We start from the raw sequence: 57,671 nt of genomic DNA, 5'->3' as shown, positions 1-57,671 counted from the left end.
AGGTGCCGATATGGTTGCGAAGAAAGAGAAAGAAATGTTTATTAAACAATTGTGGGATCGTTCGTATGCAAAAGGGTATGTGGATCCGAATAGCGCTCCTTATAAAAAGTGGCAAAATTTATTAAGTGTTCAAGATGAAGAAGAAACGCCAAAAACGAATGTATAATGAATGAAAAGGGAATCCTTAAAAGTGGCAATACAACTTTAGAAAAGAGGGATTCTGATGCCGTTTTTAGGAAGTGTATATCAAATATTTGGATTGTATCCAGAACTTTATTATGGAATGATTTCAGCTGAGATAGAAGAAGAAGCTCAGAAAGAGAATCTTGAAAATAGTAGTGCAGAAGCTGAAGTGAAAGAATAAAAAAAGTGCAGATGAAAATCTGCACTTTTTTATTCGCTTAAAAAGGTTACATAACTTCAAATGAATTATTATTTAAAGATAGTATTTTGATTAAAGGTATGGTGATTTTATTTGAATTCTATGTAATGAAAATTGTATAAAAATCAGTGAGGGAAAATGAATATGAACATGAAAACAGAAAAAAAACAATGTTTTCGAGAAAATAATTATGTTTAAAAATAACATTTGATACATAATTAACCGTCTTTGTTTAATTAATTATATTGTTGACAATATAATTAATTGTATGATAAATTCAATCAGCATTCTTAGAGATGTATTTTCGCAATAATTATTTTTAAAATTTACTATGAGTTAAAAAGATTGATTTTTCTGTTTTTAAGATTGCTAAGTCTATAAGAGAAAAGGAGTAAATTGTGTATAATTTTATTTTCTAAACAGAACAGTAATAAAGATTGTAATTAGTAAGAGATAAACTTGCAAAAGAGGTTTCAATGAATGAGTCTTTTAATAAAGAAAACAATGGATGAAGAAAAGAAAAAAGTATTGAATCAAACTTTAGGAGCGATTGATTTAACTCTTTTAGGAATTGGAGCGATTATTGGTACAGGGATTTTTGTATTAACTGGTATCGTAGCGGCGAAACATGCTGGTCCAGCGATTGTATTATCATTTATATTAGCGGCCATTGTATGTGCATGTGTAGCTTTCTGTTATGCTGAATTTGCATCTGCAGTTCCAGTTTCAGGAAGTGTATATTCGTATACATATATGACATTAGGTGAGATTTTTGCATTTATAGTTGGTTGGTGTGTGATGTTGGAGTACTTATTAGCAACTTCTGCGGTGGCAGCAGGATGGTCAGCTTATTTTCAGTCATTGCTACTAGGGTTTAATATTCACATCCCTACAATCTTTGCATCAGCACCTGGCATGGGGAAGGGTGGAATTATTGATTTACCAGCAGTTCTGATTATTTTAGTTGTAACATTTTTATTAAGCCGTGGTGCAAAAGAAAGTGCCCGAATTAATAATATAATGGTTATTATTAAACTGGCTGTTATTGTAGGATTTATTATTGTAGGGACACAATATGTAAAACCAGAAAATTGGCAACCATTTCTGCCGTTTGGTTTTCACGGTGTGGTAGGAGGAGCAGCCACTGTATTCTTTGCTTTTTTAGGATTTGATGCAGTTGCAACAGCTGCAGAGGAAGTGAAGCGTCCACAGCGTAACGTACCGATTGGGCTACTTGTTTCTTTATTCATTTGTACCGTTCTATATGTAGGAGTTTCATTCGTGTTGACTGGAATGGTTCCGTTTACGGAGTTGAATGTTGCTGATCCAGTTGCATATGCGTTGCGCACTGTAGGAGAAGATAGAATTGCTGGCTTGTTATCGGTGGGGGCAATAGCGGGGCTAACGACAGTTCTGTTAGTAGCTATGTTTGCATTTGTTCGTGTATCTTACTCGATGAGTCGAGATGGGTTATTACCAAAAAGACTTTCCAGTGTTCATAAACGTTTACAAACGCCATTTTTTAATACATGGGTTACAGGCATACTAGCAGCTTTATTAGCGGGATTAGTGGATTTGAACTTATTGGCTAATTTAGTGAATATGGGAACGATAACAGCATTTGTTTTTGTATCTATAGCTGTCATTGTACTAAGGAAGACACATCCTAATATGAAAAGACCATTCCGTGCGCCCCTAGTACCTTTTTTACCTATCGTTTCAATAGTAAGTTGTATATATTTAGCTTTGAACCTTTCTAAGCTTACTTTAATTAGTTTTGTGGCATGGATTATAATCGGTGTTTTTATATATTTTATATACGCAAAAAAACATAGTAATGTTAGAAACGGAAATAGAGTATAGTCTGTTGAATTAATACTTGTCATGTAAATGAAAGCACGCTATCTGTTCTTTATACTTATAAGAACAGATAGCGTGTATTTTTTATTTAATAATCCCACTTTCTAAAATTTTGATAGTCGGTGTTACTTTTGCACTAGCTTTGGAAAAGGAATTAGGCCAATCGTCTTCAACCTTCTTCCATTCTTTATATTGAAAAGCCCTCGCATAATCACCAAATCCGAATGGATCCAGTTGCTGTTTTTGAATTTTGTGAATTAATTCGTTTAAATCTTTGTTTAGTTGTTTTGCGATAAGTGAAGTTAATTTCTTTTTATCTTTATCTAAATCCATATTGAATGTAATCTCAGATATAGCAATTTTTAAATTCATTTTAATATTAAATTTGAAACGGTTATCGCTATAGCCTGAACGAATGTTACGATTCATGCTAAGAACATTTATAGTTACGAAATCGTTGCCTTCTGTATCTTTTAAATTACTATTACTTTCAACTCGAGTAGAAGGGATCTTCATTGTAAGAGAAACTGGTGTATTAGCCTTCTTTTGTAATAGAAGAAGAAGTGCGCTTTCATAAAGATTTAATGACATTTTATAAATTCCACGAGAAGTTAGTAGTGCAGAACCAGTAACGATAACATCTTTTTTACCTTTTTTTATTTCTGAAATAGCAGGTGTTATACCTTTATTAAACGTTTGCCTGTGAAATTCATGAAATGTCGTAAAAACGGTCCGATTGTACAGTTTGTTCGTATTAATTAAATCAGTTAAGTACTCAGGAAGAGCAGGCTTATCTTTAAAGTTATTATATATAACAGAGGAAATGGGACCATTTACTGCAACCAAACGCATATTTCCAGTGTTTTTAGGGTCGCGATACCAAACATCAAGGTAAGGCATAGCACCTTCTTGTTTTAAAAAATTATTGCTAAATAAAATGAGCTGTAACTTTTCTGTAGAAACTAGACCGTTGCTTGAACTATTAAACGTTGCTTTTGCTTCTCGAGGGGTATATACTTTCGCTACATGGGTTTCGTATTTTTTCTCTACATCTTCATTAAAAATAGGGTTTACATGGTACACAATTAATTTACCTTTTGCTTTTGCGTCAAACCCGTAAATTAATGAAATCGATTGTTTTTCTAAGTCGAGCCGATCGCCACAGCCTGTTAAAAAGATTATGAGAAAGCAAAGTATAGTGAAATGAATAAAGCGTCTCATTTAAATTTGTCTCCTTTTCCAATACTGATAAAGTGTCATGTATAAGAGAAATACGACTGGGAATAGAAAAACGATAAAATAACTTGTAGTTCCCCAAAATTCCCGTAAGGCACTTATTTGATAAGAGGAAGGAGTATAAAGGAATAAAACGAAAACACACCCGAATAATAAAAACCAAACAGGCAATGAATTGCTTTTTTTGTTAAGTAATTGATTGATTCCATCTGAAGCAGTGAAAATATAAGGAATGCAAGAATCAAAAATAATAAAGAGATAAAATGACAAAAAGATAATTTCAAAGCGCTCAAGAAATGAAAAGTGAAATGGTGTAACAAGAGAAAGAATGGGCCATAAAAACTTTGTAATACCATCTGGGCTAAAATAAACAAAAGAGACGAAAGTGACTTGAAGATAAACAAATAGTGTAATTAGATTTGCAAGAACAATTCCTTTCTTTGCAGATGATTTGTTATTAAGGTAAGGATAAAGGACAAATGCAAACTCAAATCCGAGAAACGCAATAATAGTTGATTTTACTGTGTGTAAAACTGGCATCCAACCTTCCTTAAGAAGAGGAAGAAGGTAAATCCAATGACTATCTTTAAGAGGGATAAATAATAGCAATGGCATCCACAAAGTAAATAGAACAGTAAAAACAGCGTAGCGACTTATAATGAGAACACCTTTACATGCTAGCATAACCATTGGAATAGAAAGCAAAATCATAATTAAAAACATTGGAGATCTAGGTAAAATCCAAATATGAATGACATATAAGAGGGAGAATATTAAAGAAACAGCGGCAAGTACAGCATATAAAATCCAAAGAAGCATCGCGACTTTTCCCAGCCAGTTCCCTAAATAACGTGTTAATACATCAAGTAAAGAATAACCAGGATGTTTCGCCATAATTTGTATAATGCAAAGACTTACACAAGTCGTTATAGCCTATCCAATAATAATTGACATCCAGCCATCGGTATTCGCTCCTTGTGCAACTTCACGAGGAAGCGTGAGGACGCCGAATCCAACTTGAACACCACTAATTGTTAGAATGTATTGAAATAAAGTGATCTCCCTCTTTGCACGATTTGTCACTTATTTTCCTTCCTTTCTTTCACGTCTCGTTGTCGGTTTTCTTGTTTTAAGTTAAGAGAGAGCGGTCGTTTTTTCATTACTTTCCATGGTAAACGTATAAGAATGTCTTTTAAATCCGAAGCAAATGACGGAGAAAAAGGACTACCATATGGTACACCAAGTGATTCCATAGAAAGAATATGGATGATGATAACTGCCATCCCAACCATAATGCCAATGACACCAAATAAAGAAGCAATTAGCATCATTGGGAATCGAAGTAGCCGAATCCCTGCAGACATTTCCATGTTAGGGATGATGAAAGAAGCGACTGCAGTAATGGATACGACGATAACCATAACGTTACTTACAATTCCTGCTTGCACTGCAGCCTGTCCAATTACAATTCCTCCTACGACGCCGATCGTTTGTCCAACGGGACCCGGAAGCCGAACCGCAGCTTCACGGAGCATTTCAAGTACTAATTCCATCAAAAGTGCTTCTAATATAGGTGGAAAAGGAATTTTAGCACGAGACTCGCCGATTGTTAACAATAATTTAAGCGGAATCACTTCATAATGAAAGGAAATCATAGCAATATAAAGAGCAGGAGCAAAAATTGCAATAAATAATCCTGTGAAACGAAGGAGACGTATAAAAGATGGAATCATTGGCCTGAAGCTGTAATCATCTATTGTTTGAAAAAAAGCTGAAAAGGTCATAGGTCCAATTAATACGCCGGGTGAGCGATCTACAACAACAGCGATTCGCCCATTCAAAATGTGATGGGCCGTCGTATCAGGACGTTCGGTTATTGATAATTGTGGAAAGAGCGTGTATGAATTATCTTCAACAAAACCTTCTAATTCACCGGTAGTAAGAATAGCATCCACTTTTATTGATTCAATGCGGCATGTCATTTCTTGTATGACATCTTCGTTTGCGATGTCTGCTAGGTAAAGTAAAAAAACTTTAGCACTTGCTCGCTCGCCAACGGTGAATTCCTTCACCTTTAATTCGCGATTTGGGATATATCGGCGAATAAGAGCGAGACTGTCGCTCGCTACTTCATTAAATCCTTCATGTGAGCTTTTTATTGATGTCTCTGTTGTAGGTTCTTCAATGCTTCTTTTTGGTGCCGCTTGCGTATCTAGTTCTAAAGCTGATAGTTGCCCATCTATAAATAAAATACTTTTACCATGTAAAAGGGATTGTTCAATGTCTGTCCACTTCTGAACCTTTTTTATATTTCCGATAGAAACGGAAGATTCCCAAAAATCGTCCTCATTCCACTCTTTAAATAAAAGAGGACGAAGAATATCTACATTAATAACAGTTTTATCTACAAGTCCTTCCATATATATAAGAGCAGCCTCTTGGCCGTTTTTTAACGGAAAAGTACGTGTAATTAATTCTGGAATACCACTAAATAACTTGGACAAGTGTTTTAAATTAAGTGGAAGAGAAGAAGAAATAGGTTTATGTAATGTATGATCAGCTTGCTTTTGTGCAGAAAAAGATTTTTCACCGCGTATCCATTTGTTAAAAGACCCCATTTGTTCACTTTCTCCTTGTTATGTTTTATCCCGAATTAACGGGCTGCCCGTAAAAGCCCGATTGGTTAAGGCTGATTAAAGTTTCACTTTATATGGGTTATTATGGATAGTTGCATGCAGACATATGCGTAGTTTAAATTACATATTGTATATTTTTAACTTTAACGTTATAATAATAGTGTTAAAGATGGAATCGTGATATGACCTGTTATGAATCTATCGTTTTATTTATGAATAAATGGATTGGTATTTTAGCAAGATGTGCTAATACACTACTCCACCATGATGATAACGTGCCCAAAATGTGGTGCGTATATTTTCGTGGTGGAGTTTTTTTATTCTCAAAAAGGGGGAAAGACCATGAATGACAACATGGTTCATATTACAATTGACGGAAAAAAGTATACAGCGGAGCCCGGTTCAACGATATTAGGCATCATTAATGACAACGGGATTGAACATCCGCAAATTTGTTATGTACCAGAAGTAGACCCTATTCAAACGTGTGACACTTGTATTGTAGAAGTTGATGGAAAGTTGATGAGATCTTGTTCGACAGTGGCGACGGAAGGTATGAACATTGAACTCGGTTCTGGTCGTGCGAAAGAAGCACAAACAGAGGCGATGGATCGATTATTAGAAAACCATTTATTATATTGTACGGTATGTGACAACAATAATGGGAACTGTAAACTGCATAATACTGCAGAATTAATGGAGATTGAACATCAAAAATATCCTTACGAACCAAAAGTAGATGTAAGTGAAGTTGATATGACTCATCCGTTTTATCGCTACGACCCTAATCAATGTATCGCATGTGGTCAATGTGTAGAGGTGTGCCAAAACTTACAAGTAAATGAAACGATATCTATCGACTGGGAAGCCGAGCGTCCTCGTGTTATTTGGGATAATGGTGTAGATATCAATGATTCTTCATGCGTGAGCTGTGGGCAATGTGTAACGATTTGTCCTTGTAATGCTTTAATGGAGAAATCAATGCTTGGTGAAGCTGGATTTATGACGGGATTAAAGCCGGATATTCTTGAACCGATGGTAGATTTAATTAAAGAAGTTGAGCCTGGATATAGCGGTATTTTTGCGGTATCAGAAGTGGAAGCGGCCATGCGTGAGACTCGTACGAAGAAAACGAAAACAGTATGTACATTTTGCGGTGTCGGTTGTTCATTTGAAGTGTGGACGAAAGGGCGTAAAATCCTTAAAGTACAACCAACTTCAGATGCGCCAGTTAACGCAATTTCAACTTGTGTAAAAGGGAAATTTGGTTGGGACTTCGTAAATTCTAAAGAACGAATTACGAAACCATTAATTCGTAAAAATGGAACGTTTGTTGAATCTACATGGGAAGAAGCACTGAATGTAGTTGCAAATAAATTAGGCGCTATTAAAGAAGAGTACGGCAAAGGTTCTATCGGATTTATCTCTTCCTCTAAAATTACGAATGAAGACAATTATGTCATTCAAAAATTAGCTCGGCAAGTATTTGGAACGAATAATATTGATAATTGCTCACGTTATTGCCAATCACCAGCAACGGATGGTTTATTCCGTACAATTGGTATGGGCGGTGATGCAGGAACGATTAAAGATATTGCGCAATCTGGTCTTGTTATTATTGTAGGATGTAATCCGACAGAAGGTCATCCTGTTTTAGCTACACGTATTAAACGGGCCCATAAATTACACGGACAAAAGTTAATTGTAGCGGATCTTCGTAAAACAGAAATGGCAGAGCGATCAGATGTCTTTATTAGTCCAAAACAAGGAACAGACCAAGTATGGTTAATGGCTGTTGCGAAATATATGATTGATCAAGGTTGGCATGATCAGGAGTTTATTAATGAAAATGTAAACTTCTTTGAAGATTTTAAAGAGAGCTTAAAAGAATATACACTTGAATATGCAGAAGAAGTAACAGGTATTTCAACAGAAACACTTATCCAAATGGCTGAAATGATTCGTGATGCAGATGGTACATGTATCCTTTGGGGTATGGGGGTAACGCAAAATACAGGTGGTTCTGATACTTCCGCTGCAATTTCAAACTTACTTCTTGCAACAGGGAATTATCGTCGTTCAGGTGCAGGTGCCTACCCACTCCGAGGTCATAATAACGTACAAGGTGCTTGTGATATGGGAACTTTACCAGGATGGCTTCCTGGATATCAGCACGTTACGAACGATATGGAACGTACGAAATTTGAAATGGCTTACGGAGTGGAAATTGATAGTGAACCAGGTCTTAATAATATTGAAATGCTTCACGCAATTGAAGAAGGAAAGATGAAAGCTATGTATCTTGTCGGAGAGGATATGGCTCTTGTAGACTCGAATGCAAATCATGTACATGAAGTGTTATCAAGCCTTGATTTCTTCGTTGTACAAGATGTTTTCCTTTCTAAAACTGCTCAATACGCAGATGTTGTATTACCGGCAGCACCATCTCTTGAGAAAGAAGGTACTTTCACAAATACAGAGAGACGTGTGCAAAGATTGTATCAAGTTCTTCCTACGCTTGGTGATGCGAAGCCAGACTGGTGGATCGTGCAGGAGATTGCGAATAAATTAGGTGCAAACTGGAATTATAGTCACCCAAGTGAAATTTTTGCTGAAATGGCAAGCTTATCACCGCTATTCTCACAAGCAAACTATGAAGTACTTGAAGGATGGAATAGTTTCCATTGGGGAAGTTTTGATGGAACGAATACACCGCTACTTTTCCAAGATGGATTTAATTTCCCAGATAAAAAAGCGCGTTTTGCGATTGCTGACTGGGTACGTCCAGCTGAATTCCCAGCGGAGTTCGACCTTCACATTAACAACGGTCGTATGTTAGAACATTTCCATGAAGGAAATATGACAAATAAATCAACAGGTATTCAAACGAAAGTACCTGGCGTTTTTGTTGAAGTTTCTCCAGAACTTGCAAAAGAACGTGGCGTGAAAACAGGTTCATTAGTGCGCCTTGTTTCTCCTTTTGGAGCACTAAAATTACGGGCACTTGTAACGGATCGTGTAAAAGCGAATGAGTTATATGTACCGATGAACTCTACAGATAATGAATCGGCAATTAATTTCTTAACAGGCCCTGCTGTTGACGTACGTACGAATACACCTGCTTATAAACAGACGAAAGTGCGCATGGAAGTGTTAGAAGTTAATGGCGAAAATCCGATGCCAAAAGCGAACCCGCGTAATAAAAAACGTCATCCTCAAGCTGGTATTGAGGTAGATCGTAAGTGGGCACGTCCAGGGTATGTACATTTAACGGATAAGTAGGGAGGAGAAAAAATATGGCTGCACCTATTAAAACGATTCAAAAACATGAATTAACTGAGGAAGAAATAAAACAGCAAAAGTTAGAGGATTTAAAGGAGCTTCTAGCTAATAATGAAGAAGCTTTAAATCAAATGTTTCATATTGTCGGGGAATTAAATGATATTGGCATGCTAGAAGCAGCAAATTCTATACTGAAAGCGAAAGAACCAATCGCAAAGATCGTTCTCGGTCAAGTAACTCGTAAACCTGTTACAAATTTAATTAATAATATGATGGGTGCTGCAGGTGCTTTAACAGAACTTGACCCAGAACTTACGAAAAAACTTATAGGTAGTTTATTAGTAGGACTGGAAGAAGGTAATGAGCATCTAGAAAGTAATAAAAAAGTGGGGATATTCGATCTTATGAAAGTATTAAAAGATCCAGATATTAACCGTGCTATCGGGTTTGGTCTTCATTTCCTAAAAGGTATGGGTAAAGGATTAAAAGACGAATAAACTTCATGAAGTTAACCTTTTCGTCCAAATATTTGTACGAAATAGTTTGGGCGAAAAGATCATTTTGGTAAAATATATAATAAAGTAAAATGAGGCTTTTAGGAGGTATGATTTTATGACGAAAAAGGTACATGAATTTAATGATATGATACGAAAACTCCGAAAGGAACTATTCGGAAAAGGACCAGAACGAATTCATACTGTATTTGCTGAAAATATGGCGATTGCAACACTGTATGGGAACTTAACACCTACTGAGAAATTCATTTCAAGTACGATGGATGGCGCGGAAATGGTTCATATGGCTAGAACGAAAATGATTCAAGAAGTTTACGCTGCGAATTCTCGTGAACATTTGGAGGAACTTGTTGGAGCGAAATTAGTGAACTTATTTTCAGATATGAAAGTAGAAGAAGATATTGCTGTTTCGGTATTTGTTTTTGATAAAAATATAACGTGAGAGAAGGATGCTGATCGTGAAACCGATACAGGTAGAAAGAGAAGTTTTCCGTTATGAACAAGGGGTGTTTAAGCATATAGAGGACAGCATTGTAACAGAGTTTCCAGTCACAATTAAAATGAACGGACAGGAGTTTGTTACAATGGTTAGTACTCCAGAATATATAGAAGATATGGTAATAGGCTTCTTAGCATCTGAAGGAATTATTCGGAAGTATGAAGATATTGATGACATATGGGTACAGGAGAAAGAAGGATTTGTACACGTGACGACAACAAAAATAAACCCGTATTACGAACAAATGCAAAATAAACGTTATATTACTTCGTGCTGTGGTATGAGTAGGCAAGGGTTTGTTTTTGCAAATGATGCACTAAGCGTAAAGAAAATGAATGGTGTCCATGTAAAGGTTGCTGTCGAAGATTGTTTTCGTTTAATGAATGAAATGCAGCAATCTGCGGATACATTTCGACATACTGGCGGAGTGCATAACGCAGCTTTATGTGATGTAAATGGTATTATTTTAGGTCGAATGGATATTGGTAGGCATAATGCGCTAGATAAAATTTACGGTTATTGTTTAAAAAATAATATTTCTATAAAAGATAAAATCATTGTTTTTAGTGGTCGTATTTCTTCAGAAATATTATTGAAAGTTGCAAAAATCGGCTGTGAAATTATATTGTCAAAATCAGCGCCAACTGAATTAGCTTTGCAGTTAGCGGAAGAGCTAGGGATTACTACGATAGGGTTTATTCGTAATCAGTCTTTAAATATATATACGCATCCAGAACGTGTTTTAAATATAAAAAAAGTAAAAGTGAGGCAAGGAAGATGAAATCAATTACATTAGACAAATTGCATCGTCCGTTAAAGGATTTACGTATTTCAGTTACTGATCGCTGTAATTTTCGCTGTCGATATTGTATGCCAGAAGAAATATTTGGTCCTGATTATTCGTTTTTGTCTAATGATAAAATTTTATCTTTTGATGAGATTGAAAGGATAACACGTATTTTCGTTTCTTTAGGTGTGAGAAAGTTACGGATTACAGGCGGAGAGCCGTTACTTCGAAGAGGGCTTCCAGAGCTTATTGAGCGGCTTAATAAAATAGATGGTGTGGAGGATATCGGTTTAACAACAAATGGATCGTTACTTAAAAAGTTTGCACCTGATTTATATAAAGCGGGGTTATCACGTGTGACAGTTAGTCTGGATTCCTTAGAAGAAGAGCGCTTTTTCTATTTAAATGGTAATAGAAGCAAAGTGCAAAGGGTTCTTGAGGGTATACAGGCTGCGGCTGAAGTTGGTATGAAAATTAAAATAAACATGGTCGTTCAAAAGGGGAAAAACGAACAGGACATCTTGCAGATGGCGCAATACTTTAAGGAAAATAAGCATATTCTTCGTTTTATTGAGTATATGGACGTTGGAAATTATAACGGTTGGGAGTTAGGTGAAGTTATTTCCAAACAAGAAATAGTAAATACAATTCGTGAGGTTATGCCGTTAGAACGGATAGAAGCAAATTATCCAGGTGAAGTAGCTACTAGGTACCGTTATATAGGCAGTGATGAGGAAATAGGTATTATTTCATCTGTAACTGATTCTTTCTGCTCATCATGTACGAGAGCTCGCATTTCTGCGGAAGGAAAATTGTATACTTGTTTATTTGCTTCTAAAGGAAATGATTTGAGAGCATTGCTTCGATCGGGGGATACGGATGAGGAAATTACAGCTGTAATTCACGACATTTGGAATAATCGAGAAAATCGATATTCAGACGAACGCTTAAGTCATACTAATAAGAAAACAATGCCTAAAATTGAAATGTCACATATCGGTGGTTAATATATAAGGCTGACATAATAGTGGAAAATGGAAAGTGTGCAAGAGATGTGGACTTTCTATTTCATAGTAAAAGTGATGATTGATCTCTCTGTAAAAGATGTGCAGAGACATTAAGCAGCATTCAAAAACCTTTATTTTGAGGAGGTTTTTTGAAGCTGCTTTTTTATTTGGAGAAAATGGAGGAATTGGTAATGGCATTTCATAAACCGGAACAAATTGCTGAACTCGTAATCGAGGCCGGTGTTCAAAAAGTAAGCCAGACGCTGCCAGCAATGCTTATTCTCGGTTTTTTAGGAGGAGCATTTATATCATTAGGATTTTTACTTAACATTCGAGTTTTAGGTAATTTGCCGGAGCATTGGGGAAGTTTAGTGAATGTTTTAGGAGGAGCAGTGTTTCCTATTGGGCTTATGCTCGTAGTGTTAGCAGGAGGAGAATTGATTACAGGAAATATGATGTCACTGTCTATGGCGCTTTATGCAAAGAAAATTACATTGATAAGTGTACTGAATAATTGGGCTTGGATTACTGTAATGAACTTTGTTGGTGCAATTTTCGTTGCGTATTGCTTTGGACATCTTGGCGGATTAACAGAGGGAGATTATTTAAATAAAACGTTAGCGATAGCGGAAGGGAAGTTACACGAATCGTTTGGGAGAACTTTAATTTTGGCGATTGGTTGTAATTGGCTCGTTTGTCTTGCGCTTTGGCTCGCTTACGGGACGAGTGATTTTGTCGGAAAGATAATTGGGATTTGGATTCCAATTATGGCATTTGTAGTGATTGGATTTCAACAAGTAGTAGCAAATATGTTTGTCATATCAGCGGTTATTTTTGCAGGTCATCTGACGTGGCTGGACCTTGCTAAAAACTTTGTTCCTGTTTTTATCGGAAATGTCATTGGAGGAGCTGGATTTGTAGGGTTTGCTTACTTTGCTTGTTATCAAAAACAAGACCCTAATGTGAAATAGATTTCTTGAAAGGAAGGGTATGCAATGGAGGAGCGGTATTCTCGGCAACAGTTGTTCAAACCAATCGGGAGTAAAGGGCAAGAAAAAATTCGGAATAAGCATGTGTTAATTGTAGGAGCAGGTGCATTAGGAAGTACAAGTGCAGAAAGTCTCGTGCGTGCAGGTATTGGTAAGTTGACAATTATTGATCGTGATTACGTAGAGTGGAGTAATTTACAAAGACAACAACTTTACTCTGAAGAAGATGCAAGAGGGAAAATCCCGAAAGCAATTGCTGCTAAAAAACGGTTGGAACAAATTAATTCAGAAGTACAAATACATGCTTTCATAATGGATGCAAGTGTAGAAAACATGGAAGGGCTATTAGAAAATGTCGATGTAATCATCGATGCTACAGATAATTTTGATATTCGATTTATCATAAATGATTTATCACAAAAACATAATATTCCGTGGGTATATGGATCTTGTGTTGGATCATACGGTATGAGTTATACGATTATTCCGCAAAAAATGCCGTGTTTACATTGTGTACTGAAGAATGTGCCCGTTATAGGTGTGACGTGCGACACGGCTGGGATTATTAGTCCAGCTGTTCAAATCGTTGCGGCATATCAAGTGGCAGAAGCACTCAAAATTTTAGTGGAAGATTACTCAGTAATTAGAAAGACGTTTTTCATGTTTGATATATGGAGTAATCAAAATCATTTTATAAAACTAGGAAAAATAAAAACGGACAATTGTCCATCGTGCGGTTTAAATCGAGCTTATCCTTATTTATCATACGAAAACCAAAAGAAGGTAACTGTTTTATGCGGAAGAAATACAGTTCAAATAAGAACAATAGAAAATAGGCAATACAATTTTGATGACGTAGAAAAAGTATTAAAAAAACTTGGGGAAGTAGAGCGGAATCCATATTTACTATCTTGTCAATTAGAGGATTATCGCGTCGTTATTTTTCAAGATGGTCGTGTGTTCATTCATGGTACAAACGAAATTCCAAAAGCGAAACAACTATATTATCGCTTATTCGGTTAATAGAAAGGGTTGTCAATAATGGAAAGAAGAGTGCCAATTACGGTTGCAGAAGCTATTCGAAAAGTGATGGGATTTGCTAACAATGGCTTAAAAGAGCTACTACCTATTGAATTAGCTTACGGACGTATATTAGCGGAGGATTTAGTAGCTGATCATGACGTACCTTCATTCAATCGTTCACCGTATGATGGGTTTGCTATTAGAGCAGAAGATACGAATTTAGCAAGTTATGAAACGCCAATTGTATTTGAAGTAGTTGGTGAAATTGGCGCAGGATCACTATTCGATGAGAAAGTAGGTTCGTTTCAAGCAGTTCGAATTATGACAGGAGCACAAATTCCAAATGGTTGTGATGCGGTTGTTATGTTAGAACTGACTCGTCAATATGAGGATAATGGGAACGATTATATGGAAGTGAAACGCTCATTCAAAACGGGTGATAATATTTCTTTTCAAGGTGAAGATGCTCGTAAAGGAACGGTTCTTGCAAAGAAAGGATCGTACATTAATCCAGGTATTTCAGCTCTTCTTGCTACATTCGGTTATAGTGAAGTGCCAGTTGCGAAAAAGCCAGTAATTGGACTATTAGCGACTGGTAGTGAATTACTTGATGTAAATGAGTCGTTAGAGCCAGGGAAAATTCGAAATAGTAATACGTACATGATACTGTCTCAAATTCGAAGAGTGGGCGGAAGAGTAAAATACTTTGGGAAGTTTAGTGATGATTTTGATACGTGTTTTACAGCTGTGAAAGATGCGTTAAGTCAAGTAGATATGCTCATTACAACGGGCGGTGTATCAGTAGGAGATTACGATTATTTACCAGCTATATATGAAAGGTTAGGTGCATCCGTTCTTTTCAATAAGGTTGCAATGCGACCAGGAAGTGTAACGACTGTAGCACAATTAAATGGCAAGCTATTATTTGGTTTATCAGGAAATCCATCAGCATGTTATGTAGGATTTGAGTTGTTTGTAAGACCATGTATTCGTGCGTATATGTTTAGTGAAAAAGCGCATTTGAAAAGAGAAAAAGCATTATTAGGAAAAGATTTTCTGAAACCAAATCCATTTACAAGATTTGTACGAGCAAAACTGACATGTAATGAAGGGCAATTAATTGCATATCCATCAGGATTTGATAAGTCTAGCTCGGTTTCTTCATTAGCAGAATCGAACGCTTTTATCGTATTGCCAGGCGGGACAAGAGGATATAAAAAAGAAATGTTTGTCGATGTTCTTTTATTAGAAGATAACGAAGGTAGTGAATGGCCTTGGACATTTTATAAGAGAGGTGTTTCTAATGGGGCAATCACTATTTGAGATTGTAGAAAAACCAATTTTAGTGGAAGAAGTAACGAATAAAGTCGCAAGAAGAGAAGCGGGTGCGATTACAACATTTATTGGTACGGTGAGAGAATTAACAAAAGGAAAACGAACGCTACATTTAAAGTATGAAGCATATAAACCGATGGCAGTAAAACAACTTACAAGAATTGGTGAGGAAATTAACGGGAAATGGCCGGACGCACAAGTAGCCATTACGCACCGTGTAGGGCGGCTGGAAATAATGGATATTGCGGTAGTTATTGCAGTTTCATCACCGCATCGTAAAGTAGCTTATGAAGCGAATGAGTACGCGATTGAACGCATAAAACGCATCGTTCCAATTTGGAAAAAAGAATTTTGGGAAGATGGAACGATGTGGATTGGAGATCAACTTGAAAATACATCATATCCAGAAGGAAAACCGAAGAAGGAAGAATGAGAAAATGATTACAATTTTACTGTTTGCAAATTTGCGTGAGGAAGTCGGATCGGATCAATTAATAATTTCAGAAAAAAAAGAAATGACTGTTGGACAATTAAATGAATGGTTGAAAGATAGTTATCATTTGCAATCTTTGGGTACAGTAATGGTTGCAATTAATGAAGAGTTTGTAACGAATGAAGAGATGATAAAAGCTGGAGATATCGTCGCATTAATCCCGCCTGTAAGTGGGGGATAATAATGCTTTCTCGCAACGATGACTATTAAAGACATTAAAAAATAGATGGAAACTTTCATCAGTTGAAGTAATAAGAAGATGCTATATATATATTAGAATAAGAGAAGGGATGAGCTCTATGCTTACTCAAGAACAAATAATGAACGCATTACAACATGTAGAGGATCCAGAGTTACACAAAAGTGTTGTAGAATTAAATATGGTTAGAAATGTACAAATACATGGAACAGAGGTTAAGCTTGAAGTAGTGTTAACCATTCAAGGTTGTCCGTTAAAGGCGAAAATTCAACAAGATGTGGAAGAGTCCCTTCACGCAATTGGTGCATCTAAAGTGGATGTAACATTTGGTTCGATGACACAAGAAGAAAGAGCTATGCTAACAGAAAAATTAAAGAAAAATAGTAGAACAGAAACAGGTATGCCAAGCATGCTCCGTCATGATTCAGGTGTACATTTTATTACTGTAACGAGTGGGAAAGGCGGAGTCGGAAAATCAACGGTGACAATTAATCTTGCTACTGCCTTAGCTAGAATGGGTAAAAAGGTTGGGATTTTAGATGCAGACATATATGGTTTTAGCATTCCGGCTATGATGGAAACGAATCAAAAACCAACAATGATTGATCAAACAGCAATTCCAGTCGTTAGTCACGGTGTTAAAATTATGTCAATGGGATTTTTTACAGAAGGAAATAATCCAGTCATGTGGCGTGGACCGATGTTAAATAAATGCATTCAAAACTTCCTTGCGAATACACACTGGGGAGATTTAGATTATTTACTTCTCGATTTACCACCTGGTACAGGAGATGTTGCCATTGATGTTGCAGCGATGATCCCACAGGCGAAAGAAATTATCGTTACAACGCCGCACAATGTAGCTTCATTTGTAGCTTCTAGAGTAGGCGTAATGGCAAAACATACAAAACACGAGATTGTAGGAATTGTGGAAAATATGGCTTATTACGAAGAACAAGATGGATCGAAAAATTATCTCTTCGGAAAAGGGGGCGGCGAAATGTTAGCAGAACAATTGCAAACAGAAGTAATTGCACAAATACCTTTTGCAAAACGTGAAGAAAATAACGATTCATCTGTATATGATGAAGACTCTCTCGTTGGAGAAGTATTTACTGCATTAGCAGAAGATATTATTTATAGAGGATAGAGGAGGAAGTTTAATATGGCATGTAGTATTGATCATTCTATTGAAGATGTAATGAATAAGCTTGAAAGTCAAAAGAGCTTTTTATCGGAAATGATTTTTGAAGAGTTAAAGGGATTTTTGCAAGGGAATCACTCACAAGAAATATTAAATGATGTCTTTCATCTTCTAAAAAAGTATGATTTAGTTAGTGAAGAAGAAAGAGAGACTAGAAATGCACAATTATTGCTCTTTATAAGATAAATACTATTTGGCTTTGTTTTTTTACAAGAGGGGTGAATGTAATGGATATGAAGAAGATGATTGAAATGATAGAAGCAACAAAAGTGATTGAAGAACAATTATCGATTCCTCATTTACATCAAAAGCTTGTGAAGTTATATAGTCAAAAAAGTGTTGCTGATTATACGGAGCTATTAAAATATATTTTATCATTATCCGTGCAGCTTGATTTACATTTTGTATTGAAATATTTTGGTGTGCGACCGGTTGTTGCTACAGATGAGCGTATGCAATTTCAAGAGATATTTAAATGCTTAGCTAAGAAAGATGATAATGGGGAATGGTTTTTAAATTTCGTCTCATTATATGTAGGGCTAATTGTAGTTCTTTATTTTGATGAGAAAGTAATTGAGAGTAGTTTTTTCGATGATATGGTAGTGGGTGAAGGGAATGAAATATAAGATCCTGCTCATAACATCTTTCTATTTAATTGCTATAACTGCGATTTTAATTGGTTATATAAATACGAAGGTAACGAATTAAACTAGTTTGATAAAAAGTGTTCTTCAGTTGTTTCCATCGTTTTTTCATGTTACCATTAAGCGAATTTTTCATAGGGAGAGAAAGCGATGAAATGGATTTATTTTATTATTATTAACATTATAGCTTTTAGCCTTATGGGGCTTGATAAACGAAAAGCGAAGAAGAAACAGTGGAGAACGCCAGAAAGTACGTTGTTTTTATCAGCGGCAGCTGGGGGCGCAGTTGGTGCTTGGATCGGTATGTATGTGTTTCACCATAAAACTCATAAAAAGAAATTTGTTTTCGGTATACCGTTACTTGTCGTTATCACAGTATGTTTACTTTTTACTGTATGAGAAATGTCGAAAGAATTGCAGATTGATTATTGGTAAAGTGAGCATGTGGGACCGTATAATGGAGAAAAACGAGAAGAGGAGAAAAGGAAGATGGGGAGTCAATCAGCACAGCAAAAAAAAGGGATTATATATGCGGCTGGTGCTTATACGATGTGGGGAATCCTACCGATTTATTGGAAATGGGTTGAGGAAGTTCCAGCAGATGAAATATTAGCACACCGCATTGTTTGGGCGTTCGTTTTTATGTTAATCGTATTAGCTGTTACGAAGAGATTTCGTCAGTTTGTTGGGGAGTTTGTGAATCTTTTTAAACGACCTAAATTATTAATGTCATTAACAATTGCTTCAATTTTGATTAGTGGGAATTGGTTTGTCTACATATGGGCCGTTAATCATAATCATGTCATTGAAGCGAGTCTTGGGTATTATATTAATCCACTTATTAGTATTTTACTTGGTACAGTCGTATTAAAGGAAAAGTTAAACTTTTGGCAATATGTTGCAGTAGGTTTAGCTGGAGTAGGGGTTATCATTTTAACAATACGTTTTGGATCCATTCCATGGGTTTCTTTATCACTTGCCTTTTCATTTGGATTATACGGATTAACGAAAAAATTGTTAAACTATGATGCGACGATTGGGCTTACGATGGAAACGATGTTAGTGACGCCGTTTGCGCTCATTTATCTCGTTATGACAGGGGTACATGGTTTCGGTTCATTTGGAGCTATTTCAATGCTATCGACGTTACTTTTAATAGGAGCAGGTATTGTTACAGCACTACCACTATTTTATTTTGCAAAAGGAGCACAACTTATTCCGCTTTATATGGTAGGCTTTTTACAATATATTGCGCCAACGATTAGTTTAATTTTAGGTGTATTTGTATTTGGTGAACATTTTACATCTACTCATATGATGGCATTTTTCTGTATATGGGTTGCTTTATTTGTATTTTCAATAGCGAAGACAAAGTTTTTAGTGCAGAAACAACCGAAATTTATAAAAAATAAATCAGCAAAAGTATCATAATGCGTAGTATTTTCTACGCATTTTTCTTTATACTGATACTATATAGAATTTCCATTATAGCTAGTAGGGAGCTGAGAACATGGAAACAATTTTACATAATGATCCGCTGATGGCTGCTGTAATTTCGTGGTTTATAGCACAGTTAACAAAAGTAGTCTTTAAATTAGTTAAAACGGGTGAATTTGATTTTGCAAAATTTTTTGCTTCAGGTGGGATGCCAAGTTCTCATGCTTCAACTGTTACAGCGCTTGCGACAGGTGTTGGAGTTGTGGAAGGTGTGGAAAGTACCATATTTGCAGTGGCTGCAATCTTTGCAATCATTGTTATGTATGACGCTTCAGGAGTAAGGCTTGCGGTAAGTAAACAGGCGAAAATATTGAATGAATTTTTTCATGGTAAACAAACAGAATATAAGAAGTTAAATGAGCTTGTCGGACATACACCGTATGAAGTAGTAGTGGGTGCTTTATTAGGGGTTATTGTCGGAGTGGGATATTGCTTATGAGCAGAACATAATATGTGTTCTGCTTTTCTTTGTTTTTACACATATTCGGTTGCTTTTTTGAATATCGTTATACGGATTTCGAAAGGGTAGGTGAATGCCTTGTTATTATATGAAAAAGTGCATGAAGAAATAGCGAGAAGGACAACTGCACTTCAAACGATGCAAAGGCAAGATGGTACGTGGAGATTCTGTTTTGAAGGAGCACCATTAACTGATTGCCATATGATATTTTTATTAACATTATTAGGTAGAGATAAAGAGGTAGAACCGTTTGTAAAAAGATTAGCTTCACTCCAAACGAATGAAGGGACATGGAAATTGTATGATGATGAAATGGGGGGCAATTTATCTGCTACCATTCAATCTTATGCTGCCCTACTTGCTTCGAAAAAGTATACAAAAGAAGATGCGAATATGAAGCGAGCGGAAATGTTTATTACAGAGCGTGGGGGAGTGGCGCGTGCTCATTTTATGACGAAGTTTTTATTAGCGATTCATGGAGAGTATGAATATCCTTCGCTCTTTCATTTGCCAACACCGATTATGTTTCTGCAAAATGATTCCCCCCTCAGTATATTTGAATTAAGTAGTTCGGCACGTATCCATTTAATTCCGATGATGTTGTGTTTAAATAAAAGGTTTCGTGTAGGGAAAAAGTTACTGCCTAATTTAAATCATATTGCGGGCGGGGGCGGAGAATGGTTTCGGGAGGACCAATCTCCAATGTTTCAAACATTATTAGGTAATGTGAAACAAATTATATCTTATCCGCTTTCCTTACATCATAAAGGAAATGAGGAAGTAGAACGTTTTATGAAAGAGCGTATCGATGAGAATGGAACGTTATATAGTTACGCAAGTGCTTCGTTTTATATGATTTATGCTTTACTTGCGCTAGGACATTCTATTCAATCGCCAATGATTCAAAAGGCTATAACGGGGATAACATCTTATATATGGAAGATGGAAAGAGGGAACCATTTACAAAATTCCCCGTCAACTGTATGGGATACAGCATTACTTAGTTATGCGTTGCAAGAGGCTCGTGTTTCGAAAGAAAGTAAAATGATTCAAAATGCGTCAGCATATTTATTAAAAAAACAACATAAGAAAAAAGCTGATTGGAGTGTGCATGCGCCCGCGCTTATTCCGGGCGGTTGGGGTTTTTCTGATGTGAATACGACAGTTCCTGATGTTGATGATACAACAGCTGTGTTAAGAGCATTGGCACAAAGTAGAGGGAACGGAAATGTGGATGATGCTTGGAAGAAAGGGACGAATTGGATTAAAGGATTACAAAATAATGATGGTGGTTGGGGAGCATTTGAAAAAGGCGTGACAAGCAAGTTATTAGCGAATTTACCAATCGAAAACGCAAGCGATATGATTACGGATCCTTCTACACCAGATATTACAGGCAGAGTGTTAGAGTTTTTCGGGACATATACGCAAAATGAATTGCCCGAGAAACAAAAACAAAGTGCAATCAACTGGTTAATGAATGAACAGGAGGAAAATGGATCGTGGTATGGAAAATGGGGCATTTGTTATATATATGGTACATGGGCAGTGATGACTGGCTTACTGGCGTTAGGAATTACTTCTGCTCACCCTTCTTTAAAACGAGCAACTTTATGGCTTGAACATATACAGCATGAAGATGGTGGCTGGGGAGAATCTTGTCAAAGTAGTGTGGAAAAAAGATTTGCTACTTTACCATTTAGTACACCATCGCAAACAGCATGGGCTTTAGATGCTCTTATTTCTTACTATGATAAAGAAACACCAGCTATTCGAAAAGGTATTTCATATTTGCTTGCGAATCCTTATGTAAATGAAAAATATCCTACTGGAACAGGTTTACCAGGTGGATTTTATATTCGTTATCATAGTTATGCTCATATATATCCGTTACTTACTTTGGCCCATTATGCAAAAAAGTATAAAAAATAAACCGAGAGATGTTTCTCGGTTTATTTTGTTGGGTAGTAGGTCCCTGTTGAAAAGAATAAGGTTATGATTTACCCTTATTTTTCTGTTGACTGGCGTTTTTGACGTGCATCAGCGGCATTCGCACGTGCGTTTGCTTCTAAGTCATTGTGGTCAGCGAGTTCTCGGGAGAACTCAACATCAATGCCATCAGTAGCTTTGTTTTGTTTGAAATTCTTTTTGTTCATTCGACACAAGCTCCTTGTACTTAATGCGACGTTGCAAAGTTAGTTTGACACAAATAGACTTTTTTATACAAAGAGGATTTGGAAAGCAAAGAGCCGAAATATACAGTATAAGTAATAGAAATGGGGGATAGGGATGGAATTTTTAAATGGGAAAACAGCTGTTGTAACAGGTGGCGCCCAAGGAATTGGAAAAGAAATTGCACGAGTTTTTGCGAGGCTTGGGGCTAAAGTTTTAATTAGTGATGTAAATGAAGAAAAGTTACAAAAAACGACACGTGAATTATCGGACGAAGGATATGAAGTAAGCTTATATCGATGTGATGTAAGTAATCAAAATGAAGCGAAATCATTAATTGAGTATGCAGTTCAAAAATTTGGGACACTGCATATTTTAGTAAATAACGCTGGAATTACAAAAGATGCAATGTTACATAAGATGGAGAAATCAGCTTGGGAACAAGTATTACAAGTAAACTTAACTGGCGTTTTTTATTGTATGCAGCCAGCTCTTCTTTATATGAGACAACAACAATATGGGCGTATTATTAATATTTCTTCAATAAGTAGAGAAGGGAATATTGGACAAGCAAATTATGCGGCAACGAAAGCTGGCGTTGTCGGTTTAACGAAAACAGCAGCGAAAGAAGTTGGAAGCTTCGGTATTACTTGTAATGCAATTTGTCCAGGATTTATGGATACGGATATGACAAAAACAATACCGGATAAAGTAAAAGAAAAAATGGTTGGAGCGATTCCGGTTGGTAGAATTGGAACGCCAGAAGATATTGCGAACGCGGCGGCCTTTTTAGCGTCAGAATACGCATCCTATATTACAGGAGAAGTATTAAATGTGAGCGGAGGGCTGCAAGTTTAAAGGAATACATAATGAAAAGAACCTGACCGAGTGGATCAGGTTCTTTCGATTTAATTTAAGTTTAACCAAACGCTCTTCACTTCTGTATAGTTATTTAATGCGTAAGATCCCATTTCACGGCCAAGACCAGATTGTTTAAATCCTCCAAATGGAGATGCTGCATCAAAGACGTTATAACAGTTTACCCATACTGTACCTGCGCGTACTTTACTTGCAACATAGTGTGCTGTCTTAACATTTTCTGTCCATACACCAGCTGCCAAGCCAAATTGTGATTTATTCGCACGTTCAATTACTTCATCAATATCGTTAAACGGTATTGCAGAAATAACTGGACCGAAAATTTCTTCTTTTGCGATTGTCATCTCATCATTGACGTCGGCGAATACTGTAGGAGAAACGAAGTAGCCTTGATCAAATGGATTACTTCCTCCGCAAAGTACTTCAGCGCCTTCTTCAATCCCTTTTTCAATGAAGCCCATTACACGTTTTTGTTGTTCTTCGGAAACGAGAGGACCGATTGTAGTTTCTGGACTTAGACCAGCACCTTGATTTAATTTTTTAGAATAAAGGACGAGATCAGCCATGACATTATCATACATTTTCTTCGGAATAAATAAGCGTGATCCAGCAGAGCATACTTGTCCTTGGTTAAACATAACACCAGAAAGTGCACCAGGAATAGCGCGAGATAAGTCGGCGTCTGGTAAAATAATATTTGGTGATTTACCACCAAGTTCTAAAGTAACACGTTTTAATGATTCGGATGCTTGTCTCATAATTTGTTTGCCAACTGGAGTAGAACCAGTAAATGCAATTTTATCAACGAGTGGATGATTAACGAGAGCTTGTCCAGCTGATTCACCGAATCCAGGAACGATATTAATAACACCTTTCGGGAATCCAGCTTCTTCAATTAATTCAGCTAAGTATAGAGCGGATAGTGGAGTTTGTTCTGCAGGTTTTAAAACGATTGTACATCCTGTAGCAAGCGCCGCTCCCATTTTCCACATTGCCATAAGAAGCGGGAAGTTCCAAGGGATAATTTGACCAACGACACCAACAGCTTCATGGCGTGTATAGTTAAAGTAATCACCGGAAACAGGAATTGTTTGACCAACGATTTTCGTCGCCCAGCCAGCATAATAGCGCATATGCTCAATTGCAAGTGGTATGTCTGCTGCCATTGTTTCACGGATTGGCTTTCCGTTATCTAACGTTTCGAGCTGTGCAAGCTCTTCTTTATGTTCTTCCATTAAATCGGCAAGCTTGTACATAAGGCGGCTTCGTTCAGCAGTGCTCATGCGAGACCAAGGACCTTCGTCAAAAGCCATGCGAGCTGCGACTACAGCTTTATGAATATCTTCGCGACCAGCTTCAGAAACGATGGCAAGCGTTTCGCCAGTTGCAGGGTTAGGCGTTTTAAACGTTTTACCGGAAGCGCTTTCAACGAAAGATCCATTCACATATAACTTTTTCGTTCCTTGAAGAAACTTTTCTACCTTTTCATGAAGATTTACAGCTAGTTGACTCATTGTATAACCCCCTTGAAAATATAATGTAAACGCAGTACGAGACGGCGTTTATTCCGAAATCAAGGATGTAGGAACTAGATGGAAAGCCTCTAATTAAAATCATAATTAATAATTACTGAAAATTCAAATTTCATTTGTGTTACAATTGTAAAAAATATGTAATGTAAGAGAGTCTTCTATATAATTATAAAAAATCCTGCTTGTTTTTGCTTTCTAGTAGGAAAAACTAGAAGAACAATGGTACAATAATACATCGTGAGAGGAGGGAGAAAATGAAGAATTATCATGATGATCCACGCTTTCGAATCGCCCATAGAGAAGCGTTAATTGGTCTTGGACTTGCTATTATCAATTTTATAATATGGTACGGATTTGCTTATGGGCTTGGTAGTAAAAATCCAAGTGAATATACATATGTATTCGGTTTTCCAGCATGGTTTTTTTATAGTTGTATTGTTGGATTTGTCGTAATGGTTATTTTGCTTAGTTTAGTTGTTCGTTTTGTATTTCAAGATATTTCACTCGATGAGGAATAAAAAAGTGAGGAATAATAGATGAATTGGTATGTAATCATTCCAATGATAATTTCGTTTATCGTTGTATTTTTAATTGGTATATATGCTTCAAGACGCGTACAAGCGACTGCTCATAATAAATTTTTGCAAGAATATTTTCTTGGTGGACGTGAGCTTGGCGGTTTATTATTAGCGATGACAATGATTGCTACGTACGGTAGTGCAAGTAGTTTCATTGGTGGCCCTGGTATTGCTTACAATATGGGACTTGGATGGGTATTATTATCTGCGATTCAAGTTGTAACAGGTTATATCGTTTTAACGGTTATCGGTAAAAAGTTTGCAATTATTGCTAGGAAGATGGAAGCAATTACGCTTATCGATTATTTAAAAGGAAGATACGCTAATAAAGCGGTTGTTATACTTTCGGCGTTATGTATTATTATCTTTTTATTTTCAGCAACAGTAGCCCAGTGGGTCGGCGGTGGACGATTAATTGAGTCGCTAACAGGTCTATCTTATACAACAGCACTATTTTTATTTACTTTTTCTGTACTTGTGTACGTATTAATTGGTGGGTTCCGCGCAGTTGCGTTATCAGATACGTTATTAGGTATCATTATGTTAGTTGGAACGACAATCATTTTAGTTGCTACTGTTATTGCTGGTGGTGGAATTGAAAAGATTATGCAGGAACTTGTTCAAATCAATCCGAATTTAATTACACCATTCGGAGCAGATGGTAGTTTAACGAAATCATATGTTACATCGTTTTGGATTTTAATTGGAATTGGCGTTGTCGGTTTACCACAAATTAGTGTGCGTGCTATGTCTTATAAAAATTCAAAAGCTATGCATCAAGCTCTAATCATTGGAACGGTTGTCGTTGGTACAATTATGATCGGGATGCATTTAACGGGTGTATTTGCACGAGTAGTACTTCCTGGTATAACGGTACCAGATAAAGTCATGCCGCTACTCGCGATGGAAGTGTTGCCGCCTTGGCTAGCTGGCGTTTTCTTAGCGGCACCAATGGCAGCGATTATGTCTACAGTAAATTCGCTATTGTTACTTGTAAGTTCATCGATTATTAAAGATATATATGTAAATTACATAAATAAGGATGCAGCAGACAGTACGATAAAAAAAGGAAGTTTGTGGATTACGGGTATTGTAGGACTGCTCGTTTATGCAGCGGCGATTAAACCACCAGATTTTTTAATATGGTTAAATTTATTTTCTTTCGGTGGATTAGAAGCAGCATTCATTTGGCCGATCGTCTTAGGGTTATATTGGAGAAAAGGGAATGCAACTGGAGCGCTTGCTTCCATTTTAGTTGGGGTAGGCTCATATATGTGTATTCATCTTTTCTACCCAAATCCGTTCGGTATACATACAGTTGTCTTCCCAATTTGCTTTGCGTTTATCGCTTACATAGTGGGAAGTATGATTGCTGTGAAAAAAACAGCATAGGCTAGATGAAGAACGTAGTCCGTATAGGACTGCGTTTTTTTATAAAATTCATCTTTTTTATTCTGTATATGTAGGGCTATTCATAAATTAATAACAACTGAGGGGATGGAGTTGAGGTCGATGAAAAAAGTGTTATTTTTGGGAGACCCGGGAATTGATGACTCTTTAGCCATCATGTATGGAATTATGCATCCTGATATTGATATTGTTGGTGTTGTAACCGGATATGGAAATGTAACGCAAGAAAAGGCAACAAGTAATGCTGCGTATTTATTGCAAATGGCAGGACGGGAAGATATACCTGTTATTAATGGTGCGAAAATTCCTTTATCTGGAGATGTTACAACGTATTATCCAGAAATTCATGGAGCAGACGGTTTAGGACCAATTAAGCCTCCGAAAGCTTTTTCACCAAATATAAAATCTTTTTGTGCATTTTTTGATATTCTTGAAAAGTATAAAGGAGAATTAATAATAGTTGATGCCGGTAGGTCAACGACATTAGCGACAGCGTTTATTTTAGAAAAGCCGATGATGAAATATGTAAAAGAATATTATATAATGGGCGGTGCTTTTTTAATGCCTGGCAATGTTACACCAGTGGCGGAGGCGAATTTTCATGGCGATCCGATTGCGTCACAGTTAGTTATGCAAAATGCGAAGAATGTAACATTAGTGCCGCTTAATGTTACATCCGAGGCAATTATAACGCCAGAGATGGTAAAATATATTACGAAACACTCTAAAACGAGTTTTAATACATTAATTGAACCGATTTTTACGTATTATTATAAAGCCTATAAAAAGTTGAACCCGAAAATAACAGGAAGTCCAGTACATGACGTTGTCACAATGATGGTCGCGGCGAATCCGTCCCTTTTAGATTATGTGTACCGCCGTGTCGATGTAGATACTGTTGGAATTGCAAAGGGCGAAAGTATTGCTGATTTCCGTCCACAACCTGACTCAAAAGCCTTAAAAAATTGGGTTCGAATTGGCTGGTCGTTACATTATAAAAAATTTCTCGAAGATTTCGTGAAAATTATGACGTAGACATAATAGGAGAATACAAGTTAAAATAATGGAGATGGTTACTTAAATAACCATCTCCATTATTTTGTTTTTTTAGATAAAGAGAGAAGAGTTGCACAATAGGAGAGGAATTTTACTTGAAAAAAACTATAGTATGCGCAATGATTGTGGGTATTTTCGTTTTGGTAATATCGGGTAACTTTTTAGTGAAAAAAGTGTGGAGTTCAAATAACGATGATGCACAGTATATCGCATCTTTTATTGAAGAACATAAAGATGAAAAAAATAGTGCGCTTCTAGTAAAGAGAAATGATAAAGTTGTTTATTCTGTAAATCCAAATGTTGTATTACCAGTTGCTAGTACGATGAAATTAATTGTGGCGCTTGAATATACGAAACAAGTTACAGAAGGGAAAATTGACCCGGCTAGTTTCGTTTCAATTAATGATGTCAATCGATATTATGTACCGAATACAGATGGTGGTGCACAAGATAGATGGCAAAGGTATTTGGAGAAGACAGGCAAGATAACTGAAGGAGCCGTTACTTTAGAAGACGTGGCAAAAGGAATGGTTAAGTTTAGTTCGAATGCTAATGCGGAATATTTAATGGAAGTGTTAGGATTAGATAACATTAATCGAAATTTACAAAGTTTATCGCTCCCTGCACATCAACCACTATTTCCGATTGTTTCATCTTTATATATCCCGGGATATTTGCATAAAGAATTACATGTTCCAAAATATAAAATAGAGAAAAAATTAAAAGAAATGACTCAAGAGCAATATCGTGAATATGCGATGATTATTCATGAGCGCTTAAAAAAGAAGGGGTCATTATTACAGAAAGAAATTCCTCTTTATTTAGGGGAACGTTATGATAAAATTTGGTCAGATAGATTACCAGCTGCGTCAGCAAACGATTATATGGTATTGCTGCAAAAGGCAAACCATAAAGGTGGCCTGACAGAAGCTGAAGAAAAAGTGTGGGCAAGTATCGTTGAAACAGATATGAGTGCCAAGAAATATCGTAAAACATTCAGACACGCAGGACAAAAGAATGGGTATACGCCATGGACGGTTACAAAAGCGGTTTATGCTATGGATAAGCGCGGGAACTGTACAGAAATTGTATTTTTAGCGAATAATTTAAATGAAGATGACAGTGCAGAAATACGTAAACATTTAGCAAATTTACATTTCCAAGTGTTGCAAAGTGATAAGTATGATGCGACTTTTATTAAATAAACTCGGTGCATAAAGCACCGAGTTTATTTTTGTCCCGCTATTTGTGGACAGTAAGACTCCCATCTCAAAATTGGGCGAATGCGAGAGAGTTAGGTGGGAGTACAACTGCCTGTAAAAGGCCGATTGGTAAGGACTAATTAAAGTTTCACTTTATGTATAAGCACTTTTTTACTATCTCTGGGTATGATGGGTAGTAATACTTAGGTGAAAGGGGAAAAGGTGATGAAACAGAGTAAAGAAGAATTTATAAAGAATGAAGGCGCTGATTTCCCTGGGAAAACATATGTGGATTGTGTATTACAACATGTATTTAATTTTCAGCATAACTACTTATTAAAAGATATGTTTCAAGTGCATAAAGCGCATATTATGATGCTGACTGAAGAAAGTTTAATAAAAAAAGAAGAAGCTACAGTTATATTAAAAGCACTAAAAAAGGTAGAAGGAATGCCCAAAGATCAATTGCGATATACAGAACAACATGAAGATCTCTTTTTTTTAGTTGAACATTTAATTTCTCAGGAAGCAAAGTGTGATTTTGTAAGTAATATGCATATCGGTCGAAGTAGAAATGATATGGGAGTAACGATGTATCGTATGAGCTTAAGACGATATGTATTACGATTAATGGAACACCATTTATTATTGCAAGAAAGTATATTGCAACTTGCTGATGATCATAAGGGAACAGTTATGCCAGCTTATACACATACACAACCAGCACAGCCAACAACGTTTGGTCATTATATGTTAGCAATTTATGATACGATGCAAAGAGACTTAGAACGAATGAAAAAAACGTACCAAATTTTAAATCAGTCTCCGATGGGGGCAGCTGCACTTTCAACAACAAGTTTTCCGATTAAACGAGAACGAGTTTCTCATTTACTTGGGTTTACAAATGTAATTGAGAACTCATATGATGCTGTCGCTGGAGCGGATTATTTATTAGATGTTAGCTCGTTACTTATGATAATGATGACAAATACGAGTAGATGGATTCATGACTTCTTATTATTAGCGACGAAAGAATATGATGGTATTACTGTTGCGAAGCCATATGTGCAAATTAGTAGTATTATGCCACAAAAACGAAATCCAGTTTCAATTGAGCATGCTCGTGCTATTACGAGTAGCGCTTTAGGAGAAGCATTTACAGTATTTCAAATGATTCATAATACACCATTTGGGGATATTGTCGATACGGAAGATGACTTACAGCCGTATTTATATAAAGGAATCGAAAAGACGATTCGCGTATTTTCTATTATGAATGCAGTCATTCGAACGATGAAAGTAGAAGAAGAAACGTTAAAAAGTCGTTCCTATAAACATGCAATAACGATAACTGATTTTGCAGATGTTTTAACAAAAAACTATAAAATTCCATTTCGGCATGCTCATCATGCAGCAAGTACGATTGCTAATATGTCATTGGTGCAGAAAAAGGAGCTTCATGAATTACATTTCAAAGATGTAAATATATACTTACAAGAAAAATTTAAAATACATTTATTAGAAAAAGAGTGGAAAGAAATTATATCGCCAGAAGCTTTTATTCAAAAAAGAAATGTATACGGAGGACCGAGTAAAAAAGAGATGGAACGAATGATTCAAAAGCGTAAAGAGTCATTTCAAAATGAAGAAGAGCGATTTGAAACGGAAAAACGGAGAATATTACGAGCTGAATATAATTTGAACATATTAGTTTCAAATATTATCGAATCGTAAAAGAAGGATTTAATGAATTAATCGCCAATACTTAATTAAAATATAAATGGAGAGAAGAGATTGTCGATGATTCAATTACACGTATATAAAGAGATTCTTCATTTTAAAGAAGATGTTACACCATTTTTAGAAAAGAATGAGCAGGAAAATAATTTAATGTTAGGTATATTACAAGTAGCTCAAGAACCGACGTTTATGGGGGTAGCGAAACGAGGAGAAGAAATTACAGTTGTATTTCTTCAAACAGAAGAGAAGATACAAATGATTGTTGCAACTTCTGAAAATTCGGAAGTAGATATAGTGAAACTTGCAAAAGAGTTATCGAAAGTATATCCGGACATTCCTGGATTGATCGGTAATAAGGAAATTGTACAGAAATTAGCTGAAGAGATTGCGGTGTTAGAAAATAAGAAAACGAATGTTGTAATGAAACAAGGTGTATATGCATTACAACAAATTAAGAAGAAGTGGAACGAGGATGGAATTTTTCGAGAAATAACTAATGATGAGTTGCCATTAATAGAAAAATGGATATATCAATTTTGTGAAGATGTGAAGCTCCCAACTACGAAAGAAGAAGCGGAACAAACCGCACATACATTAATCACTAATAATCGTCTATTTGGTCTAGAAGTAGATGGGAAACTCGTTTCTGTAGCTGCAAAAACGAGACCAACTACAAATAATATAACAGTAAATTTCGTTTATACCCCGAAAGAAGCACGAAAAAAAGGGTACGCATCTAATTGTGTAGCGGCACTCAGTCAACGTATGTTAGACGAAGGGTACAAGACGACTACACTATATACTGATTTAGCCAATCCGACATCTAATAAAATTTATCAAGAAATTGGTTATGAACAAATTGCGGAGTCTGTGCTCATATTTTTAGAGAAGTAGAATAAAAAGGCGTGCTATTTTAGCACACCTTTTTATTATTCATCAATTCTAATAACCTCGCCTTGCGGGAAGTTCTCAGTTTCTAGTAAGTTACGAATAGCTTTTGCCACATATTCAGGTGATAATAGCTTTCCTTCTTCTTTTAGTGTGATGAATCGGTCTAAATTTGTGAAGTCTTCTTTATTTGTTTCACGAATTTGTGCTTGCATATTTGTATCCACAACACCAGGTGCAAAAGCGACGATTTTTACTGGATATTCTTTTTCCTCTTCTTCAGTCGCTACGCATTGTGTAAACATATTTACACCAGCTTTCGTAGTACAATAAGCGCCCCAGCCAAAGTAAGGTTTTTTTCCTGCACCAGATGAAATGTTTACAACGCGTTTATCTACTTTCCAGTCTTTCGTATGTTTCATGAACATAGATGTAAGAATCATAGGGGCAAGTAAATTAATGTGAACGTTCGTAATGAATTGTTCGCTTTCTGCTTTTTCAATCGGCTTCATAGGTGCAACTGTACCCGCATTATTAATTAAATGAATAGAAGATACATTGTCTTCTTTAATGGATGAAATGATTTCGTTAAAGTTAGTTTCTAAATGATGTACATCTTGAAGATCTAAGGAATGGAAAATACAATTGCTGTTATATTGCTCTGCAAGTTTAGTAAGCTCTTTATTTTCTCTTCTAGAAATAGAGATGATGGTTGTGCTTTCTTCTAATAATTGCGCGGCAATTGCCTCCCCTAAACCTTGTGAAGTTCCTGTTATGATAACGTAGCGCATAGTTTTATAAACTCCTCTCGTATGTGCGGAATTTTGTTGGACAACGTACATTGTATAGTTTGTCTACATTTTATAGTATAGAGCACTTTTTACTATAAATGAAATGAGATGATTACGTGCCTTTTTTAAATCGCTTTACAACGACAGTAACTGGTGCCGTCACGTTCACTGGGAATACGTTGGGACTTAGTCCTACATCGCCTGCGCCAGGTAATATTTTTGGTACACTTGCTGTATTTACGACAGTAAATACAGCGCTGCAAGTACCAGGATTCCCAGCAGGGACAACAGATGACTGGCAATTGAATTCTTCAAGTGCAATTTTAAACCTTCCGGCAGGGAGTAGTATTTTGTATGCAGAGTTGGTTTGGGCTGGTACTTTTCGGACTGATACGGAAGATGTTTTACCATTTTTAAATGATAATATTACATTTACAACACCAGCAGGAACTTTTTCAGTTACGCCCGATCCTGCTACAGCGCAGCAAGGTTCAGTAGGAAACCAGTTTTATTATGCTCGCTCTGCTAATGTAACGAATCTTGTAAGTGCAGGTGGGGCCGGCACATATACAACAGGTGCCGTGCCAGCTGCAAGAACTTCAGCTGATCCAACAATCAGTCGTTCAGCTGGCTGGACGCTTGAGGTTGTGTATCAAAATGCAAGTTTACCACTTCGGAATTTGTCAGTATATGCAGGTCAAGAAATTATCGATGCTTCATCCCCGCCAGTTGATGCTACTATTTCAGGATTTGCAACTCCGGCAACAGGAGCTGTTACAGGAAGGGTACTTGTAACTGCCCAAGAAGGTGACTCTAACATTTCTGGAGATCAACTTCGTTTTGGTCCGAATGCAAATAATACAGTTGCTTTATTCGGTCCGAGAAATCCTGCAAATAATTTCTTTCAGTCACAAATTTGTAATGACAGTGGAAATTTAGATACGAGCGGTACATTTGGAGATTTGAATCAGCCGTTAGGGGTAGCTTTGGCCGTCCGAAGACAGGGGTGGGATATTACGAATGTAGATGCCTCCTCATCTTTAGTAAACAATCAAACATCAGCAACTGTTCGCTTTGTCACAAATGGAGATGGATATGCTGCAGCTGGTTTCGGTGTTCAAATTGATGCGACAGGTCCAATCATTAATCCTGTTAAATCGGTTAATAGAAGCGTTGCAGGGGTAGGGGATACTCTCACCTATACGATTACGGTCCCGAATACAGGAACAGGAAGTGCAGAAAACGTTGTATTACAAGATAGTATTCCGAACGGAACGACATTTGTAGCAGGTAGTGTAACGGTAGGTGGAGTAACACAACCGAGTGCGAATCCCGCGAATGGAATTAATTTAGGTACAATCCCAAATAACACGCAAAGAATTGTTACATTTCAAGTTCGAATAACATCGTTCCCGAACCCAAATCCTATTCCAAATCGTGCAATGGTGTCATATCAATTCCGTCCTTTTGTCGGTAGTGCCCCTATTACAAGTACGTCTTCTTCAAACACAGTACAAACGACAGTGAATCAAGCAACTATAAGTATGCAAAAATCTGTAGATCTACAGACGGCAACTCTTAATGATGTATTAACGTACACAGTTAATGTGACGAATAATGGGAATGTTGCTGCAAACAATGTTATTTTTGTTGATAGTATCCCTGCAGGAACAACATTTGTCGCAAACAGCGTTACGGTAAACGGAGTAGCACGTCCAGGAGCGAATCCATCAACTAGTATTAATCTCGGAAGTATTAATGCTTCGCAAACGACTGTAGTGCGCTTTCAAGTTCGAGTGACATCGAACCCTCTTGTCAATCCAATTCCGAACCGTGCGAGTGTAACATTTACCTTTACCCCAGTGCCAGGTCAACAACCAATTTCAGGTCAAGCGACGAGTAATACTGTATTTACTACTATTAATATAGCTGATCTAAGAACGAGAAAAACAGTGGATAGAGCTTTTGCGACAGTGAATGACGTTCTTACGTACACCGTTACAATTGAGAATACAGGAAATGTACTTGCGACGAATGTTGTTTTTCAAGATCCAATCCCAATTGGAACGACTTTTATTGCAAATAGTGTGACTGTAGATGGGGTTTCGCAACCTGGGGCAAATCCAGCGACTGGGTTTGCGGTAGCAAATATATCTCCCGGCGGAAGTAGGACAGTGACTTTTCAAGTACGAGTGACATCTACACCATCAGGAGGTACGATTGCGAATCGCGGAAATGTATCGGCTAATTTCGTCGTGAAACCAAATCAGCCGCCAGTAACGATTAATAGACAAACGAATACTGTAGTGACACAAGTTAATACAGGTGGTTTAAATGTAATAAAAGAAGTGAATACAACGCAAGCAGCAGTAGGAGACAATTTAACGTACACGATTGCCGTCCAAAATACAGGGAACGTTCCGTTAACAAATGTATTTTTCCAAGACACTATTTCTTCCGCTGTTTCTTTCGTTGCAAATTCTGTAACAATTAATGGAGTACCGCAAAGTGGATTGAATCCGAATACAGGATTTTCTCTTCCTAATATTCCTGCGGCTCAAACAGTTGTAGTCACATTTGACGTATTAATTGTACAGGATCCAGAAAATGAAGATATTTTAAATCAAGCGAATGTAACAGCAAGCTTTCAAGTGAATCCGCATGAACCACCAGTAACAATCAATGTTCCGAGTAACGTTGTGAATACGACAGTACAATCAGGGAACTTTGAAGTTGTGAAAGCAGTGAATACGAATGTTGCAACAGTAGGAGATATTTTAGTATATACAATCGAAGTTATAAATGCAGGTAGTGTACCAGCTACAAATGTATTTTTCCAAGATTCAATTCCGCAAGGGACATTATTTATTGAAAATAGTGTAGTTGTGAATGGTGTTTTACAAGAAGGGGCAGATCCAGAACTTGGATTCCCATTAAATGATTTGCCTACTGGCGCCAGTGTTATTGTTACGTTTGAAGTATTAATTGATGAAATTCCCCAAGGAAATAATGTCGTAAATAATGCGAATGTAACTGGAGATTTCCTTGTAAATCCAACAGAGCCACCGATTACTGTAACAGTACCAAGTAATACTGTTATGACAGTCGTGAATTCTTCAGGGTTAAATGTAATGAAGAGTGTAAGCGCTACTGAAGCAGGTGTAGGAGATACGTTAACGTATACAGTTCGTATACAAAATAGTGGAACGGTAGCAGCGACAAATGTATCATTCCTTGATCCAATTCCATCTGGAACAACGTTTGTAGCAAATAGTGTAACAATAAATGGAACGCCTCAGCCAGGTTTAAACCCAACAACTGGATTTCCACTTGCTAATATTCCAGTAGGAGGGATGGTAACAGTTGCTTTTCAAGTGACGATCACGAGTGTACCACCAAATAGGGTTCTTCCGAATAATGCAAATGTAACTGCTGATTTTCAAGTAAGTCCTCTCCAGCCACCGATTACAATTGTAACGATTAGTAATATTGTTGTGACGCGAGTGAATGTAGGATCAATTAATGTAATAAAGAGTGTAAACACACCGCAAGCAGGTGTAGGAGATACGTTAACGTATACGATTCTTATTCAAAATACAGGAACTGTTCCTGCAACGAATATTATTTTTCAAGATCCGATTCCTGTTGGAACTGCGTTTGTAGCAAATAGTGTGACGATAAATGGAGTTGTTCAGCAAGGCGCGGATCCTATGGCAGGTTTCCCAGTACCAAATATTCCGGTCGGACAAACGGCTACGATTACGTTTCAAGTTACAGTGACGAGTGTTCCGAGCGGTGGAAATATTAGAAACCAATCGAACGTTACTGCAAGTTTTCTTATAAATCCAGCAAACCCTCCAATAACGACTGTTACGAATAGCAATTTTGTCGTGACACAAGTAAACACAGCACAGTTAAATATACAAAAATCTTCATCTGTACAACAAGCGGCATTTGGAGAAACTTATACGTATTCTGTTGTCATTCGAAATAACGGCACAGTACCAGCGACGAATGTTTCTTTCATCGATCCAATTGCTCCAGAAACAGCATTTGTCGCAAACAGTGTGACGATAAATGGAATTTCACAGCTTGGTTTAGATCCGAATATTGGTTTCCCGCTTCCTAATATTGCAGCTGGGGCATCAGTGACAGTAACGTTCCAAGTTACAGTAGTTACGCCATCCCCACGCGGAGCAGTATTAAATACGGCATCTGCTACAGCCACTTTCTTATTAAATCCTTTACAACCACCTGTAACAACGACAAATTCAAGTAATACGACAGTAGTTACAATACCGTTACCTCCTCCTGGTGAAGTAACAGCAACAAAAGCAGTTGACGTTGCAACTGGGGCTGTTGGAGATGTATTAACGTATAGCGTGCTAATTACGAACGTAGGAATTATACCTGTTACAGATGTACTCTTCCAAGATGTCATTCCGGAAGGAACGACATTTGTCGAAAATAGTGTAACGATAGGTGGGGTTCAGCAATTTGGTTTAAATCCAGAAATAGGATTTACTGTTACTCCATTATTAATTGCTGGTGGAAGTATTACGGTAACATTCCAAGTGACAATTACAGAGATTCCAGATAATGAAGTCATATTAAACGATGCTGACGTTACATTTACTTCACAACCGAATCCGCAGGAACCACCGATTACGGAAACGATATTAACGAATTTAGTCGTTACGACAATTAATATAGCGTTTATTTTTCCGTTAAAACTAGTAGATAAAGAAGTAGCGACTGTAGGAGAAATTTTAACGTATGATGTATTGATTTTTAATTTTGGAACAGTGGCAGCGACGAATGTTCAATTTATAGATACTACTTCCGCGGGTGTAGCATTTGTACCAGGAAGTGTGAGCATAAACGGGGTACCGGCACCAGGATTAGATCCTTTCATTGGTTTTACAGTTCCAGATATACCTGTAGATGATTTTGTACTTGTCACATATCAGGAGACGGTAACGAGCATACCAGAAGGTGGTACAGTTGTTAACTTTGTAGACGTTACCGCGACATTTGCTGTAAGTGAAACAGAACCACCTATTACTGAAACGACGACAAGTAACACGACATTAACAGAAATAAATGAATCTGGTTTGAATGTATTAAAATCAGTGAGTCAGCCGATTGTTGCAGTAGGGGATACAATCACCTATACAACAGTAGTTCAAAATACAGGGACAGTGACAGCAACGAATGTTCAATATAGTGATGTATTACCTTCTTCTATAGCATTCGTGCCGAACAGTGTAACGATAGACGGTGTGTTACAACCTGGATTCAATCCGAATAATGGATTCCCGCTTCCAGATATAAATCCGGGTGAAAGTGTAGAAGTAACATTCCAAGTAACAGTTGTTAGTGTTCCATCAAACGGAACAATTGTCAATACGGCAAATGTAACAGGTAGCTTTGTATTAGTACCAGGAGAACCACCAGTTATAGTAAACCAACCGAGCAATACAACACTCACAACTGTCAATAGAGGACAATTTAATGTTATTAAACAAGTAAATAGAGCGGCTACTCTCGTTGGAGATGTATTAACGTATACGGTTCAAATAACGAATACAGGAACAGTAATAGCTAACGATGTTCAGTTTGTTGATACGTTTTCAGCAGGAGCGTCATTTGTACCAAATAGTGTAACGGTAAATGGAGTTTCGCAACCAAACTTAAATCCGATTACTGGCTTTGGAGTTGGAGATATACCAGTTGGTGAAACGGTTATAGTGACGTTTCAAGCGACAGTTACAACCATCCCGTCATCAGGAACAATTACGAACGTTGCAAATATAACAGGAAGTTTTACTTTAGTGCCAGGAGAACCACCGGTTATAGTGACAGATCCGAGTAATACGACTATAACAAGAATAAATAGAGGACGTTTCAGCATTATAAAATCTGTAAATAAAGAAGCGACACGTTTAGGAGATACGTTAACGTATAGTGTGCAAGTTACAAATACGGGGACGGTAACAGCGACGAATGTTCAGTTTATCGATGTTCCATCACCTAGTTTAGAATTTGTTCCTGGAAGTGTACAAATAAATGGGATTCCGCAAGTAGGTTTAGATCCTTTTGTAGGCTTTTCATTACCGGATCTTGCAGTAGGGGATAGCGTATTAATCACATTTGAAGTAAATGTAATTTCAATTCCGCCTTCTAGTAGCATTATGAATACAGCGAGAGTAACTGGTGATTTCGAATTGATTCCAGGAGAACCACCGTTTACAATTACCAATTCAAGTAATACGACAGTCACACCAGTAAATAGAGGCAGTTTAGATATGCTGAAAGAAGTAGATCATTCAATTGTTGGAGTAGGAGAAACGGTAACGTATCGTGTTCGTATATTAAATACTGGTACGGCTGACGCAATGAATGTTCAATTTATTGATGTGCTATCTCCGGAAGCTGTTTTTGTACCAAATAGTGTAACGGTAAATGGAGTAGCGCGTCCGGGAGTAAATCCGCAGGTTGGATTTACGATTTTGGACATTCCAGTCGGTGAGACGGCGATTGTAACATATGAAGCTACGATTACGAGTTTTCCAGATGGTGGTACAGTAGTGAACGTTGCTGGGGCATCAGCAGAATATATTTTAGTACCAGGTGAACCGCCAGTTACAGTGATGGACACGAGTAATACAGTTATTGTAACGGTAAATACTGCAATCTTATTTGTTGCAAAAGGAGCAAACTTTGAAGTAGCAATGGTAGGAGATGTTGTCACTTACGGCATTGCCGTCATAAATGATAGTACAGTTCCTGTGACGAGTATTGTTTTAACAGATATCATTGATCCAAATACGTTATTTATAAATGGCACGGTAACGGTAAATGATGTACCTCTTCCATTTGCCAATCCGAATACGGGTATTCCGTTAGGTGATTTTCAGCCAAATGATGCGGCAATTATTAATTTCCAAGTTGTAATAACGGGAGGGCAAATAAATAATTTAGTTACAAATACCGCTACAGCAAATGGGCTCGCAACTGTAAATCCGAATGAGCCACCTGTAGTAGTGGAAGGTGATAGCAATACAGTTGTTATCCCGTTTATCCCTCAAAATGTCTCAACGACAGTCGTAAAAACGGCAGATTTACAGGCAGCAACAATTGGAGATGTTATTACGTTTACGACAGTCATTACAAATACGGGTGATACTGTCATGCAAAATATTCGTTTTCAAGACATGTTAGATAGCAGTGTTCGATTTATCCCTGGAAGCGTAATAGTCGATAATGTTCCATTACGAAATGTAAGTCCAGTATCAGGGTTTCTTATAGGAAATTTAAATCCGGGTGAAGCGCGGACAGTTTCGTTTCAAGTAGCAGTTCAGAGCGCACCAAGTGGTTCAGGGAATTATATTAACCAAGCGAGTATTCGCTTTGAACATCAAGTAGGTACAGTATTGCCACATGTTACACAAATAATAGAAAGTAACATAGTAGTCATCCCATTTGTTCCAACGATAGAACAAATTTGCGAAACGAACTTTAATTGCTTAGATAAAATTCCATTTCAATGTTCTCCATGTAATCACTTACAAATAAATAAAAAATAAATACAAAAAGAGCATCCTGTAAGAATAGGATGCTCTTTTTTATGTGTATCAATCATGTAGATTCTTTTTCGGGTGAGGTGAAAAATTCATTGGTTTTGTTAGAGAGTAGAAATGGAATAGCTCCTTTTATGACAGAAATATCCCAGTCCCACCATGCAAGTTTTTCTAGTTTTTCAATGGTTTCTTGTGGAAAACGATAGCGAACTAGTTTGGCAGGGTTCCCAGCGACAATTGCATATGGAGGTACGTCTTTTGTAACTACACTCTTTGCGCCGATAATGGCCCCGTTACCAATTGTAACACCAGATAAAACGCAGGATTGATAACCAATCCATACATCATTGCCGACTACGATATCACCTTTTGATGAAGGGTGACCAGTAATATGTGCTCCTTCATCGAAGAGAGCATTAAATGGGTAAGTCGTTATCCAATCAGCACGATGCTCGCCGCCAAGTATGAAAACGACTTCTTCTCCTAATGAACAAAACTTACCTATTTTCAATTTCGTTTCATCATTCCAAGAAAAAATAGTTGGACCTACTTTACTATAAGTATAATCACCAATATCATATTTACTATATTCAGGTTTTTGATTTAAATATAACATAACAAATTTAGCATCCTCTCTAAAGCAAGTAATGGATATGGAACATTATATGCAAGGTGGAGTAAGGCGAACTGTGTTGTATGAATTAGTAAGATGTAAGTATGTTAGTAGGGAAAATGAATAACGGGGAGTGGAGTGAATGAGATACGAAATGGGGTTATATGATAAACCTTTTCAGTCAATTCAATCAGGAAAAAAGGTATATGAAGTACGCTTATACGATAAAAAACGTCAACTTATAAAACAAGGCGATGAAATTGTATTTACGAACCTTACGACAGCAGAAACGATGGTTGTAAAAGTAACGGAAGTAAAGCGATACGAAAGCTTTAAAGAAATGTACGAGCAAATTGATAAAAAGTTATTGGATTGTGAAAATGATAGTTTAGAGGAAATGTTAGAAAGTACATACAAAATATATACGAAAGAACAAGAAGAAAAGTGGGGAACAGTTGCGGTTCGTATTGAGGTAATAAAATGATGAGAAATCGCGGCGTGGCTATTATTGTACAGGATGGAAAAATTGCTCTAATAAAACGTGTTCGAGACGATGAAGTATATTACGTTTTTCCAGGCGGTGGAATAGAAGAAGGAGAAACATCGGAAGAGGCAACGAAGCAAGAGATATACGAAGAATTAGGGGTACATATAGAAGGAAAGCACCTTATTACAAAGATAAAGTATAAAGGTACAGAATATTATTATGAAGCCTATATTACAGACGGAGTATTCGGAAGCGGAAAAGGTGAGGAGTTTAAGCAGAAAGATAGAGGTTGTTATATTCCGTTATGGATACCGATAAATGAGTTGAAAAATGTGAATATAAAACCTTACGAAGTGGTCGAAAGTATATTCGATCATTATAAGATGTAAGGTCTGACAACATACAAAAAAAACCATTGACATAGCCTGCTGATTTAAGTATTGTATTCGAGTATGTTTATAATCAGGAGGTTTATATGAGCAATCAAACTACTACACATCATGTGAAAATGACAACAGCAGATCCATCTGGAATCGGTCTATTTGGATTAGCAATGGTAACACTTGTAGCATCATCTCAAAAGTTAGGTTTAACAGATGGCGTTTCACTTGTATTACCATGGGCAATCTTTTTAGGGGGATTTGCACAAATCTTTGCATGCATTCACGATGCAAAGCATAACAACACGTTCGGTACGACAGCATTTGGTGCGTACGGCCTGTTTTGGTTAGGTGTTGGAATGACTTGGTTAATTCAACTTGGAGTATTCGGCGAAAAATTAGCCCAAACTGCAGATTCAAAACAGCTTGGTGTAGCCTTTATCGGATATTTAATTTTCACAATCTTTATGACGATTGGTGCAATGGAAACACATAAAGTATTATTTATGATTTTCGTACTTATTGATTTCTTATTTATTGGTCTTTCATTAAGTACTTTAGGTGTTATGCCGCACGCAATGCATAATTTAGCAGCATATTCTGAACTATGTATTTCATTATTATCTTTCTATGGTTCAGCCGCAGCAGTGTTAAATACACACTTCGGAAAAGTTGTTTTACCAGTTGGAAAGCCATTTGGTATTTTTAAAAAGTAATAAAAAAGCACAGGTGATTGTATAGTCATCTGTGCTTTTTTGTATGGAATAAATAAAAATGAAAAATATAATTGAAATTGATTCTCATTATTAATATAATGAGAATGAGAATCATTCATTGCAAGAGGGGGATGCCAAAGTGGCGAAAATTTTAATTGCGTATGCGAGTATGTCAGGAAATACAGAGAGTATTGCTGATTTAATAAAAGTAAGTTTGGATGCTTTTGATCATGAAGTAGTATTGCAAGAGATGGAAGGCATGGATGCTGAAGAATTGCTAGCTTATGATGGAATTATTTTAGGATCTTATACGTGGGGCGATGGTGAATTGCCGTTTGAGGCAGAAGATTTCCACGAGGATTTAGAAAATATAGATTTGTCAGGAAAAAAAGCAGCTGTATTTGGATCAGGTGATACGGCATATGAACTGTTTTGTGAAGCGGTGACGATATTTGAAGAACGTCTTGTAGAACGCGGTGCAGAACTTGTACAAGAAGGATTGAAAATTGAATTATCTCCAGAAGATGAAGAGGATATTGAAAAATGCAGTAATTTTGCAATTGCATTTGCTGAGAAGTTCTAAGAATGGGAGTGTCAACGTGGAGACAATGTTAAGTGCAACTGCTATTACAAAATTAAGAGATGGAAAACTTATGTTAGCTACTACATATGATGGCTTATTTATTGAACAAGACGGAGAATGGAAACAAATTTTAAATGGCTTTCAAAAACGAATTCGGGATTTACATAGCGTAGATAATATAGTTTATGGTGTAGGCGACGAAGGGATTTTTATTCGTAGCATGAATGGTGGAGAGAACTGGACAATTCAGCGTTTTCCAACAAAAGCAACGAGTTGGAATGTGTGTAGTAATGTACAAGGAACTGTCATTGCTCATGGAGATAAAACATTGTATCTTTCTAATAATTTCGGTTCTACATGGGAGACCATTCATCCATTTCTTGATTATGGCAGTGATGCACCGTCTATTCGTTCGTTATTCTTATATAAACATTACTTATTTATTGGTACGAAAATACATGCGAAATATGGTGGTGTTTGGCTTTTTGATTTAGAGAAACGTAAATTAAAAAGAATTAAAATAGCGATGAATCAAATGATTTCTGCGTTGACTCTACATAATTCTTATCTAGTAGCAGCAAGTGGATCGTGTAAAGGAATTGGTGGTAATATTTCTTTTTGTAAAATAGATGAAAGTATTGAGAATGAAAAACTATATTGGCATACATGTCAAAGTGAGCAGAAAGCTAGTAGCTATTTAGACTTAAGTGTAGATCAACATGTGCTATATACGACTTCAACGCAAAATAAGGCGGGCGTTAGCACGGTTTGCCGTGTGCATCTTAATGAAGGGATTGTTACAGTATGTGACTCGGTTAAAGGGCATGGTTGGCGCATTGTTAATCAAAAAGAAGGCTATGTTGTAGCTGGATCAGGTGAATCAAAAGCGATGCAGTGGAAGAAAAAAGTTGTTTAGCAAAAAAAAACTTTGCTTTTATTATATTGATATGATATAGTATGTTTAAACCATTTTACTTTTAATAATATAGAGATTTAAATGAGCTGTAACTTCCGAGGAGGATAGCAATGTTAAATCTCCTCAGGGGTTGCAGTTTTTTAATGTCTGGTTTATTATTGTAAGGTGGTTGAAAATGAATATGTACATATAGGTACATTGTAGGAGGATTTTTTTCATGCAAAACGGTAAAGTAAAATGGTTTAACTCAGAAAAAGGTTTCGGTTTCATCGAAGTTGAAGGCGGAGAAGACGTATTCGTTCATTTCTCAGCTATCCAAGGCGACGGCTTCAAAACTTTAGAAGAAGGTCAAGAAGTTACTTTCGAAGTAGAACAAGGTAACCGTGGACCACAAGCTACTAACGTTAACAAGAAGTAATTTTTGAAAAAAAGAAGGGCTCGCCCTTCTTTTTTTTGCGTTCTTATTGAATATCCTCCAATGTACATATGATAATAAGACTGAATTTTTGTTTTTTATACGAGGTATTTCATGCATAAAGTGTATGAATAAATAGATACTGAAAATAAAGTATGTGTGTGAAAAGGATTTTAGAAAGAGGTAAATAAATTGAAAAACGCTACACGGTTCATTGTGTTTGATATCGAAAGGAATTTTAGGCCGTATAAATCAGAAGATCCGTCAGAAATAGTAGATATTGGAGCTGTAAAAATAGATGTGAGTACAATGAAGGTTATTGGAGAATTTTCAGAGTTAGTAAAACCAAGTGCCCCATTAACTCGTCATACAACAAAATTAACTGGAATTACAAAGAAAGATTTAATTGGTGTAGAGAAATTCCCTCAAATTATAGAGAAATTTATTCAGTTCATTGGAGAAGATTCTGTATTTATTTCATGGGGAAAAGAAGATTATCATTTTCTATCTCATGATTGTACATTACATGGCCTAGAATGCCCGTGTATGGAAAAAGACAGTAGATTTGATTTGCAAAAATTTATTTTCCAGGCTTATGAAGAATTGTTTGAACATACACCAAGTTTGCAATTTGCAGTAGAACAGCTCGGCTTAACGTGGGAAGGGAAACAGCACCGCGCTTTAGCAGATGCTGAGAATACAGCAAATATACTTCTTAAAATATATAGTGAGAGAGATATTAATAAGCGATACAAGAGACATGGTGAGCTTGAACTTGTAAAGAACGGAAAACTAACAGAAAAAGCGAAAAAAAAGATGCGAAAATGGGTGTTTAAAGAACTGAAGAAACATGCAGAACGACCATTTGTGTGGAGTACATTTGAAAGTAGTGAAACGTGGGAAAGTATAACGGAAAGGTATTATATAAGTGAAAATACAGTAGAACTTCTGAAAAAACATTTCCCTACAGCGGTGAGAAAAGCGGAGCGGCAGCTTAAATATTTGGCTGAGATGGAGGAGAATGCACAGTCTAGGTGACATTCTCCTCCATTTCTAGCTATATAAATTTAAAGTCATCGTATTGACGGATGAGTAAAGTATTCAAATTTAATTAGGAATTAATTTGTTGTTGTAATTTGGCTATTATAATTGCTTTGAAAATTAAGGCGTCGTAAGAATTTTAAAATATATTAATAAAATAAGAGCTCATAAAAATGAAAGAGGGTACAGTTAAATGGAAGCAATCTTTAACATTTTAACTGTTTTATTTTTTATATTATATTCACATCACTTTTTATTTTTATTACACTTCCTCTTATAGTAAAAAGGAGTTAGTAAAAGCTTAATATATCTTTAAACCGCGGTGAATTAAAGATTAAAATTGAAGAGTAAGATAAGCGTTATATATATGGGAGATGCGATGATGATAAATTTGGATATCAAAGATATTAACGTAAAGATGGAATTAAACGGTGTCTTTTGGAATGAGAATAGGATTGCTGAAATGATGGTGACTACAACAGCAGAACATTCTCTTATTCTTCATATATTAGTTGACTTAGAAAATAAAACTATTAGTGCGATGAGTGCCACGATAGTGAATGGGTTCTGCCCTCTGTGCAAACAGAAAAGGGACGAATGCAGTGAACTTAATGACCCACAAAATAAAATGGATATTTTAGAAGAAGCCTACGATTGGGTGAGAGAGCATCCAGAATATCGTTTTCAATTATCTTTTTACGAGTACAATAAATTTGAGGTAGTAAAGTGAAATTTTTATTTTAATAACATACATAGTGACTATAAGGAAAAACATCAAAAACTTATAGAAGGACTGGGTCTATTAGTAAAAAGTGAAAAAATTGTAGTACGTTGTATACAAGAACATACTGAAAAGGATATTTCAACTGGAAATGTGTTTGTACAACAAGGAACGAATTTATTTAGATACTGCAACAAATTTTATCTTAAATCAAAAAAATTTAATAAATAAGCACATCTTGTTATAAAGCAGAGAAACCGATTCTTAGTAGAGTCGGTTTTTAAAGTAAACATCAAGTAAGTCCAAAATAAAAGAGCGCTTTGTTAATAGCGCTCAGTAAAAAAATAGTTATAGGGAAGCATTTATTCAATGTTAGAATTGAAATTTTTAGTATTGTGTGGTCTCACTTGTAGACACATAGTTGTTATTTAAAACATGTTTATTGGTTACTTGATTTTCTTTATTCAACCCCGTTCGGATCATATGAAAACTGTTGCTTATTCTCAATCCGCTCAATCACATCTTGCAACTCATCTGGCTTCAGAAACTCAATAGGAGAGAAGCCTTTCTCAAATGTAAGTGTATCAGCCTCAATCATTAATACGTATCGGTCATTTACCTTCGCGATATGTATTTGATCCCCGAAATCAGCAAGCAGGGCCTTCACAGAGATATGATCTGCTTTTAGCTTTAATTCCACTTCTGGGGCGTGCTCGACGATTTGAGCGGTAGCTTCCATTACTTCTTCGGTTGAAAATTGTTCCATAATTTCTCGCTTCGGACTGGCAGCCCATACTTCCATTGCTTGGTCGAATTGTTCGCGTTCTTCCGTACCTTCTTCAAATACATCTTCAATTTGGTCGTATACCATGTCCATTACTTGTGTTTTCATAATTTCAGGCATAGAGCGTTCGTATTCGACGAATTTTAAGAAGTCCTCGAAGTAGCGGGCGTGTGATGCTTGGTGAATTTTTAGCTCACCCACTTCGACCATACCTTCTTCAGGCATGTACGGATATTGGATAGATTTCATATTCTTCGTTGTGATGGCCATTTCAACGTTACGAATAAGCGTTGATTCATCTGAAATAGAGGCAACTTTCGGCTCGAAGTCACATTTCATAACGAATACGAATGGGTCATCAAAGTATTTACGTAGTTTTGCTTGCGCGATTAAAAATACACCACCACGAACAGCGCTTGTGTCAAGATATGTATAAATGAGAGGCTCGCTCATATCTTTGAAGGTTTCTTTTGTTTCTGCAAAACGAATACGATTAAATAGGTTGTAATGAGGGTTTGAATCGAGTTCGTGCCCTTCTTCTACAATAAAGCGCCCAATCTTTGTTGGGGCTTGCTCCGTTTTGGCGTGACGTTCTACTTTTCGCTTTGAAATTTTTAATAATTCACCATTCAAAAATTCTTTTAAAGAGCTATCTTCATATTCTTCAGCGTCTAATGTTTGAAAATGTTTATAGCGTTTATCAACTGCTTCACCTTTTCCTTCTACTTGTACAACATAAAAAGAAAGATAATTTATTTCAAAATCCATATTTATCACCTTGTTTCATTTCATTAACTCTTATCAGTATAGAGATGGAGAAAACTTTCGTCAATTTATATAAGGAAGGGAAGACCCTTCCTTATATATTTTTTATTTTCAAAATTAAAATCCGTCTTCTAGCGCTGCAAATGGAATGTTAAGTCTGTTTTCTACTGTACGTAAACGTTGATTTAAGCGATTTAGTCTACGTGTATGGCGCTCAACAGTATTTTCTAATTGACGTACTCTTTGCTCAAGCTCATTTACTCGTCGTTCTAGTTGACGGTTTCCAGTACCAGGGAAAGAGATTGGAAGTTGAAATTGTCTATTTTGGTCATATGGATTAACTTGTTCTGTTTGATCTATATATTGTTGGTATTGTGCTTGTAAATCATATTGAGGCTGATAACCGTATTGGTTATATGAATCATATGGATTGTAGGGGTACATAAAAACATCCTCCATTTCTTTAAAATAGGTTAAATACACGATACTGTATGTGTAAAAGCGGAGCAGTGGCACGGCAAATACCTAATTATATTTACGTGATTTACTTTTATAAATAAGAACAGGGAGTTGTTACATTTGTTTTTCATTTATTTAATGGTATATAATGGATAGAAGGGGAGAGGTTACATAAAGGTTACAAATTTGCTAAACTTACATTTTCATAAAAATATGTATAGACATTTACAAAAGAAAAGAGTAATTTAAATAGAGTAAAAAATAACTTGTAACATTTTATAAACATATTGTAAAATGATTGTAACAAAACATACATAAAAATGAAATAATACATAAAAGCATTGTTGGGGAAAAGGAGAGAGTATATTGTTCCGTAAAATAAAGGGTATTTTAGTTGGGGTGCTATGTGTAGCTGTAGTGAGTGGTTGTGGTACAAAAGTAAGTGATGTTGCATTAGTAAGTGATATTGGTGGACACACTGTCGCGGCTAAAGCAGAAGTGCAGGATTCTATTAGTTTAGTTGATAGTCGAACAGGTACTGAAGTGAAAAAAATAGATTTGTCTAGTTTAGGCTATTTTGAAGACGAAGCAAAATTTAAAAAATCGGTAACGAAGGTTGCTAGTGAGGTTGGGAAAACCGTTGATAAAAAGATGGTTCCATCACGTATAGCACCTGATGGAAGTTGGCAAGAAGGAAAACCTTCTTATGAATTAATGGAAAAAGAATTAGTAGATAAATTGTTAAATGTTGGTATGTGGGATTCTTCATATCAGTTACCAATCACAGAGAAAAAGCCTACGGCAACATTAAGTGATGCGCAAGGAAGTGGTACGGTAATTGGTAGATATGAAACGAATTTAGGTGGATCAACAGGTGGCCGTATTGAGAATATTCGTTTGTCAGCGGCGAGCATAAATGGAGTTGTATTAGCAAAAGGAGACCGCTTCTCTTTTAATGCATTAATCGGTGATACAACGCCAGATAAAGGATATCAATTAGGAAAAGAAATTGTAGATGGTAAATTAGTAGATGGATATGGTGGGGGTGTTTGTCAAACATCTTCGACTTTATACAATGCAGCAGATCAAGCTGGTTTGAAAATGGTAGAGAGAACGACGCATTCTAAAACAGTAGGTTATGTGCCACAAGGAAGAGATGCTACAATTGCATATCCATACTTAGACTTAGTATTTGAAAATACGAACGACGCACCTGTGAAGCTTTATATGGGCATTCAGGGTGGAAAGTTAGTTGCTGAAGTACATAAAATGAGATGAGAGTTATAAAGTCACTTTTTCTGAAAGTTAGAAGAGGTGGCTTTTTTATTAAGAAAATAAAAATATGCATAAATTCTGACTTTTCTTATTTACATAGGGTGATTTTGGTTGTATTCTTCATAGTAACGGTTATATGTAATGGAAAAATATTGGGATAAGGAGATGGAGTTATTCATGGTACAAATTCATCCGAAAACACGTATTGGTCATGTTGCATTTAAAGTGAAAGATTTAGAACGTCAAATTGCTTTTTATGAGAATGTAGTAGGCTTAGAAGTAATTAAACAAGAGGGGAATAAAGCGTATTTATCTGGAAAGGGTGGTAAGAATACGCTGCTTGTTCTTGAAAAGTTGGAGGATGGGGCACTACAAGAACCACGTACGACTGGTATATATCATGTTGCTTTTTTAGTTCCGACTCGTGAAGCTTTTGCTTCGGCACTATTTGGGGTTCTTCGTAATAAGAATGTAATTGATAGCCCGGCTGAACAAGAAGGGCGTTATACATATTCAAATGAAATTTTACCAATTTCAAGGTTTAATAGTGCAAGTGATCATACGTATAGCGAAGCGTTTTATTTACAAGACTTAGAGGGTAATGGAATTGAAATATATGCAGACCGCCCGCGCGATCAATGGGGAGAAGGACCAGGAGGAAGTACGCCGCTTGATTTAAAAGCATTGGCAACGCTCGTTGATTATGAGTTTGCTGGTTTACCTGCTGATACTGTCGTTGGACACGTACATTTACGAATAGCTGATGTAGAAAAGTCACATGAGTTTTATGTAAAGACGGTAGGCTTTGAGGTACAGCAGCGTGAAGAGGATTGCTTATTTATTTCGGCAGGAGGCTATCATCACCATATCGGTGCAAATACGTGGAACGGAGTAAATAATCCGCACCCACCAACACATGCAACTGGACTAAAGGTATATACGATTGTACTACCGCATAAAGAAGCGTTAGATGAAGTGAAAGAAAGATTAATAGAAAAACAACATGAAATAAATGAAACTACAAATGGATTTACAGTAGTAGATCCAAGTGGTATTACAGTACAGTTTGAAATAGAAGTAGCATAAAACAAGCCAGAAAGTGTGTAATCACTTTCTGGCTTGTTTTTAATTATTCATAGTTCAATCCAATACCTTCTTACAATATTTCCATCTTCCTCAATGAAATCATCATCACGAAGCCCGCCGTTATGTAAGATTGTTTTTTCTGATCCTGTATTCACTTCGTCACAAACGACAAGTACTTTCTCGATGTTTAATTCCTTCGTTTTTTCTAGCGATAACTCTAATAACTTCGTAGCATAACCTTTTCTTCTTTCAGAAGGGCGAATGCCATAACCGACATGACCTCCAGCGTTAAATAAATGTTCGGTTAAACTATGACGTATATTAACAACTCCTACAATTTTATTTTCATCTGTAACGAGCCAATACGTAGAGTCTGGTACCCAAGATTCAGGAAGGTTTACTCCGTTATGTGCATCGAGTAATTCTTGAATCATAGCTGGAAAGTTAGAAGGGGCCTTTGAAATAACCCACGGAATCATCGTTTCACCGCTATCTTTCCATTCGTTATAAAAATCTAAGTATTCTTCTTGTAAATCAGTAGTGGGTGTAATCAAAAAGACATTCATTGCTAGTAAGCTCCTTTTATTTATGTTTTATTTCATAAAAATCAAGGTAGAAAATGAAAGCGTTTTCTAACTTTCTCAACCTCATTTCTTGCACTTCATATGCAATTTTTAACTGAAGATAAGTAAGGTGTTGAACTTAAAGGTTTTTTTGTATGAGAAATAGGTTATCTTGTTTATGTTAATATTTAAAATATTAGCATAAAATCGTTGGGATAGTAAGTGAATTTTGATGGAATGTTTTTATATCGATAAATGGATGTGTGTGATAATTTTTGTTTTATCCATCTATAATGAATGAAAGGGGGAAGTGTTCGTGAGCTTACATATTGATTTTATTTTACGAATTGGTATTGCTGGTTTATTAGGAGCAATGATTGGTATTGAAAGGGAAATTCGATCAAAAGAAGCTGGATTAAAGACTCATTTCCTCGTAGCGGTAGGGAGCGCTTTAATAATGGTTGTTTCGAAATATGCCTTTTCAGATATTATGTTTGAAAATCATATGTCCCTTGATCCAAGTCGTATTGCAGCGCAAGTTGTTAGTGGAGTAGGTTTTTTAGGTGCAGGTACAATTATTATTCAAAAACAGGTAGTGAAAGGATTAACGACAGCGGCTGGTTTATGGGCTACAGCAGGAATTGGATTAGCAATTGGAGCGGGTATGTATGTAGTAGGGATTGGAGCTACGATTCTCGTTTTAATTGGGTTAGAGATTGTAAGTCGTATTTTTAAAGTGCGATTTTTATTTCCGCAAAATATAACAGTACAAATTTGTATGAATAAACATGAAACGGTACAACAAATATTAGAGAAGCTTCATATGAAAGGTATTCCAATACTTTCATATGAAGTGGAATCTTTACAGCAAGATACAGGTGTAGTTTATAAGGTAGGAATGCAGCTGAAAAATATATCACCTGAAGAAAAGAATGCATTCATTCAATATATACAAACATTACCAGAAATAACGTTTGTAAAGTTAAATTCATAGCGTTGAAAAAGAGGTTAGATGTAGCAGAAATTTTGCTATTATCTATCCTTTTTTGACACAAATCGCATGGAGAGTCAAGCGTTAATTTTGCTATGAATGGATACATATGTGAACGTTACCTTATTTTTTCTCAATACAGAATAAATAGTCAGAATAGTAAGATATTAGTGTAGGACACTAAAAAATATAAGGTAGGGGAGAGTATGAAAGGCTATTCAAAAAAAGTTTTAGTAGGGGTAAGTTTTGCTAGTTTACTGTTAGGGAGTTTTCAAGGGAGCATATCGGCGGAAAATACTAAGGAAGAGCAAGTTTCTTATCGAAATGTGCTCAAAATGGAGCCAGTTGGTGTACAATTGCCAGTGCAAGAATTAGCTCATTCATCAAAAGTGCTAGAAAATAAGTCTTTTGAGAAAAGGCTACAATTTGCTGATTTATCGCAAAGACCGCCAGAAGTAAAAAAAGAAAGTAAACAATTAGCTGTAGCGAAAACTTATACAATTGCTGAATTAAATCAATTAAGCAATCAGCAATTAGTAGATTTACTTGTAACAATCGACTGGGAGCAAATTACGGGGCTATTTCAGTTTAATAAAGACAGTCTAGCATTCTATCAAAATGATAGTAGGATGCAGGCGATTATTGATAAATTGAAGCAGCAAGGGCAAACTTATACGCAAGATGATTCAAAAGGGATTGAGACATTAGTAGAGGTATTGCGATCTGGGTTTTATTTAGGATTTTATAATACAGAATTAAGTAAACTGAATGAACGAAGCTATCATGATAAATGCTTACCTGCATTAAAAACGATTGCGAGCAACCCGAATTTTAAGCTCGGTACATTAGAACAAAATAGAGTTGTATCATCATACGGAAAATTAATAGGAAACGCTTCGAGTGATGTGGAAACGATAATATCGGCTGCGAAGATTTTTAAACAATATAATGATAGTTTTTCTACATTGGTAGATAATCTTTCAGCTGGAAATGCGATTTACGATATTATGCAAGGTGTGGATTATGATATTCAATCATATTTGTACGATACGAGAAAAGTGCCGAAAGATACAGTATGGTATCAGAAAATAGATAGTTATATTAATGAGCTAAGTCGTTTTGCATTAATGGGAACGATTACAGCGAAAAACGGATGGCTTATTAACAATGGCATTTATTATACAGGTAGACTCGGTACGTTCCATAGTACAGGGACGAAAGGGTTACAAGTTGTAACAGATGCGATGAACATATACCCGTACTTAGGGGAGCAATATTTCGTAGCAGCTGAGCAAATCGCGACAAATTATGGCGGAAAAGATGCAAATGGAAATATGGTTAATTTAGATCAAATACGAGAAGATGGTAAGAAAAAATATTTACCGAAAACGTATACGTTTGATGATGGTGCAATTGTTTTAAAAGCTGGAGATAAAGTGACTGAGGAAAAAGTAAAACGTCTATATTGGGCAGCGAAAGAAGTGAAGGCACAATTCCATCGTACCGTTGAAAGTGACCAGCCATTAGAAAAAGGGAATCCAGATGATGTATTGACGATGGTTATTTATAATAGTCCAGCAGAATATCAATTTAATCGTCAATTGTACGGGTATGAAACGAATAATGGTGGTCTTTATATAGAAGGAACAGGTACATTCTTTACTTATGAACGTACACCACAAGAAAGTATTTATAGTTTAGAAGAGTTATTCCGACATGAGTTCACGCATTATTTACAAGGTAGATATGAAGTGCCAGGACTATGGGGACAAGGTAAGATGTATGAAAATGAAAGATTATCTTGGTTTGAAGAAGGAAATGCTGAATTTTTTGCAGGAGCAACGAGAACGGATAATGTTGTACCGAGAAAGAGCATTATAGGAGGATTATCTTCAAATCCAGCAGAGCGTTATACGGCCGAGCGAACGTTAAATGCAAAGTATGGAACGTGGGATTTCTATAATTATTCCTTCGCTTTACAATCGTACATGTACAATAAGAGGTATGATATGTTTGATAAAGTTCATGACCTTATTAGGAAAAATGATGTGGCAGCATATGATGCATATCGCTCTGCGTTAAGTAAAGATGCGAATTTAAATAAAGAGTATCAAGACTATATGCAAATGTTAGTTGATAATCGTGATAAATATAATGTTCCGTTAGTATCAGATGATTATTTAGCAACGCATGCACCGAAACCAGTTTCAGATATTGCAGTAGAAATTACGGCGGAAGCAAATGTAAAAAATGTATCTGTAAAGAAAAATAAATCACAGTTCTTTAATACATTTACACTACAAGGAACATATACAGGTACTGTTGCAAAAGGAGAATATGAAGACTGGAAAACAATTACACAAAAGGTGAATGATACGTTAAAACGTTTAAGTGCAAAAGAATGGACAGGCTATAAAACAGTAACAGCTTATTTTGTGAATTATCGCGTGAATGCATCAGGACAATTTGAGTATGACGTTGTGTTCCATGGTATGAATACAGAAGAAGGAGCTGTGAATAAAGCGCCGGTCGCAGTTATAAATGGTCCGTATAGCGGAAATGTGAACGAAGCAATCTCTTTTAAAAGCGATGGATCAAAAGATGAAGATGGAAAAATTGCTTCTTATAAATGGGAGTTTGGAGACGGTACTGTAAGTAATGAACAAAACTCAACGCACATTTATACAAAAGAAGGAACATATACAGCGAAATTAACAGTAACAGACGATAAAGGAGCAACTAATACTGCTACAACGAGTGTGACAGTTAAAAAGAAAGAAGATAACAGTGTAGAAAAAGAGCCAAACAATTCATTCCAAACAGCAAATAAACTGCAGTTGAATCAAATTTTACGTGCTAGTTTAGGAAATGGTGATACAAGTGATTTCTTTGAAATAAATGTAGAAACAGCTAAAAACCTTCAAATCAATGTAACGAAAGAAAATAATATTGGAGTAAACTGGGTTCTTTATTCGGAAGCAGATTTAAATAATTATGTTACGTATGCCCAGCAACAAGGAAATCAACTAGTAGGTAGCTACTATACGTATCCAGGGAAATATTATTTACATGTGTATCAGTATGGTGGGGGAACAGGGAATTATACGGTAGAAGTGAAGTAGTAAAAGGGAATTTGTTTTTTTCGATGAATAGCAAAAAGATCTATGCTTTTAATGAAAAAACAACTGTAGACAATGACTCTAATGACATTAACAAATTAAGTGTCGAGAGATTTTATATTTAAATTAAACAGATCTGAACAGTAAATGAGATGAAATCGAAAAATTATTAGTTCATCAAAATGTAAGAAAAGTAGTGAATTTTAAGTACGTTTAATTAAAGGATCAGAGTTTGTCTATTTTTACAGATAAACTCTGATCCTTATTATTTGAAAGTAAGATAATTGATACGTAAGGTAGCGGAATTTTTAAAATTCATTTATTTAAAAAGTTAAGTAGAAAAATTTTATTATCTAAATAACTTTCATTACATTAGCAGGGGATACTAATAGAAAAGCGTGTCCCTTTACCTAATTCACTCTCTATCTCTATATCTCCGTTTAATTCTTTAATAATACTGTAAGCAATCATAGTACCAAGTCCAGTCCCTTTTTCTGTTGTTGAATAAAACGGCAAAGCAATTCGTTTTATTTGTTGAGATGACATTCCAATACCTGAATCAATAATGTTAATTATAATATTTCCTTTTATTTTTTGTATATTTATTTGTAAAACTCCACCATTTTTCATAGCCTCAATTCCATTTTGTATGATGTTGTTTAGACAGAGTCTGAATTTTTCGGGATCCCCATTTATATAAAAGGAATCTGTACTATTTTGTTTTATTTCAACTTTGTATGATAGAGCAAGTGGTGAAATAGTTTCTTTCACCTGATTTAAAATGTAATTAATATCTATTTTCTCTTTTAGGGTATTCTGTGGTTTGGTTAAAGATAAATAGTTATTGATAGTAGATTGTATTTGCTGCATTTCAATTAACATGATTTCTAAGTATTGATCCTGAGATAGCTTAGAGGCATGTTTTTCATTTAATAATTGAGTGAATCCATGAACCGTGGTTAGTGGATTGTGGATTTCGTGTGCAATTGACGCCGCTAGTTCGCTAGCTATATAAAATTTTTCAGCCCGTTGCAGTTTTTCTTTCATTTTATATTTCTCAATCATTCCCTCTATTAAATAAACTGATAATAATACTGTGAAAATATTTATGATTATATAATTTAATAAAAATTCTATGAGAGTAGTGTCTATTTTACCTCCTGTATTTATTTGAGTTATAATACCGCAGATAGAAAGTGAAGCTGTACATACTAAAATAAGGAGTAAGCTTAATAATATCTTTTTTTCTTTAAAATGCATAGGTAATAAGTAACGGAAGAGCATTGTTATGCCAGAAATAATTGTAAAGATAATAAATGATGGAAGAACGCCATTTCCACCTAAGTAAAAGCGATAAGAAAGATATAAAATTCCTATAAGAACAATGTTTTTTGTATTTCCATACAGAAAAACTAATATGATAGGAATAAAACGTAAATCATAAATAAAGCCAGCATGTAAATGAAAAGGAAAAGTCATACAAAAAATAATAGCAATAGAGGAGAGAGTAGAAATTAACATATTATTACATGTTATTTTTTCTTTAAATTCTAGCCAAAATACGTGATAGCTAAGGATACAAATTATTATAATAAAGGTATTTAATAAGAGAGTAGAAATTCCCATAGTTTTGCATCTCCGATAGTTTGTAAGTAGGATTATGTATAGGTTGGACCTAGATGTTTAGTATTAGTAGACTTTCTATCTAAAAAAGGAAGGATACTTGAAAAAATGTTATTATATTACTCGTATTAGAATTGATGAGGAAGATAGAAAAAATAATAGATAAAAAATCTACTTGAATTTATGTACATATGAAATTAGAAAATAACTTTTGTATAGATAAAATTGTGATTGAATTACTGGTAAAATAATGGGTTTCTGAGTGTGAATATTCTGTGAAAACAATATATATGACGACCATTGTTTTGTAGCTTTCGTTATATTAACATGGAATTTACCGAATTACAAAGTGAAAATTTAAAATTTTTTTATTCATATAATTTATCTGAAATGAAAACACTGTTCACTCGAGTATTGTGGTAATGAATCGTATACATTTTGTGTGAAAAAAACTTTGAAATTAACATGTTCTTTTTTATAAAACATAATACTGTAGCTTTATCTATGTGAGTTACTCAATAAATATTAATACGTAAAGTTATTATATATATATTTAGGGATATGAATTATTACATAAAAACGCACTTAAAAAAGAATGTATGATGGTAATAGAATACAAACATCAAGGGGGAACTTAAAATGAAGTTAAATAAACTAATGCTTAGTTGTGGAGTGATTTCGGCATTAACACTTGGTGTGTTAGGGAATAATACTTATGCTGAAGAAGTGCACAAAACGAATGATGCAATTAATATAGTTGAACACGTTCCTGCAGACATATTATTAACTCAAACAATGGATTATAGTGGAGAGGCTGTCACTTCTTTTGTATATAATGGGAGTACTGATTTAAGCTTCTTTATGAAAAATAATGGCCAAAATACAATGGGGTATAGTGTAAAAGGCCCAAATACGGAGTTAATTGCTGGTGGTTATATAAGACCTGGAGAACAACAAATTAATGTTACAAATGTACGGAATGCTTTATCTCCATTACCGATTGGAACATATAAAATTTACGTTTCAAATGATGATGGTTCTAAGGGACAATTCCAAGTTGCAGTAAGATCTATGAATTAAATTTAAAAAACCTTGTTTATGAGCTGATTTAATTTTTACTTTCTGGAAAGAGATGATATTGACCCGAGAGTCCCCCATAAAAGTAAAAACGAGCACCCTTTGAAGTGACCCCTAAAAGTTAGACACGGTTATTTCATTAGGCAGCTTGATCCAAATGAGTCCGGTATTGCACCGG

51 protein-coding genes and 1 pseudogene (1 of these 52 running past the window's edge) are annotated in these 57,671 nt (G+C 36.0%); 41 read left to right on the top strand and 11 right to left on the bottom strand.

Translation table 11 applies throughout. From position 1 onward, the window contains the following. The 3 genes from JDS81_RS10650 to JDS81_RS10640 form a co-directional block, all read left to right on the top strand. Nucleotides 1-166, top strand: partial view of a tubulin-like doman-containing protein gene (locus JDS81_RS10650; protein WP_000175115.1) — the 3' portion only. It extends 3,197 nt beyond the left edge of the window; 166 of the gene's 3,363 nt are visible here — the last part of the coding sequence; its start codon lies beyond the left edge, outside the window; the stop codon is at nt 164-166. Nucleotides 167-223: 57 nt separating this feature from the next. Then, on the top strand, nt 224-364 hold the full coding sequence (locus tag JDS81_RS10645; RefSeq protein ID WP_001116188.1) for a hypothetical protein: 141 nt from the start codon (nt 224-226) through the stop codon (nt 362-364). Between the two features lie 498 nt (nt 365-862). Then, the gene (locus JDS81_RS10640) at nt 863-2,245 is read left to right on the top strand and encodes an APC family permease (protein WP_000054728.1); all 1,383 of its coding nucleotides are present in this window, start codon (nt 863-865) and stop codon (nt 2,243-2,245) included. Between the two features lie 81 nt (nt 2,246-2,326). Here JDS81_RS10640 and JDS81_RS10635 read toward each other — a convergent pair whose 3' ends face one another. The 3 genes and pseudogenes from JDS81_RS10635 to JDS81_RS10625 form a co-directional block, all read right to left on the bottom strand. Beyond that, complete coding sequence (locus JDS81_RS10635; protein WP_097953659.1) at nt 2,327-3,463, bottom strand: Ger(x)C family spore germination protein; 1,137 nt, start codon at nt 3,461-3,463, stop codon at nt 2,327-2,329. Continuing rightward, nucleotides 3,464-4,561 (bottom strand): annotated as a pseudogene (locus tag JDS81_RS10630) (endospore germination permease). Further along, nucleotides 4,558-6,096 carry a spore germination protein gene (locus JDS81_RS10625; protein ID WP_097953658.1) on the bottom strand — a complete coding sequence of 513 codons (1,539 nt, stop codon included), beginning with the start codon at nt 6,094-6,096 and terminating at the stop codon, nt 4,558-4,560. The pseudogene JDS81_RS10630 and the gene JDS81_RS10625 overlap by 4 nt, the downstream one beginning before the upstream one ends. A 360-nt stretch (nt 6,097-6,456) precedes the next feature. On the opposite strand from JDS81_RS10625, the gene fdhF reads away from it, so the two are divergent. From fdhF to JDS81_RS10540, 17 genes are all read left to right on the top strand, one after another. Further along, nucleotides 6,457-9,396 carry a formate dehydrogenase subunit alpha gene (gene fdhF / locus JDS81_RS10620; RefSeq protein WP_097953657.1) on the top strand — a complete coding sequence of 980 codons (2,940 nt, stop codon included), beginning with the start codon at nt 6,457-6,459 and terminating at the stop codon, nt 9,394-9,396. A gap of 14 nt (nt 9,397-9,410) precedes the next feature. Beyond that, nucleotides 9,411-9,893 (top strand): helical membrane plugin domain-containing protein, encoded by a 483-nt coding sequence (locus JDS81_RS10615; protein WP_097953656.1) that lies wholly within the window; start codon nt 9,411-9,413, stop codon nt 9,891-9,893. Between the two features lie 115 nt (nt 9,894-10,008). Continuing rightward, complete coding sequence (locus JDS81_RS10610) at nt 10,009-10,353, top strand: Na-translocating system protein MpsC family protein (protein WP_000163331.1); 345 nt, start codon at nt 10,009-10,011, stop codon at nt 10,351-10,353. Nucleotides 10,354-10,369: 16 nt separating this feature from the next. Beyond that, complete coding sequence (gene fdhD / locus JDS81_RS10605) at nt 10,370-11,191, top strand: formate dehydrogenase accessory sulfurtransferase FdhD (RefSeq protein ID WP_097953655.1); 822 nt, start codon at nt 10,370-10,372, stop codon at nt 11,189-11,191. Further along, nucleotides 11,188-12,204, top strand: a complete 1,017-nt coding sequence (gene moaA, locus JDS81_RS10600; protein WP_000836455.1) for a GTP 3',8-cyclase MoaA — start codon at nt 11,188-11,190, stop codon at nt 12,202-12,204. Before fdhD ends, moaA begins: the two co-directional genes overlap by 4 nt. Before the next feature lie 191 nt (nt 12,205-12,395). Further along, nucleotides 12,396-13,175, top strand: a complete 780-nt coding sequence (locus JDS81_RS10595; RefSeq protein ID WP_097953654.1) for a formate channel — start codon at nt 12,396-12,398, stop codon at nt 13,173-13,175. 24 nt (nt 13,176-13,199) lie between these two features. Then, entirely contained in the window at nt 13,200-14,216 is a 1,017-nt protein-coding gene (locus JDS81_RS10590; protein ID WP_097953653.1) for a molybdopterin-synthase adenylyltransferase MoeB, read from the top strand. An 18-nt stretch (nt 14,217-14,234) separates the two neighbouring features. Then, entirely contained in the window at nt 14,235-15,539 is a 1,305-nt protein-coding gene (locus tag JDS81_RS10585; RefSeq protein WP_097953652.1) for a molybdopterin molybdotransferase MoeA, read from the top strand. Further along, nucleotides 15,520-15,984 (top strand): molybdopterin synthase catalytic subunit MoaE, encoded by a 465-nt coding sequence (gene moaE, locus JDS81_RS10580; protein ID WP_087950583.1) that lies wholly within the window; start codon nt 15,520-15,522, stop codon nt 15,982-15,984. Before JDS81_RS10585 ends, moaE begins: the two co-directional genes overlap by 20 nt. A gap of 4 nt (nt 15,985-15,988) precedes the next feature. Beyond that, complete coding sequence (gene moaD, locus JDS81_RS10575; RefSeq protein ID WP_000628492.1) at nt 15,989-16,225, top strand: molybdopterin converting factor subunit 1; 237 nt, start codon at nt 15,989-15,991, stop codon at nt 16,223-16,225. 118 nt (nt 16,226-16,343) lie between these two features. Further along, nucleotides 16,344-17,393 (top strand): P-loop NTPase, encoded by a 1,050-nt coding sequence (locus JDS81_RS10570; RefSeq protein ID WP_097953651.1) that lies wholly within the window; start codon nt 16,344-16,346, stop codon nt 17,391-17,393. A 15-nt stretch (nt 17,394-17,408) separates the two neighbouring features. Then, a complete protein-coding gene (locus JDS81_RS10565; RefSeq protein ID WP_097953650.1) occupies nt 17,409-17,633 on the top strand; it encodes a group-specific protein in 225 nt (74 codons plus the stop codon). Between the two features lie 41 nt (nt 17,634-17,674). Next, nucleotides 17,675-18,073, top strand: a complete 399-nt coding sequence (locus tag JDS81_RS10560) for a hypothetical protein (protein WP_097953649.1) — start codon at nt 17,675-17,677, stop codon at nt 18,071-18,073. A 168-nt stretch (nt 18,074-18,241) separates the two neighbouring features. Beyond that, the gene (locus tag JDS81_RS10555) at nt 18,242-18,490 is read left to right on the top strand and encodes a DUF1294 domain-containing protein (RefSeq protein WP_097953648.1); all 249 of its coding nucleotides are present in this window, start codon (nt 18,242-18,244) and stop codon (nt 18,488-18,490) included. Nucleotides 18,491-18,580: 90 nt separating this feature from the next. Further along, the gene (gene rarD / locus JDS81_RS10550; protein ID WP_000535548.1) at nt 18,581-19,522 is read left to right on the top strand and encodes an EamA family transporter RarD; all 942 of its coding nucleotides are present in this window, start codon (nt 18,581-18,583) and stop codon (nt 19,520-19,522) included. A gap of 79 nt (nt 19,523-19,601) precedes the next feature. Next, the gene (locus JDS81_RS10545) at nt 19,602-20,027 is read left to right on the top strand and encodes a divergent PAP2 family protein (protein ID WP_000447810.1); all 426 of its coding nucleotides are present in this window, start codon (nt 19,602-19,604) and stop codon (nt 20,025-20,027) included. Nucleotides 20,028-20,126: 99 nt separating this feature from the next. Continuing rightward, nucleotides 20,127-21,980, top strand: coding sequence for a terpene cyclase/mutase family protein (locus JDS81_RS10540; protein WP_097953647.1), 1,854 nt, complete (start codon nt 20,127-20,129; stop codon nt 21,978-21,980). A gap of 74 nt (nt 21,981-22,054) precedes the next feature. Here the strand turns inward: JDS81_RS10540 and JDS81_RS10535 are convergent, their stop codons facing one another. Beyond that, entirely contained in the window at nt 22,055-22,204 is a 150-nt protein-coding gene (locus tag JDS81_RS10535; RefSeq protein ID WP_001035808.1) for a YfhD family protein, read from the bottom strand. Between the two features lie 133 nt (nt 22,205-22,337). Between JDS81_RS10535 and fabG the strand changes: the two genes are divergently transcribed. Further along, complete coding sequence (gene fabG / locus JDS81_RS10530; RefSeq protein ID WP_000395047.1) at nt 22,338-23,078, top strand: 3-oxoacyl-ACP reductase FabG; 741 nt, start codon at nt 22,338-22,340, stop codon at nt 23,076-23,078. A 50-nt stretch (nt 23,079-23,128) separates the two neighbouring features. On the opposite strand, the gene dhaS is transcribed toward fabG, so the two are convergent. Beyond that, nucleotides 23,129-24,613 (bottom strand): aldehyde dehydrogenase DhaS, encoded by a 1,485-nt coding sequence (dhaS, locus tag JDS81_RS10525; protein ID WP_000080298.1) that lies wholly within the window; start codon nt 24,611-24,613, stop codon nt 23,129-23,131. Nucleotides 24,614-24,885: 272 nt separating this feature from the next. Between dhaS and JDS81_RS10520 the strand changes: the two genes are divergently transcribed. The 6 genes from JDS81_RS10520 to JDS81_RS10495 all read left to right on the top strand — a co-directional run bounded on the left by JDS81_RS10520 (nt 24,886) and on the right by JDS81_RS10495 (nt 31,511). Further along, nucleotides 24,886-25,149, top strand: coding sequence for a YhdT family protein (locus JDS81_RS10520; RefSeq protein ID WP_097953646.1), 264 nt, complete (start codon nt 24,886-24,888; stop codon nt 25,147-25,149). An 18-nt stretch (nt 25,150-25,167) separates the two neighbouring features. Further along, nucleotides 25,168-26,601, top strand: a complete 1,434-nt coding sequence (gene panF, locus JDS81_RS10515) for a sodium/pantothenate symporter (RefSeq protein WP_097953645.1) — start codon at nt 25,168-25,170, stop codon at nt 26,599-26,601. Between the two features lie 120 nt (nt 26,602-26,721). Next, the gene (locus JDS81_RS10510) at nt 26,722-27,654 is read left to right on the top strand and encodes a nucleoside hydrolase (protein WP_097953644.1); all 933 of its coding nucleotides are present in this window, start codon (nt 26,722-26,724) and stop codon (nt 27,652-27,654) included. A 116-nt stretch (nt 27,655-27,770) separates the two neighbouring features. Further along, entirely contained in the window at nt 27,771-28,880 is a 1,110-nt protein-coding gene (locus tag JDS81_RS10505) for a serine hydrolase (protein ID WP_097953643.1), read from the top strand. Between the two features lie 222 nt (nt 28,881-29,102). After that, a complete protein-coding gene (gene argH, locus JDS81_RS10500) occupies nt 29,103-30,611 on the top strand; it encodes an argininosuccinate lyase (protein ID WP_087950577.1) in 1,509 nt (502 codons plus the stop codon). A 60-nt stretch (nt 30,612-30,671) separates the two neighbouring features. Continuing rightward, entirely contained in the window at nt 30,672-31,511 is an 840-nt protein-coding gene (locus JDS81_RS10495; protein ID WP_139138342.1) for a GNAT family N-acetyltransferase, read from the top strand. 35 nt (nt 31,512-31,546) lie between these two features. On the opposite strand, the gene JDS81_RS10490 is transcribed toward JDS81_RS10495, so the two are convergent. Next, nucleotides 31,547-32,296 (bottom strand): (S)-benzoin forming benzil reductase, encoded by a 750-nt coding sequence (locus JDS81_RS10490; RefSeq protein ID WP_001271041.1) that lies wholly within the window; start codon nt 32,294-32,296, stop codon nt 31,547-31,549. Between the two features lie 116 nt (nt 32,297-32,412). Here JDS81_RS10490 and JDS81_RS10485 point away from each other — a divergent pair, with 116 nt between their 5' ends. After that, on the top strand, nt 32,413-39,885 hold the full coding sequence (locus JDS81_RS10485; RefSeq protein WP_097953642.1) for a DUF7507 domain-containing protein: 7,473 nt from the start codon (nt 32,413-32,415) through the stop codon (nt 39,883-39,885). Nucleotides 39,886-39,937: 52 nt separating this feature from the next. Here JDS81_RS10485 and JDS81_RS10480 read toward each other — a convergent pair whose 3' ends face one another. Then, the gene (locus JDS81_RS10480; RefSeq protein ID WP_000966318.1) at nt 39,938-40,495 is read right to left on the bottom strand and encodes a CatB-related O-acetyltransferase; all 558 of its coding nucleotides are present in this window, start codon (nt 40,493-40,495) and stop codon (nt 39,938-39,940) included. A 139-nt stretch (nt 40,496-40,634) separates the two neighbouring features. Here JDS81_RS10480 and JDS81_RS10475 point away from each other — a divergent pair, with 139 nt between their 5' ends. The 8 genes from JDS81_RS10475 (at nt 40,635) to JDS81_RS10440 (ending at nt 45,760) form a co-directional block, all read left to right on the top strand. Next, entirely contained in the window at nt 40,635-40,976 is a 342-nt protein-coding gene (locus tag JDS81_RS10475) for an ASCH domain-containing protein (protein ID WP_097953641.1), read from the top strand. Then, nucleotides 40,973-41,368: an NUDIX hydrolase gene (locus JDS81_RS10470; protein WP_097953640.1), complete on the top strand. Its 396-nt coding sequence runs from the start codon at nt 40,973-40,975 to the stop codon at nt 41,366-41,368. The genes JDS81_RS10475 and JDS81_RS10470 overlap by 4 nt, the downstream gene beginning before the upstream one ends. A gap of 86 nt (nt 41,369-41,454) precedes the next feature. Continuing rightward, complete coding sequence (locus JDS81_RS10465; RefSeq protein ID WP_000070943.1) at nt 41,455-42,075, top strand: acetate uptake transporter; 621 nt, start codon at nt 41,455-41,457, stop codon at nt 42,073-42,075. Between the two features lie 139 nt (nt 42,076-42,214). Next, on the top strand, nt 42,215-42,658 hold the full coding sequence (locus tag JDS81_RS10460) for a flavodoxin (RefSeq protein WP_001062761.1): 444 nt from the start codon (nt 42,215-42,217) through the stop codon (nt 42,656-42,658). Between the two features lie 16 nt (nt 42,659-42,674). Continuing rightward, a complete protein-coding gene (locus JDS81_RS10455; RefSeq protein ID WP_000449501.1) occupies nt 42,675-43,574 on the top strand; it encodes a WD40/YVTN/BNR-like repeat-containing protein in 900 nt (299 codons plus the stop codon). A 217-nt stretch (nt 43,575-43,791) separates the two neighbouring features. Beyond that, complete coding sequence (gene cspB, locus JDS81_RS10450; protein WP_001179148.1) at nt 43,792-43,992, top strand: cold shock-like protein CspB; 201 nt, start codon at nt 43,792-43,794, stop codon at nt 43,990-43,992. A gap of 189 nt (nt 43,993-44,181) precedes the next feature. Further along, on the top strand, nt 44,182-45,027 hold the full coding sequence (locus JDS81_RS10445) for an exonuclease (protein ID WP_097953639.1): 846 nt from the start codon (nt 44,182-44,184) through the stop codon (nt 45,025-45,027). Between the two features lie 385 nt (nt 45,028-45,412). After that, nucleotides 45,413-45,760: a hypothetical protein gene (locus JDS81_RS10440; RefSeq protein ID WP_000609019.1), complete on the top strand. Its 348-nt coding sequence runs from the start codon at nt 45,413-45,415 to the stop codon at nt 45,758-45,760. 451 nt (nt 45,761-46,211) lie between these two features. Here the strand turns inward: JDS81_RS10440 and JDS81_RS10435 are convergent, their stop codons facing one another. Both JDS81_RS10435 and JDS81_RS10430 read right to left on the bottom strand, forming a co-directional pair. Beyond that, the gene (locus JDS81_RS10435; RefSeq protein WP_097953638.1) at nt 46,212-47,303 is read right to left on the bottom strand and encodes a DUF3900 domain-containing protein; all 1,092 of its coding nucleotides are present in this window, start codon (nt 47,301-47,303) and stop codon (nt 46,212-46,214) included. Between the two features lie 114 nt (nt 47,304-47,417). Beyond that, on the bottom strand, nt 47,418-47,744 hold the full coding sequence (locus JDS81_RS10430; protein WP_000283717.1) for a hypothetical protein: 327 nt from the start codon (nt 47,742-47,744) through the stop codon (nt 47,418-47,420). A gap of 381 nt (nt 47,745-48,125) precedes the next feature. Here JDS81_RS10430 and JDS81_RS10425 point away from each other — a divergent pair, with 381 nt between their 5' ends. Both JDS81_RS10425 and JDS81_RS10420 read left to right on the top strand, forming a co-directional pair. After that, nucleotides 48,126-49,037, top strand: a complete 912-nt coding sequence (locus tag JDS81_RS10425) for a VanW family protein (RefSeq protein WP_000488650.1) — start codon at nt 48,126-48,128, stop codon at nt 49,035-49,037. 174 nt (nt 49,038-49,211) lie between these two features. After that, the gene (locus JDS81_RS10420) at nt 49,212-50,120 is read left to right on the top strand and encodes a VOC family protein (protein ID WP_000249862.1); all 909 of its coding nucleotides are present in this window, start codon (nt 49,212-49,214) and stop codon (nt 50,118-50,120) included. Nucleotides 50,121-50,167: 47 nt separating this feature from the next. Here the strand turns inward: JDS81_RS10420 and JDS81_RS10415 are convergent, their stop codons facing one another. After that, complete coding sequence (locus JDS81_RS10415) at nt 50,168-50,686, bottom strand: GNAT family N-acetyltransferase (RefSeq protein WP_097953637.1); 519 nt, start codon at nt 50,684-50,686, stop codon at nt 50,168-50,170. A gap of 313 nt (nt 50,687-50,999) precedes the next feature. On the opposite strand from JDS81_RS10415, the gene JDS81_RS10410 reads away from it, so the two are divergent. Both JDS81_RS10410 and colA read left to right on the top strand, forming a co-directional pair. Continuing rightward, nucleotides 51,000-51,677 (top strand): MgtC/SapB family protein, encoded by a 678-nt coding sequence (locus JDS81_RS10410; RefSeq protein ID WP_000052096.1) that lies wholly within the window; start codon nt 51,000-51,002, stop codon nt 51,675-51,677. A 203-nt stretch (nt 51,678-51,880) separates the two neighbouring features. Beyond that, complete coding sequence (colA, locus tag JDS81_RS10405; protein ID WP_097953636.1) at nt 51,881-54,796, top strand: collagenase ColA; 2,916 nt, start codon at nt 51,881-51,883, stop codon at nt 54,794-54,796. A 369-nt stretch (nt 54,797-55,165) separates the two neighbouring features. Here colA and JDS81_RS10400 read toward each other — a convergent pair whose 3' ends face one another. Further along, complete coding sequence (locus JDS81_RS10400) at nt 55,166-56,419, bottom strand: sensor histidine kinase (protein ID WP_097953635.1); 1,254 nt, start codon at nt 56,417-56,419, stop codon at nt 55,166-55,168. Nucleotides 56,420-57,055: 636 nt separating this feature from the next. Here JDS81_RS10400 and JDS81_RS10395 point away from each other — a divergent pair. Then, the gene (locus JDS81_RS10395; protein WP_000773479.1) at nt 57,056-57,496 is read left to right on the top strand and encodes a hypothetical protein; all 441 of its coding nucleotides are present in this window, start codon (nt 57,056-57,058) and stop codon (nt 57,494-57,496) included. Nucleotides 57,497-57,671: the final 175 nt, after the last annotated feature.

Source organism: Bacillus cereus group sp. N31, assembly GCF_016483245.1.
Taxonomy (GTDB): Bacteria; Bacillota; Bacilli; order Bacillales; family Bacillaceae_G; genus Bacillus_A; species Bacillus_A toyonensis.
The sequence above is the reverse complement of the archived record's forward strand: the minus strand, read 5'-3'. Positions and strand labels throughout refer to the sequence as shown.

Coding starts and splice junctions, on each gene's coding strand:
- panF (WP_097953645.1), top strand. CDS start 25,168: ATGAATTGGTATGTAATCATTCCAATGATAATTTCGTTTATCGTTGTA.
- JDS81_RS10395 (WP_000773479.1), top strand. CDS start 57,056: ATGAAGTTAAATAAACTAATGCTTAGTTGTGGAGTGATTTCGGCATTA.
- JDS81_RS10415 (WP_097953637.1), bottom strand. CDS start 50,686: ATGAATGTCTTTTTGATTACACCCACTACTGATTTACAAGAAGAATAC.
- moaE (WP_087950583.1), top strand. CDS start 15,520: ATGGGGCAATCACTATTTGAGATTGTAGAAAAACCAATTTTAGTGGAA.
- JDS81_RS10565 (WP_097953650.1), top strand. CDS start 17,409: ATGGCATGTAGTATTGATCATTCTATTGAAGATGTAATGAATAAGCTT.
- fdhF (WP_097953657.1), top strand. CDS start 6,457: ATGAATGACAACATGGTTCATATTACAATTGACGGAAAAAAGTATACA.
- colA (WP_097953636.1), top strand. CDS start 51,881: ATGAAAGGCTATTCAAAAAAAGTTTTAGTAGGGGTAAGTTTTGCTAGT.
- rarD (WP_000535548.1), top strand. CDS start 18,581: ATGGGGAGTCAATCAGCACAGCAAAAAAAAGGGATTATATATGCGGCT.
- JDS81_RS10640 (WP_000054728.1), top strand. CDS start 863: ATGAGTCTTTTAATAAAGAAAACAATGGATGAAGAAAAGAAAAAAGTA.
- JDS81_RS10590 (WP_097953653.1), top strand. CDS start 13,200: ATGGAGGAGCGGTATTCTCGGCAACAGTTGTTCAAACCAATCGGGAGT.
- cspB (WP_001179148.1), top strand. CDS start 43,792: ATGCAAAACGGTAAAGTAAAATGGTTTAACTCAGAAAAAGGTTTCGGT.
- JDS81_RS10440 (WP_000609019.1), top strand. CDS start 45,413: ATGATAAATTTGGATATCAAAGATATTAACGTAAAGATGGAATTAAAC.
- JDS81_RS10420 (WP_000249862.1), top strand. CDS start 49,212: ATGGTACAAATTCATCCGAAAACACGTATTGGTCATGTTGCATTTAAA.
- JDS81_RS10430 (WP_000283717.1), bottom strand. CDS start 47,744: ATGTACCCCTACAATCCATATGATTCATATAACCAATACGGTTATCAG.
- JDS81_RS10545 (WP_000447810.1), top strand. CDS start 19,602: ATGGAAACAATTTTACATAATGATCCGCTGATGGCTGCTGTAATTTCG.
- JDS81_RS10490 (WP_001271041.1), bottom strand. CDS start 32,296: ATGCGCTACGTTATCATAACAGGAACTTCACAAGGTTTAGGGGAGGCA.
- JDS81_RS10480 (WP_000966318.1), bottom strand. CDS start 40,495: ATGTTATATTTAAATCAAAAACCTGAATATAGTAAATATGATATTGGT.
- JDS81_RS10570 (WP_097953651.1), top strand. CDS start 16,344: ATGCTTACTCAAGAACAAATAATGAACGCATTACAACATGTAGAGGAT.
- JDS81_RS10475 (WP_097953641.1), top strand. CDS start 40,635: ATGAGATACGAAATGGGGTTATATGATAAACCTTTTCAGTCAATTCAA.
- moaD (WP_000628492.1), top strand. CDS start 15,989: ATGATTACAATTTTACTGTTTGCAAATTTGCGTGAGGAAGTCGGATCG.
- JDS81_RS10595 (WP_097953654.1), top strand. CDS start 12,396: ATGGCATTTCATAAACCGGAACAAATTGCTGAACTCGTAATCGAGGCC.
- JDS81_RS10625 (WP_097953658.1), bottom strand. CDS start 6,096: ATGGGGTCTTTTAACAAATGGATACGCGGTGAAAAATCTTTTTCTGCA.
- fabG (WP_000395047.1), top strand. CDS start 22,338: ATGGAATTTTTAAATGGGAAAACAGCTGTTGTAACAGGTGGCGCCCAA.
- moaA (WP_000836455.1), top strand. CDS start 11,188: ATGAAATCAATTACATTAGACAAATTGCATCGTCCGTTAAAGGATTTA.
- JDS81_RS10635 (WP_097953659.1), bottom strand. CDS start 3,463: ATGAGACGCTTTATTCATTTCACTATACTTTGCTTTCTCATAATCTTT.
- JDS81_RS10510 (WP_097953644.1), top strand. CDS start 26,722: ATGAAAAAAGTGTTATTTTTGGGAGACCCGGGAATTGATGACTCTTTA.
- JDS81_RS10585 (WP_097953652.1), top strand. CDS start 14,235: ATGGAAAGAAGAGTGCCAATTACGGTTGCAGAAGCTATTCGAAAAGTG.
- argH (WP_087950577.1), top strand. CDS start 29,103: ATGAAACAGAGTAAAGAAGAATTTATAAAGAATGAAGGCGCTGATTTC.
- JDS81_RS10435 (WP_097953638.1), bottom strand. CDS start 47,303: ATGGATTTTGAAATAAATTATCTTTCTTTTTATGTTGTACAAGTAGAA.
- JDS81_RS10610 (WP_000163331.1), top strand. CDS start 10,009: ATGACGAAAAAGGTACATGAATTTAATGATATGATACGAAAACTCCGA.
- dhaS (WP_000080298.1), bottom strand. CDS start 24,613: ATGAGTCAACTAGCTGTAAATCTTCATGAAAAGGTAGAAAAGTTTCTT.
- JDS81_RS10520 (WP_097953646.1), top strand. CDS start 24,886: ATGAAGAATTATCATGATGATCCACGCTTTCGAATCGCCCATAGAGAA.
- JDS81_RS10560 (WP_097953649.1), top strand. CDS start 17,675: ATGGATATGAAGAAGATGATTGAAATGATAGAAGCAACAAAAGTGATT.
- JDS81_RS10400 (WP_097953635.1), bottom strand. CDS start 56,419: ATGGGAATTTCTACTCTCTTATTAAATACCTTTATTATAATAATTTGT.
- JDS81_RS10465 (WP_000070943.1), top strand. CDS start 41,455: ATGAGCAATCAAACTACTACACATCATGTGAAAATGACAACAGCAGAT.
- JDS81_RS10555 (WP_097953648.1), top strand. CDS start 18,242: ATGAAATGGATTTATTTTATTATTATTAACATTATAGCTTTTAGCCTT.
- JDS81_RS10470 (WP_097953640.1), top strand. CDS start 40,973: ATGATGAGAAATCGCGGCGTGGCTATTATTGTACAGGATGGAAAAATT.
- JDS81_RS10645 (WP_001116188.1), top strand. CDS start 224: ATGCCGTTTTTAGGAAGTGTATATCAAATATTTGGATTGTATCCAGAA.
- JDS81_RS10615 (WP_097953656.1), top strand. CDS start 9,411: ATGGCTGCACCTATTAAAACGATTCAAAAACATGAATTAACTGAGGAA.
- JDS81_RS10535 (WP_001035808.1), bottom strand. CDS start 22,204: ATGAACAAAAAGAATTTCAAACAAAACAAAGCTACTGATGGCATTGAT.